At 67.7% G+C, this 55,926-nt stretch carries 49 protein-coding genes, 1 pseudogene and 1 riboswitch (2 of these 51 running past the window's edge); of the genes and pseudogenes, 25 read left to right on the forward strand and 25 right to left on the reverse strand.

The annotated features are described in order from the left end of the window. The 3 genes in view from ACFCQI_RS10930 to ACFCQI_RS10940 are tightly spaced (at most 35 nt apart) and all read left to right on the forward strand, a layout consistent with a single transcriptional unit that may run on beyond the window. Positions 1 to 582 carry the 3' portion of an alpha/beta fold hydrolase gene (locus ACFCQI_RS10930; protein ID WP_395116581.1) on the forward strand. Its footprint begins 318 nt before the window's first position, so the window shows 582 of its 900 coding nt (coding positions 319-900); the start codon falls outside the window, past its left edge; its stop codon occupies positions 580 to 582. A 17-nt stretch (positions 583 to 599) separates the two neighbouring features. Continuing rightward, on the forward strand, positions 600 to 3,050 hold the full coding sequence (locus tag ACFCQI_RS10935) for an acyl-CoA dehydrogenase (protein WP_395116583.1): 2,451 nt from the start codon (positions 600 to 602) through the stop codon (positions 3,048 to 3,050). A 35-nt stretch (positions 3,051 to 3,085) separates the two neighbouring features. Further along, positions 3,086 to 3,559 carry a hotdog fold domain-containing protein gene (locus ACFCQI_RS10940; protein ID WP_395116585.1) on the forward strand — a complete coding sequence of 158 codons (474 nt, stop codon included), beginning with the start codon at positions 3,086 to 3,088 and terminating at the stop codon, positions 3,557 to 3,559. Positions 3,560 to 3,562: 3 nt separating this feature from the next. Here ACFCQI_RS10940 and ACFCQI_RS10945 read toward each other — a convergent pair whose 3' ends face one another. Continuing rightward, positions 3,563 to 4,468 carry a CPBP family intramembrane glutamic endopeptidase gene (locus tag ACFCQI_RS10945; RefSeq protein WP_395116587.1) on the reverse strand — a complete coding sequence of 302 codons (906 nt, stop codon included), beginning with the start codon at positions 4,466 to 4,468 and terminating at the stop codon, positions 3,563 to 3,565. A 74-nt stretch (positions 4,469 to 4,542) separates the two neighbouring features. Next, positions 4,543 to 6,144: a peptide chain release factor 3 gene (locus ACFCQI_RS10950; RefSeq protein ID WP_395116589.1), complete on the reverse strand. Its 1,602-nt coding sequence runs from the start codon at positions 6,142 to 6,144 to the stop codon at positions 4,543 to 4,545. A gap of 235 nt (positions 6,145 to 6,379) precedes the next feature. Here ACFCQI_RS10950 and ACFCQI_RS10955 point away from each other — a divergent pair, with 235 nt between their 5' ends. The 4 genes from ACFCQI_RS10955 (at position 6,380) to ACFCQI_RS10970 (ending at position 10,136) form a co-directional block, all read left to right on the forward strand. Continuing rightward, positions 6,380 to 6,823, forward strand: coding sequence for a hypothetical protein (locus tag ACFCQI_RS10955; RefSeq protein WP_395116591.1), 444 nt, complete (start codon positions 6,380 to 6,382; stop codon positions 6,821 to 6,823). Continuing rightward, the gene (locus tag ACFCQI_RS10960) at positions 6,820 to 8,304 is read left to right on the forward strand and encodes an RAD55 family ATPase (protein ID WP_395116593.1); all 1,485 of its coding nucleotides are present in this window, start codon (positions 6,820 to 6,822) and stop codon (positions 8,302 to 8,304) included. The genes ACFCQI_RS10955 and ACFCQI_RS10960 overlap by 4 nt, the downstream gene beginning before the upstream one ends. Continuing rightward, a complete protein-coding gene (locus ACFCQI_RS10965) occupies positions 8,301 to 9,137 on the forward strand; it encodes a diguanylate cyclase domain-containing protein (RefSeq protein WP_395116596.1) in 837 nt (278 codons plus the stop codon). The genes ACFCQI_RS10960 and ACFCQI_RS10965 overlap by 4 nt, the downstream gene beginning before the upstream one ends. Positions 9,138 to 9,569: 432 nt before the next feature. Continuing rightward, positions 9,570 to 10,136, forward strand: a complete 567-nt coding sequence (locus tag ACFCQI_RS10970) for a manganese efflux pump MntP family protein (protein WP_395116598.1) — start codon at positions 9,570 to 9,572, stop codon at positions 10,134 to 10,136. A 39-nt stretch (positions 10,137 to 10,175) separates the two neighbouring features. Here the strand turns inward: ACFCQI_RS10970 and ACFCQI_RS10975 are convergent, their stop codons facing one another. The 9 genes from ACFCQI_RS10975 to ACFCQI_RS11015 all read right to left on the reverse strand — a co-directional run bounded on the left by ACFCQI_RS10975 (position 10,176) and on the right by ACFCQI_RS11015 (position 20,864). Continuing rightward, positions 10,176 to 11,564 carry a M20/M25/M40 family metallo-hydrolase gene (locus tag ACFCQI_RS10975; protein WP_395116600.1) on the reverse strand — a complete coding sequence of 463 codons (1,389 nt, stop codon included), beginning with the start codon at positions 11,562 to 11,564 and terminating at the stop codon, positions 10,176 to 10,178. Between the two features lie 78 nt (positions 11,565 to 11,642). Beyond that, positions 11,643 to 12,365 (reverse strand): response regulator, encoded by a 723-nt coding sequence (locus ACFCQI_RS10980; protein WP_395116602.1) that lies wholly within the window; start codon positions 12,363 to 12,365, stop codon positions 11,643 to 11,645. After that, positions 12,362 to 13,792 (reverse strand): ATP-binding protein, encoded by a 1,431-nt coding sequence (locus ACFCQI_RS10985; RefSeq protein WP_395116604.1) that lies wholly within the window; start codon positions 13,790 to 13,792, stop codon positions 12,362 to 12,364. The genes ACFCQI_RS10980 and ACFCQI_RS10985 overlap by 4 nt, the downstream gene beginning before the upstream one ends. Before the next feature lie 42 nt (positions 13,793 to 13,834). Continuing rightward, entirely contained in the window at positions 13,835 to 15,712 is a 1,878-nt protein-coding gene (locus ACFCQI_RS10990) for a potassium transporter Kup (protein ID WP_395116606.1), read from the reverse strand. Positions 15,713 to 15,980: 268 nt separating this feature from the next. Beyond that, positions 15,981 to 18,110: an elongation factor G gene (gene fusA / locus ACFCQI_RS10995; protein ID WP_395116608.1), complete on the reverse strand. Its 2,130-nt coding sequence runs from the start codon at positions 18,108 to 18,110 to the stop codon at positions 15,981 to 15,983. 236 nt (positions 18,111 to 18,346) lie between these two features. Then, positions 18,347 to 18,793, reverse strand: a complete 447-nt coding sequence (locus ACFCQI_RS11000) for a hypothetical protein (protein ID WP_395116610.1) — start codon at positions 18,791 to 18,793, stop codon at positions 18,347 to 18,349. A gap of 211 nt (positions 18,794 to 19,004) precedes the next feature. Next, positions 19,005 to 19,688 (reverse strand): M24 family metallopeptidase, encoded by a 684-nt coding sequence (locus tag ACFCQI_RS11005; RefSeq protein WP_395116612.1) that lies wholly within the window; start codon positions 19,686 to 19,688, stop codon positions 19,005 to 19,007. Continuing rightward, the gene (locus ACFCQI_RS11010) at positions 19,685 to 20,038 is read right to left on the reverse strand and encodes a DUF1304 domain-containing protein (RefSeq protein WP_395116614.1); all 354 of its coding nucleotides are present in this window, start codon (positions 20,036 to 20,038) and stop codon (positions 19,685 to 19,687) included. Before ACFCQI_RS11010 ends, ACFCQI_RS11005 begins: the two co-directional genes overlap by 4 nt. 79 nt (positions 20,039 to 20,117) lie before the next feature. Further along, entirely contained in the window at positions 20,118 to 20,864 is a 747-nt protein-coding gene (locus tag ACFCQI_RS11015; protein WP_395116616.1) for a 2OG-Fe dioxygenase family protein, read from the reverse strand. Positions 20,865 to 21,042: 178 nt separating this feature from the next. Further along, positions 21,043 to 21,159, forward strand: a riboswitch (SAM riboswitch). Positions 21,160 to 21,245: 86 nt separating this feature from the next. On the opposite strand from ACFCQI_RS11015, the gene ACFCQI_RS11020 reads away from it, so the two are divergent. From ACFCQI_RS11020 to ACFCQI_RS11030, 3 genes are read left to right on the forward strand one after another with little or no spacing between them, the layout of a single operon-like run. Beyond that, positions 21,246 to 22,256, forward strand: a complete 1,011-nt coding sequence (locus ACFCQI_RS11020) for a homoserine O-succinyltransferase (RefSeq protein WP_395116618.1) — start codon at positions 21,246 to 21,248, stop codon at positions 22,254 to 22,256. A 40-nt stretch (positions 22,257 to 22,296) separates the two neighbouring features. Beyond that, complete coding sequence (metB, locus tag ACFCQI_RS11025) at positions 22,297 to 23,496, forward strand: cystathionine gamma-synthase (protein WP_395121342.1); 1,200 nt, start codon at positions 22,297 to 22,299, stop codon at positions 23,494 to 23,496. Continuing rightward, on the forward strand, positions 23,493 to 24,575 hold the full coding sequence (locus tag ACFCQI_RS11030) for a homoserine dehydrogenase (RefSeq protein ID WP_395116620.1): 1,083 nt from the start codon (positions 23,493 to 23,495) through the stop codon (positions 24,573 to 24,575). The genes metB and ACFCQI_RS11030 overlap by 4 nt, the downstream gene beginning before the upstream one ends. 9 nt (positions 24,576 to 24,584) lie before the next feature. On the opposite strand, the gene ACFCQI_RS11035 is transcribed toward ACFCQI_RS11030, so the two are convergent. The 3 genes from ACFCQI_RS11035 to ACFCQI_RS11045 all read right to left on the reverse strand — a co-directional run bounded on the left by ACFCQI_RS11035 (position 24,585) and on the right by ACFCQI_RS11045 (position 30,139). Next, entirely contained in the window at positions 24,585 to 25,172 is a 588-nt protein-coding gene (locus ACFCQI_RS11035) for a YceI family protein (protein WP_395116622.1), read from the reverse strand. Between the two features lie 145 nt (positions 25,173 to 25,317). After that, positions 25,318 to 26,982 (reverse strand): APC family permease, encoded by a 1,665-nt coding sequence (locus ACFCQI_RS11040; protein ID WP_395116624.1) that lies wholly within the window; start codon positions 26,980 to 26,982, stop codon positions 25,318 to 25,320. Positions 26,983 to 27,202: 220 nt separating this feature from the next. Beyond that, positions 27,203 to 30,139 carry a DEAD/DEAH box helicase family protein gene (locus ACFCQI_RS11045; protein ID WP_395116626.1) on the reverse strand — a complete coding sequence of 979 codons (2,937 nt, stop codon included), beginning with the start codon at positions 30,137 to 30,139 and terminating at the stop codon, positions 27,203 to 27,205. 85 nt (positions 30,140 to 30,224) lie between these two features. On the opposite strand from ACFCQI_RS11045, the gene ACFCQI_RS11050 reads away from it, so the two are divergent. Together ACFCQI_RS11050 and ACFCQI_RS11055 are read left to right on the forward strand one after the other, a co-directional pair. Then, the gene (locus ACFCQI_RS11050; RefSeq protein ID WP_395116628.1) at positions 30,225 to 30,506 is read left to right on the forward strand and encodes a type II toxin-antitoxin system RelE/ParE family toxin; all 282 of its coding nucleotides are present in this window, start codon (positions 30,225 to 30,227) and stop codon (positions 30,504 to 30,506) included. 12 nt (positions 30,507 to 30,518) lie between these two features. Then, positions 30,519 to 30,824, forward strand: coding sequence for a HigA family addiction module antitoxin (locus tag ACFCQI_RS11055; protein WP_395116630.1), 306 nt, complete (start codon positions 30,519 to 30,521; stop codon positions 30,822 to 30,824). A 62-nt stretch (positions 30,825 to 30,886) separates the two neighbouring features. Here the strand turns inward: ACFCQI_RS11055 and ACFCQI_RS11060 are convergent, their stop codons facing one another. Then, on the reverse strand, positions 30,887 to 32,962 hold the full coding sequence (locus ACFCQI_RS11060) for a site-specific DNA-methyltransferase (RefSeq protein ID WP_395116632.1): 2,076 nt from the start codon (positions 32,960 to 32,962) through the stop codon (positions 30,887 to 30,889). Between the two features lie 106 nt (positions 32,963 to 33,068). Here ACFCQI_RS11060 and ACFCQI_RS11065 point away from each other — a divergent pair, with 106 nt between their 5' ends. After that, the gene (locus ACFCQI_RS11065; protein ID WP_395116634.1) at positions 33,069 to 33,467 is read left to right on the forward strand and encodes a helix-turn-helix domain-containing protein; all 399 of its coding nucleotides are present in this window, start codon (positions 33,069 to 33,071) and stop codon (positions 33,465 to 33,467) included. Between the two features lie 111 nt (positions 33,468 to 33,578). Here ACFCQI_RS11065 and ACFCQI_RS11070 read toward each other — a convergent pair whose 3' ends face one another. Continuing rightward, positions 33,579 to 34,961 carry an L-serine ammonia-lyase gene (locus ACFCQI_RS11070; RefSeq protein WP_395116636.1) on the reverse strand — a complete coding sequence of 461 codons (1,383 nt, stop codon included), beginning with the start codon at positions 34,959 to 34,961 and terminating at the stop codon, positions 33,579 to 33,581. Between the two features lie 67 nt (positions 34,962 to 35,028). On the opposite strand from ACFCQI_RS11070, the gene ACFCQI_RS11075 reads away from it, so the two are divergent. The 4 genes from ACFCQI_RS11075 (at position 35,029) to ACFCQI_RS11090 (ending at position 38,076) form a co-directional block, all read left to right on the forward strand. After that, positions 35,029 to 35,268 (forward strand): glutaredoxin family protein, encoded by a 240-nt coding sequence (locus ACFCQI_RS11075; protein ID WP_395116638.1) that lies wholly within the window; start codon positions 35,029 to 35,031, stop codon positions 35,266 to 35,268. Positions 35,269 to 35,506: 238 nt separating this feature from the next. Beyond that, positions 35,507 to 35,884 (forward strand): BlaI/MecI/CopY family transcriptional regulator, encoded by a 378-nt coding sequence (locus tag ACFCQI_RS11080; protein WP_395116640.1) that lies wholly within the window; start codon positions 35,507 to 35,509, stop codon positions 35,882 to 35,884. Continuing rightward, on the forward strand, positions 35,881 to 37,443 hold the full coding sequence (locus ACFCQI_RS11085) for a M56 family metallopeptidase (RefSeq protein ID WP_395116642.1): 1,563 nt from the start codon (positions 35,881 to 35,883) through the stop codon (positions 37,441 to 37,443). Before ACFCQI_RS11080 ends, ACFCQI_RS11085 begins: the two co-directional genes overlap by 4 nt. Before the next feature lie 141 nt (positions 37,444 to 37,584). Further along, positions 37,585 to 38,076, forward strand: coding sequence for a nuclear transport factor 2 family protein (locus ACFCQI_RS11090; protein WP_395116644.1), 492 nt, complete (start codon positions 37,585 to 37,587; stop codon positions 38,074 to 38,076). A gap of 255 nt (positions 38,077 to 38,331) precedes the next feature. Here the strand turns inward: ACFCQI_RS11090 and ACFCQI_RS11095 are convergent, their stop codons facing one another. The 5 genes from ACFCQI_RS11095 to ACFCQI_RS11115 form a co-directional block, all read right to left on the reverse strand. Beyond that, complete coding sequence (locus tag ACFCQI_RS11095) at positions 38,332 to 39,693, reverse strand: DUF697 domain-containing protein (protein ID WP_395116646.1); 1,362 nt, start codon at positions 39,691 to 39,693, stop codon at positions 38,332 to 38,334. Positions 39,694 to 39,700: 7 nt separating this feature from the next. Further along, the gene (locus ACFCQI_RS11100) at positions 39,701 to 40,249 is read right to left on the reverse strand and encodes a YceI family protein (protein WP_136257514.1); all 549 of its coding nucleotides are present in this window, start codon (positions 40,247 to 40,249) and stop codon (positions 39,701 to 39,703) included. Next, positions 40,246 to 40,824 carry a cytochrome b gene (locus ACFCQI_RS11105; RefSeq protein WP_136257513.1) on the reverse strand — a complete coding sequence of 193 codons (579 nt, stop codon included), beginning with the start codon at positions 40,822 to 40,824 and terminating at the stop codon, positions 40,246 to 40,248. The genes ACFCQI_RS11100 and ACFCQI_RS11105 overlap by 4 nt, the downstream gene beginning before the upstream one ends. Further along, positions 40,821 to 41,432: a YceI family protein gene (locus tag ACFCQI_RS11110; RefSeq protein WP_395116648.1), complete on the reverse strand. Its 612-nt coding sequence runs from the start codon at positions 41,430 to 41,432 to the stop codon at positions 40,821 to 40,823. Before ACFCQI_RS11110 ends, ACFCQI_RS11105 begins: the two co-directional genes overlap by 4 nt. 185 nt (positions 41,433 to 41,617) lie before the next feature. Then, complete coding sequence (locus tag ACFCQI_RS11115) at positions 41,618 to 42,619, reverse strand: polyprenyl synthetase family protein (RefSeq protein WP_395116650.1); 1,002 nt, start codon at positions 42,617 to 42,619, stop codon at positions 41,618 to 41,620. A gap of 132 nt (positions 42,620 to 42,751) precedes the next feature. Here ACFCQI_RS11115 and ACFCQI_RS11120 point away from each other — a divergent pair, with 132 nt between their 5' ends. From ACFCQI_RS11120 to ACFCQI_RS11130, 3 genes are all read left to right on the forward strand, one after another. Further along, the gene (locus ACFCQI_RS11120; protein WP_395116652.1) at positions 42,752 to 43,954 is read left to right on the forward strand and encodes an MFS transporter; all 1,203 of its coding nucleotides are present in this window, start codon (positions 42,752 to 42,754) and stop codon (positions 43,952 to 43,954) included. 149 nt (positions 43,955 to 44,103) lie between these two features. After that, positions 44,104 to 45,093 carry a DedA family protein/thiosulfate sulfurtransferase GlpE gene (locus tag ACFCQI_RS11125; RefSeq protein WP_395116654.1) on the forward strand — a complete coding sequence of 330 codons (990 nt, stop codon included), beginning with the start codon at positions 44,104 to 44,106 and terminating at the stop codon, positions 45,091 to 45,093. A 179-nt stretch (positions 45,094 to 45,272) separates the two neighbouring features. Further along, on the forward strand, positions 45,273 to 45,923 hold the full coding sequence (locus tag ACFCQI_RS11130) for a BON domain-containing protein (RefSeq protein ID WP_395116656.1): 651 nt from the start codon (positions 45,273 to 45,275) through the stop codon (positions 45,921 to 45,923). A gap of 58 nt (positions 45,924 to 45,981) precedes the next feature. Here ACFCQI_RS11130 and ACFCQI_RS11135 read toward each other — a convergent pair whose 3' ends face one another. Next, positions 45,982 to 46,785, reverse strand: coding sequence for a universal stress protein (locus ACFCQI_RS11135; RefSeq protein ID WP_395116658.1), 804 nt, complete (start codon positions 46,783 to 46,785; stop codon positions 45,982 to 45,984). A gap of 201 nt (positions 46,786 to 46,986) precedes the next feature. On the opposite strand from ACFCQI_RS11135, the gene ACFCQI_RS11140 reads away from it, so the two are divergent. The 3 genes from ACFCQI_RS11140 to ACFCQI_RS11150 all read left to right on the forward strand — a co-directional run bounded on the left by ACFCQI_RS11140 (position 46,987) and on the right by ACFCQI_RS11150 (position 49,634). Next, complete coding sequence (locus tag ACFCQI_RS11140; RefSeq protein WP_395116660.1) at positions 46,987 to 47,814, forward strand: universal stress protein; 828 nt, start codon at positions 46,987 to 46,989, stop codon at positions 47,812 to 47,814. A gap of 9 nt (positions 47,815 to 47,823) precedes the next feature. Next, positions 47,824 to 48,810, forward strand: a complete 987-nt coding sequence (locus ACFCQI_RS11145; RefSeq protein WP_395116663.1) for a zinc-dependent alcohol dehydrogenase family protein — start codon at positions 47,824 to 47,826, stop codon at positions 48,808 to 48,810. 101 nt (positions 48,811 to 48,911) lie between these two features. Then, positions 48,912 to 49,634, forward strand: a complete 723-nt coding sequence (locus ACFCQI_RS11150) for a Crp/Fnr family transcriptional regulator (protein ID WP_395116665.1) — start codon at positions 48,912 to 48,914, stop codon at positions 49,632 to 49,634. Between the two features lie 6 nt (positions 49,635 to 49,640). Here ACFCQI_RS11150 and ACFCQI_RS11155 read toward each other — a convergent pair whose 3' ends face one another. The 3 genes and pseudogenes from ACFCQI_RS11155 to ACFCQI_RS11165 all read right to left on the reverse strand — a co-directional run. Further along, positions 49,641 to 51,668, reverse strand: coding sequence for a PAS domain S-box protein (locus ACFCQI_RS11155; RefSeq protein WP_395116667.1), 2,028 nt, complete (start codon positions 51,666 to 51,668; stop codon positions 49,641 to 49,643). Between the two features lie 4 nt (positions 51,669 to 51,672). Then, positions 51,673 to 52,365: a response regulator gene (locus tag ACFCQI_RS11160; RefSeq protein WP_395121343.1), complete on the reverse strand. Its 693-nt coding sequence runs from the start codon at positions 52,363 to 52,365 to the stop codon at positions 51,673 to 51,675. Positions 52,366 to 52,721: 356 nt separating this feature from the next. Then, positions 52,722 to 53,087: pseudogene (locus ACFCQI_RS11165) on the reverse strand (host attachment protein); the annotation flags it as partial. A 466-nt stretch (positions 53,088 to 53,553) separates the two neighbouring features. On the opposite strand from ACFCQI_RS11165, the gene ACFCQI_RS11170 reads away from it, so the two are divergent. Continuing rightward, positions 53,554 to 55,104, forward strand: a complete 1,551-nt coding sequence (locus tag ACFCQI_RS11170) for a thymidine phosphorylase family protein (RefSeq protein ID WP_395116669.1) — start codon at positions 53,554 to 53,556, stop codon at positions 55,102 to 55,104. Further along, a protein-coding gene (locus ACFCQI_RS11175) for a ribose-phosphate diphosphokinase (protein ID WP_395116671.1) crosses the window boundary here: on the forward strand, positions 55,101 to 55,926 show its 5' portion. Its footprint extends 68 nt past the window's final position; 826 of the gene's 894 nt are visible here — the first part of the coding sequence; its start codon is at positions 55,101 to 55,103; its stop codon lies beyond the right edge, outside the window. The genes ACFCQI_RS11170 and ACFCQI_RS11175 overlap by 4 nt, the downstream gene beginning before the upstream one ends.

Consider the following 55,926-nt stretch of genomic DNA (forward strand, 5'->3'; position numbering starts at 1 on the left):
TCGATGGGTGGCCTGCTCGGCATCGTGTTGGCCGGCGAACGGCGACCCTCACCGTTCCGTGCGCTGGTGCTGGTCGACATCACGCCGCGCTGGGAAACCGCAGGCGTGCAACGCATCCTGGCCTTCATGCAGGCACACCCGGACGGCTTCGCCAACTATGCCGACGCGGCCGAGCAGGTAGCCGCCTACCTGCCGCAGCGGCGCGAGCGCAAGAGCGCCGAGCAATTGCGGCCGCTGCTGCGCGAGGGTGCCGACGGCCGGCTGCGCTGGCATTGGGACCCGGCGTTGCTGGCCGGCGACCTGGTGCAGGAGAGCGAGCGCTACCAGCCGCGCCTGCTGGCCGCGGCGGCGAACATCGACGTGCCGGTGCTGCTGCTGTCCGGCGGCCGCAGCGACGTCGTCTCGCGCGGCACCGTGGACGAGTTCCTGCAGCTGGTGCCGCAGGCGCGCCATGTCGAGCTGGCGCACGCCACGCACATGGTGGCCGGCGACGCCAATGACGCCTTTGCCAATGAAGTGATCCACTACGTGCACCACCTTGAAATCCCCGTGACGCCGCGTACCGCCGGCGCCGCCCCCTGACCCTGAGAGGTGTCGAGATGTCCGTGTTGCTTACCTTGCTGGCGGCGTTGATTGCCTCCGGCGTCTGCGCCTATCACCGCACCAGCCTGCGTACCTGGGCCATCGTCACCGTCGCCGCCACTCTCGTGGTGGGTCTGCTGGTGCGCGCGCCGGCCACGATGGTGATCCTGCTCCTCATCGAGCTGGCGATCGCGCTGCCGCTGCTGATGGTGGACTTCCGCCGCAAGCAGATCAGCGCGCCGCTGCTGAAAATGTTCGCGAAAGTCACGCCGAAGCTTTCCGAAACGGAACAGACCGCGCTGGAAGCCGGCACCGTGGGTTTCGAGGGCGAGCTGTTCTCCGGCAAGCCGGACTGGCATGAACTGCTGAAGCAGCCCAAGCCCGAGCTCTCCGTGGAGGAGCAGGCCTTCATGGACGGCCCGGTGGAAGAGCTGTGCGCGATGATCGACGACTGGCAGATCACGCACGAACTGGCCGACCTGCCGCCGAACGTGTGGGAGTTCATCAAGAAGAACAAGTTCTTCGGCATGATCATCCCCAAGCAGTACGGCGGCCTGCAGTTCTCCGCGCTGGCGCACTCGGCGGTGCTGCAGAAGCTGTCCACGATGTCGGCCACGGTGTCCTCGACCGTGGCGGTGCCGAACTCGCTGGGCCCGGCCGAGCTGCTGCTGCACTACGGCACCGACGAGCAGAAAAACCACTACCTGCCGCGCCTCGCCGTCGGCGAGGAAATCCCCTGTTTCGCCCTGACCGGGCCGTATGCCGGCTCTGATGCCACCTCGATTCCCGACGTGGGCATCGTCTGCAAGCAGATGGTCGACGGCGTGGAAACGCTGGGACTCAAGCTCACCTTCGACAAGCGCTACATCACGCTGGCGCCGATCGCCACGGTGGTCGGCCTCGCCTTCCGCATGTACGACCCCGAGCACCTGCTGGGTGAAGAAGAGGATCTGGGCATCAGCCTGGCACTGCTGCCGCGCTCGACGCCGGGGCTGCAGATCGGCCGCCGCCATTTCCCGCTGAACATCCCGTTCCAGAACGGCCCGGTGCACGGCAAGGACGTGTTCGCGCCGCTGTCGGTGCTGATCGGCGGACCGAAGATGGCCGGCCACGGCTGGCGCATGCTGGTCGAGGTGCTGTCGGTGGGCCGCGCGATCTCGCTGCCGTCCAACGCCACCGGCGGCATGCGCGCGTCGGCGCTGGCCACCGGCACCTACGCGCGCATGCGCAAGCAGTTCGGCCTGGCGGTGGCGCGCTTCGAGGGTGTCGAGGAGGCGCTGGCGCGCATCGGCGGCCTGGCTTACGCCACCGCCGCGCTGTCGCGCGCCACGGCGGCGGCGGTCGATCGCGGCGAGAAGCCGGCAGTCACCTCGGCGATTGCCAAGTACCACGCCACCGAGTGGGCGCGCCAGGTGGCGGCCGACACGATGGACGTGCACGGCGGCAAGGCGGTGCAGCTCGGGCCGAAGAACTACGCCGGCCGCGGCTGGTCGGCGGTGCCGATCGCGATCACGGTGGAAGGCGCCAACATCATGACGCGCAGCCTGATGATCTTCGGCCAGGGCGCGATCCGCTGCCATCCGTACGTGCTGAAGGAAATGCAGGCGCTGTCGATCGCCGACCGCGGCGAGCAGCTGAAGACGTTCGACCGGCTGCTGTTCGGCCACCTCGGCTTCGGCATCTCCAACGCGGTGCGCAGCTTCGCGATGGGCCTCTCCGGCGCGCGCATCGGCGAGGCCGCTGGCGATGCCTACACCCGCCGCTACTATCGCAAGCTCGATCGCTACTCCGCCGCGCTCGCGCTGTGCGCCGACGTGTTCATGGGCGTGCTCGGCGGCAAGCTGAAGTTCAAGGAGAAGCTGTCGGCCCGCCTGGGCGACGTGCTGAGCTACCTGTACATCGCCAGCGCCATGCTCAAGCAGTACGAGGACAACGGCCGGCCGGAAGCCGACCGCCCGTTCCTGGCCTGGGGTTTCCACGAGTGCATGTGGCTGATCCAGAATGCGCTGGACGGCGCGATCCGCAATTTCCCGGTGCGCCCGGTGGCGTGGCTGCTGCGCGTCCTGGTGTTCCCGCTGGGCCGCCGCGAGGTGCCGCCGTCCGATCGTCTGGGCCGCCGCGTCGCCGCGCTGCTCACCGCGCCGAACGAGGCGCTCGACCGCCTCACCGACTGGGTCTACACCACGCCCACGCCGAACAACACGATCGGCCGCATGAAGGCGCTGCTGCCGGACGTGATCGCCGCCGAGCCGGTCGACCGCAAGTTCGGCAAGGCGCTCAAGTCCGGTCAGTTCAGCTCGCACGACTATCTTGACCAGCTCGTCGAAGCACAGCAGGCCGGGGTGATTTCCGAAGCGGAGGCGGAGTTGCTCAGGCGCGTGCGCGAGGGCGTGTTCGAGTTCATCTCGGTCGACGATTTCGATACCGACGAGATGCGTGCGTTCAAGACGCGCGCGGACGCCGGGTGAGCCGTGCGGACCGGTTCCATTTTGGAGGGTGACCGGTGAGCGCCTCGGTGCTGTCGCTGTATCGGCGCATCACGCGCTGGCCCGCGGGCCACTGGCTCTTCTCGCGGCTGATCTGCCTGAAGGCGCCGTATTTCACCACCATCGCGCCGCGCTTTGTGACATTGCAGCCGGGCCGCTGCGAGGTACGCATCCGCGATCGCCGGCGCGTGCACAACCACATCGGCACGGTGCACGCGATCGCGCTGTGCAACCTGGCCGAGCTCGCTGCCGGCATGATGGCCGAGGCGACCGTGCCGGCGGACATGCGCTGGATACCCAAGGGCATGAGCGTCGAGTACCTGAAGAAGGCGGTCGGCTCGATGCACGGCACGGCGACCCCGGAGGCGGCCGCGCCGCCGGCGGGCGCGAGCGGGGAATGGCCGGTCAGGGTAGAGGTGGTCGATGGCGCGGGCGACACGGTGTTCCGCGCACGCGTGCTGATGTGGTTGTCCCCGCGCAAGCGCGGCTGAACCTCACGGGCTCCGGCGCCGCCAGCACGGCGGCACGATGCTGCCGCGGCGCAGGGCGACGGCGAGCAGGCCCAGCGAACACAGCGTGCACAGGCTCAGCGCCACCACCGACGCCTCGGCGCCGAACACGCCGCCGCTGAGCCAGTCCGGACCGTGGCGGCTGGAAACCAGCCAGCCTTCCGCCTGCGAGCCCGACACCGGGATGCCGTAGATCGTGCCCTGGGCGAAGTTCCACGCCGCGTGCACGCCCATGCACACCGGCAGCGAGCGCGTCACGTGGTAGAGCAGGCCGAACAGCAGGCCCGCCTCGATCGCGATTGCCGCCGAGCTCCACAGCGTGGCGCCGGGGTTGGCGATGTGCACCGCGCCGAACAGCAGGGCCGAGATGGCCAGGGCCCACCACGTTCCCAGGCCTTCCTCGACGATGCGAAACAGCACGCCGCGGAACATGATCTCCTCGCCGATACCGGCGCCCAGCCCCACGACCAGCAGCGCACCCAGCCAGGGCGCGTCAGCGCGGATGGCCTCCACGTGGTAGCTGCCGGCCAGCCACAAGGCCGCCACCACGGCGCTGAACAGGACCAGCCCGATCAGCACGCCAAGCAGGCCTTGCGGCAGCAGCGTGCGCGGGGCCAGCTCGGCGAGCGGCCGGCGTTCGATCAGCCTCACCAGGATCAGATATGCCGCCAGCGGTACCAGCGCACGCAGGACGAACTGCGCCAGGTCGCGCTGCAACACCGGCGTGTCCTTGTCCAGGCCGAGTGCGAAGAAGGCGAACTGCACCGCCACCATGAGACCCGCCAGCCAGGCCACGAAGATCGCGATCCGCGCCGGTGGGGAAAACAGCAGCCAACGCTGCCACCGAGGTGCCGTGGCCGGTGTGGAAAACGCCAACGTCTGTTGTTGCATGCAGCCTCCCCTTGTGCGAACGCCCAAGGTAGCGGCGTGCCGGCGCGCTGGCCAGTGGGGCAGGGTGGCTTTGCTCAGGCTTCCACGGAGGCGGCATGCTCGCGGGTGGCGGCGAAGCGCACCTGCGGCCAGCGCTCCTGCGCCAGCTGCAGGTTGACCCGCGTCGGCGCGATGTAGACCAGCTCGCCGGCACCGTCGATGGCCAGGTGCATCGCGTTCTTCTCGCGAAACTCATCCATCTTCTTCTCGTCGTCGCAATGCACCCAGCGCGCGGTGCTCACGCCGACCGGCTCGAAGCTGGCGTCGACGTTGTATTCGTCCTTCAGTCGGTACGCCACGACCTCGAACTGCAGCACGCCGACCGCGCCGAGGATCAGATCGTTCGACATCAGCGGGCGGAAGAACTGCGTGGCGCCTTCCTCGGAAAGCTGCGCCAGGCCCTTCTGCAGCGCCTTCATCTTCAGCGGGTCGCGCAGCCGCGCGCGGCGGAACAGCTCGGGCGCGAAGTTCGGGATGCCGGTGAAGGTGACCAGCTCGCCCTCGGTGAAGGTGTCGCCGATGGTGATGGTGCCGTGGTTGTGCAGGCCGATCACGTCGCCCGGGTAGGCCGTCTCGACGATCTCGCGGTCGCTGGCCATGAAGGTCAGCGCGTTGGCGATGCGCACCTCCTTGCTGGTGCGCGTCTGGATCATCTTCATGCCGGCGTTGTAGGTGCCCGAGCACACGCGCATGAACGCGACGCGGTCGCGGTGCGCCGGGTCCATGTTGGCCTGGATCTTGAACACGAAGCCGGATAGCTTCTCCTCCTCCGGCTGGATCTCGCGCGTGGTGGTGGCGCGCGGGCGCGGGCTGGGCGCGTGCTCGACGAAGAAGTCCAGCAGCAGCTGCACGCCGAAATTGTTCACCGCCGAGCCGAAGAACACCGGCGTCTGCCGGCCGGCCAGGTACTCGTCGATATCGAAGGAGGGCGCGGCGCCCTGCACCAGCTCCAGTTCCTCGCGCAGCTCGCGCATCGCCTCCGCACCGATCTTCTCTTCCAGCCCCGGTGCATCCAGGCCCTTGAAGATGGTCGAGTCCTGTCGCGTGAAGTTCTTGCCCGCCTCGAAGATGTGTACCTCGTCCAGCGCCAGGTGGTACACGCCCTTCAGCCGCTTGCCCATGCCGATCGGCCAGGTCAGCGGCGCGCAGGCGATGCCCAGCACCGACTCCACCTCGTCCAGCAGTTCGATCGGCGAGCGGCCCTCGCGGTCGAGCTTGTTGATGAAGGTCATGATCGGCGTGTCGCGCAGCCGGCACACTTCCATCAGCTTGATCGTGCGCTCCTCCACGCCCTTGGCGCAGTCGATCACCATCAGCGCCGAGTCCACCGCGGTGAGCACGCGATAGGTGTCCTCGGAGAAGTCCGCGTGGCCCGGCGTGTCGAGCAGGTTGACGATCTTGCCCTCGTACGGGAACTGCATCACCGACGAGGTCACCGAGATGCCGCGCTCCTTCTCCAGCGCCATCCAGTCCGAGGTGGCGCTGCGCGACGTCTTGCGGCTCTTCACCGAGCCGGCCATCTGGATCGCGCCGCCGAACAGCAGCAGCTTCTCGGTCAGCGTGGTCTTGCCCGCGTCAGGATGGCTGACGATGGCGAAGGTGCGGCGGCGGCGGGTTTCGTCGAGATGGGTGGACATGGGGAGCGGGTCGGCTTGAGCGCGAACCGGTAATTGTAGCGTGGATCACAAGCAGGGCTTGGGTTGTCCAGGCCCGCGTCGTTCACCGGGCGGCCAACCAGCCACGGTTGCTGCAGCAAGCCGTGCACGGTTTTTTGCAAAGACTCCCGCTAGGTGCGCGGGGTCATCACGGCAACCGCACTGACCCGGGGCTAGGCTGCTCCTTCAACCGCACCGATGACAGACAACAGAACCCGTGGAAAGCCAGGAAATTCAGGAAAGCAAGGAAAGCCGCCGGATTGTCGCAACGCTGGTTCAGCAGGCCGGCGATGGGGCAACTGCGCCTGAATTGGCCGAGTTCGTCGTGTCTGCCTGGCAGACGATCGAAGCCTCCCTGACACCCATCATTGGTCAGTGCAGCGTGGCCACCCTGTATAAACGCAGTTGCTATCTCGCCAGCCGCGAACACGCCTGGTTGATGGACATCCATGATGGCATGCAGACAACGATGAATCTGGCTGCGTTGAAATCTGCATTGCTCGAGCATGGCAGCAGCGAGATTGCCGCTGGTGCGGGCCGCGCACTGCAGATGTTCTACGAGGTACTTGCCAATCTGCTTGGCGCATCGCTCACCGAAAGACTACTGCAATCCGTATGGGCCGATCTGTTGCCTGCCCCTACGCGGGAAAAATCAGCATGAACAACATCGTGACCATCAACCGCTTGAATACGGGCATCCCCGGTCTGGATGACGTGCTTGGCGGAGGGCTGCCGGAATTTTCGTTCAACCTGATCGCGGGGCCGCCGGGTTGCGGCAAGACCACGCTTGCGCACCAGATGATGTTCGCCCTGGCCACGCCGCAACGTCCCGCGATCTATTTCACGGTGCTTGGCGAGCCGCCGTTGAAGATGTTGCGCTACCAGCAGCAATTTGAATTCTTCGACGACGCGGCGATCGATCGTACGGTTCGCTTCATCAGCCTTTCCGACGACATGGTCGAGGGTGGCCTCGATCAGGTGCTGCGCCGGATCGTGGCCGAGGTGGAAGCCCGGAGCCCGGCATTGGTGTTCGTCGACTCGTTCCGGTCACTGATGCAAACGAATGCCGCCGGAGACGGCGCCCATCTCAACAATCAGCATTTCGTGCAGCAATTGGGCGTGTTGATGACAGGCTGGCAGGCGACGACGTTCCTGATCGGGGAATATTTCGATGAAGCCGAGGCCAATCCCGTGTTTACCGTGGCGGATGGCTTGATCTGGTTGCGCCAGAGCGTGCAACGCAACTCGATGGTGCGCAAGCTGGAGGTCAGGAAAATGCGCGGTCAGGCCACGTTGCCGGGCTTGCACACGTTCCGCATCAATGCCGCCGGACTGCACGTGTTCACCCCCGTTGCGGTTCCGGTCGCGAGGCCGATTGATGTCGATGCCACAGAACGACTGAAGATGGGCATCGATCGTCTCGACGAGATGCTGGGTGGTGGCCTGCCGCGTGGGTACTCGATGCTTGTTGCCGGGCCCTCGGGTGCGGGCAAGAGCATTCTCGCGGCAGCCTTTCTCGCCGAAGGCGCACGCTGTGGCGAGACGGGCGTGATTGCGGCATTCGAGCAGATGCCCAGTCTCGCGCAATCCCCGATGTTGGTTGAGCTGATCGAGAGGGGTTCGGTAGGCCTGGTGAACAACCGCGCGTCCGATTTGTCGATTGACGAAATCCTGTGGTTGCTGGTGTCGGAGATCCGCCGGCTGAAGGCTACCCGCGTGGTGATCGATTCGCTGTCGGGTTTCGAATTGGCGGTGGCGCCGACGTTCCGTCCGGACTTTCGCGAGAATCTGTCGCGCATGATCGGCGCGCTCGCCGCGGAAGGCGTCACCCTGCTGATGACCTCCGAGCTGGAAGATCGCTATACGGACCTGCGCTTCAGCCCCTACGGCACGGCCTTCATGACGGACGCGATCATCGTGCAGCGCTATATCGAGGTGGACAGCCGGTTGCTGCGCATGATGGCGGTGGTCAAGGTGCGCGGGAGCGCTCACTCCGATGAGCTGCGTCTGTTCGATATCAATGACGAGGGCATCCAGATCCGCGGGATGATCACCGACCAGGAGGGCTTGCTGGGCGGCCGGCCAGCCAGGAAGTATCCCGGTGACTCGACCGCCAGACCATCGGGGAGTCCTCGTGAATGATTTGGCCCCTCGGTTCCCCTGCCAAGAGCAGCCAGCGGTCCGTCGATGGCAAAGCCGTAGCGCTCGCAGCTCGCGAACTCGCGCAGCTGCAACGAGAGCTCGAGCGCGTACGGGAAGTGCTGACCGGTTTGCAACAGACTCTGGCTCAAGTCGAGCCCGGTCCGGATACCATCCGGGCTTCGCAGCTCCGTGAAGCCAACGAGCATTTGATCCAGGCAGCCGTGCTGGCCCAGGGCGATGCCGATGCCGCCAAGCATGCGCTGGAAGTGGCGGCGCGCTCTGCCGAGCTGGACGTGTTGACCGGATTGCCGAATCGACGCGTATTGCTCGATCGCGTTGCCCAGGGTATCGCCATGGCGAAACGGGGCGGGCGTGGGTTGGCGGTGGTTTTCATTGACCTGGACGACTTCAAGCAGGTCAACGACGCGCTCGGTCACGCCACCGGCGACGAGGCACTCAAGGTGGTGGCGCAACGTCTCTCGTCATCGATTCGCGATGTCGACACGGTGAGCCGTTACGGCGGCGATGAGTTCCTGATCCTGCTGTCGGATTTGTCAGGCCGGGCCGACGCCGCCGTGGTGACCGACAAGATGGTCGTGGCGCTGGCAGCGCCGATGCAGCTTGGCGAGCACGTGGTACGGATGAGCGCGAGCATTGGCGTCAGTGTCTATCCAGATAACGGTTCACAGGGCGACACGCTGATTCACCAAGCCGACGTCGCCATGTACCGGGCCAAGAGACAGGGCACGGGCGGGATTGCGTTCTACGACGATGAAGTCGCCGATGCATCGGCGCATGGTGTGGCAGCGCCGACATTGCGGAAGGACGCTTGATGCGCCACGACGAATCGTTGCTTGGGCACGACCGTCACCATGCGCAAGGGTGCGGCCGCAGGCCTTTCCGTGACTCCGGCGAGCACAGTCGGAGACCTGACGCACGATGATTCCAGCCGTGGGGTTGCTTCCGCCAGGCGCCGAGGGGTGCGCCATTGGCGGCCGCCCGCGGCTGTGCATCCTTCGCGCCGGCACCGGACCGGCGATGCGTCTGTGGTAATCTGACCGCCGCGCTGCGGGCTTTGCCGGCAGCGCAACATCCCTTGGGGAGTAGCCTGCCTCGTTGCGACGAGGCGTCTCCGTCAACATGCTCGGCGTCCATCCGCCGTGGCGAAGACACCGATCCTGGTTGGCGAGACCAACGGCTCACGGCGCCACTGCGGTCGGGCGCGTCGTGGTGCCGTTGCGCCTGGCCCGACCGAATGGCTGCTCATGAACCCCGTCTCCATCCTGTTGCTTGGCTTTGCCATGTCCACCGATGCGTTTGCCGCGGCGATCGGCAAGGGCGCGGCGATGGCGCGCCCGCGGCTGTCCCAGGCGCTGCGTGCCGGCGCGATCTTCGGCGTGATCGAGGCGATCACGCCGGTGGTCGGCTGGCTGCTGGGCAAGGGCGCTTCGCGCTACATCGAGGCGTGGGACCACTGGGCCGCGTTTGGCCTGCTGCTGGCACTGGGCCTGCACATGATCTGGAACGGGCTCAAGCCCGAGCCGGACGAGCCGGTCGACGAAGCGAAGCGGCACGGTTTCGTCGGACTGGCCATCACCGGCCTGTCCACCAGCATCGACGCGCTGGCGGTGGGCGTGGGGCTGGCCTTCGTCGATACGCCGATCGCGGTGGTCGCGGTGGTGATCGGCCTGTGCACCTTCAGCATGGTCACGCTGGGCATCATGCTTGGTCGCGCGCTGGGCGAGGTGGTGGGCAAGCGCGCGGAGATGATCGGCGGTTTCATCCTGATCGGGGTGGGCGTGGTAATTTTGTACGAGCACCTGGCCGGGTGAGGCGACGCCCACCTCGCCGGCACGGTCGCGCCGAGCGGCTTACTTCGCCAGCTTCGTCAGCAGGCTGTGCCAGAAATCCAGCGCGGCCGGGACCTCGGAGGCCAGCAGTTTTTCGTTGAGGCCGTGGGCGAAGCTGTCGCCGGGTTTGCCGAAGTTGGGCGAGACGCCGTAGCTGGGCACGCCGGCGTTGCGGAAGTGCAGGCTGTCGGAGGCGCCGGCGGACATGCCTGGCACCACGTCCAGCCCCGGGAAGCGCTCGTGCACGGTGGCGGTGACGGCGGCCACGATGTCCTCGCGCAGCGGCGAAGCCGGGCTTTGCACGGGCGGCGGTTGTTGCACGGTGATCTTCACGCTGGGGTCGGCCACCACCTGGTGGAGCGTGGCCTCGACGGCGGCGACGCTGGTGCCGGGGAAGATGCGGCAGTTGATGTTGGCGCTGGCGCGTTGCGGCAAGGCGTTGAGTGCGTGGCCGCCGTCGAGCATGGTCGCCACGCAGGTGGTGCGCAGCTGGCCGACGTAGGCGGGGTCGGCCGAGATGACCGCGGCGGCCCGGGCGTCGTCGGGGTGGGCGCTGAACTGCAGCATGGCCTGCGCCAGCGGGCCGTGGCTGTGCTCGCCCACCGCCTTCAGCGAGGCCAGGGTGATCTCGTTGTGCTGCACCGGGAAGGCGTAGCCGGCGACGCGATCGAGCGCCTGGGCCAGCCGGTAGATCGCGTTGTCGGGCGTCGGTTCGCTGGAATGGCCGCCGGGCGAGGTGACGGTGAGCAGGAAGTCCGCATAGGTCTTCTCGGCGGCCTGGATTTCATAGTCCACCGGCTTCAGCTGGTCGTCGAAGGTGCCGCCGCCGGCGTCCGCGTTGAGCAGGAACTCGGCGTCGTGGTAGCGCCTGGCCAGCTCGCGGGTGGAAGCCATCGCGGTCTCCTCGTCGCCGGAGAACACCAGGATCATCTCGTGGCCGGGCACGAAGCCCTCGCGCTTGAAGCGCATCATCGTGGCGACCAGGGTGACGAGGTTGGTCTTCATGTCGGAGGTGCCGCGGCCGTACAGGTAGCCGTTCTCCTCGATCAGCGTGAACGGGTCGCGGCTCCAGTCCTTCGGGTTGGCCGCCACCACGTCCATGTGCGCCGAGAGCAGGATCGGCTTGCCCTTGCCGCTGCCGCGGTAGTGCGCGACCAGCGCGGCGGTCTCGCCGACCGGGATGACCTCGATGTCCGACTTGGCGAAGCCGGCCGATTCCAGCTTGCCGGCGAGATAGCGCGCGAATGCCGGCACCTGGCCCTTGCCTTCCACCGTCTGCGCGGCGATGGCATGGCGCAGCATGGCCATGGTTTCGGGCATCAGCTGTGCGGTGGTTTCGGCGCCTGCGCTGGAAGGTTGCACAAGCGCCAACGCGAGGCCAACACAGGGCAACAAGTGGCGCATCGACATGGCGGCATTCCAGGCAGTGGCGTTGAATGCCGAGTATATCTGCCAGTGCACGCCCATCAGCCAGTGGCGGCAAGGATTTCAGCTGGGTGCGGATTCGTCGCCGCTGCCGTCCAGGAAACGGTAGCCTATGCCCGGCTCGGTCTTCAGCCAGCGTGGCGCGGCGGGATCATCGCCCAGCTTCTGGCGCAGGCGGCCCAGCACGATGCGCAGGTAATGCGTGTCCTGCACATGCGTCGCCCCCCACACCTCGCGCAGCAATTGCTGCTGGCTGATCACGCGGCCGGCATGGCGCAGCAGCAGGGAGAGCACGGCGTACTCCTTGCGGGTCAGCGCGATCTGTTTGCCATCGAGGCTGACTTCGCGACGGGCCAGGTCGATCGCCAGATGGCCGTCGGCATACCGCGGCGGCACGTCGGCCGCGCCGGTGGCGGGATGGTGGCGCAGCAGGGCACGAAGCCTGGCCATCAGTTCCTGCATGCCGAACGGCTTGGTCACGTAGTCGTTGGCGCCGTTGTCCAGCGCGCGCACCTTCTCGCTCTCGGCGCTGCGCACGGACAGCATCAGCACCGGCACCGAGCTCCATTGGCGCAATTCGGCCAGCACTTCATGGCCTTCGCGGTCGGGCAGGCCCAAGTCGAGGATGACCAGATCGGGCGATTGGGTAGCGGCCAGGGCCAGCCCTTCGGCAGCGTTGGCCGCCTGCAGCACCTGATAACCCCCGGCACGCAGGCCGATGTCGAGGAAGCGACGGATCTGCATCTCGTCGTCTATCACCAGCACGCGTGGCGCGGAAGTGTTCAAGCGCTGCTCTCCGGTGCGGGTGGCAGGGGCAGGGTGATGCGGATGGTGGTGCCGCCGCCAGCGGTAGCCAGCGCTTCCACGCTGCCGCCGTGCGCGCCGATCATGCCGCGACAGATCGACAGGCCCAGCCCGGTGCCATTGTTGCCGCGATCGCCACGCGAGACCGAATGGAACATGTCGAAGATGCGCGCCCGCTCATCCGGCGGAATGCCCGGCCCGTGATCGATCACCTCGATCTGCAGCTGTTCGCCGATCACCGCCGCCTCCAGGCGCACGGCCTCGTCGGGCGGCGAGAAGTGTGCGGCGTTTTCCAGCACGTTGAACAGCGCCTGCTCGATCAGCGCCGGGTGCACATAGAGCAGTACCGTCTCCTGCGGCAGCGCGGTCTGCACGGCGAGTGCCGGGAAGAACCGGCGCAGCCTGTCGGTGGCGGTCACCAGCACTTCGGTCGCATCGACCCAGTCGCGATGCAGCTTGAGCGCGCCATGGCCGAGCCGGGTCATGTCCAGCAGGTTCTGGATGTAGCGGTCCAGCCGCTGGCCCTCATGCACGATCGACTGCAGCAGCTCCTGCCGTTCGTCCCGCGGCAGCTGCGTTTCGTACATGGCAAGGGTGTCGGCGGCGCCGATCATCGAAGCCAGCGGCGAGCGCAGGTCGTGCGAGACGGAGGAGAGCAGGGCGTTGCGCAGCCGCTCGGTTTCGCCCTGCACGCGGGCCTGCTCGAGCTCGTGCGCCAGGCGGGCGCGTTCCAGTGCCAGTGCGATGTCCTGGCCCATCGCGAGGGCCAGCTCGCGCCGCTCGGCATCGGGTTCGTCCGAACCTCGCGTGGCAAACATCACCGTGCCGTGGCCGTGGGCGCCGACGGTCAGCGGAACCACCCACTCGCCGCCGGACTCACCGTTCCGATCGACGGCGGATGCTTGCTCGTCAGGGTTGATGTGGGCGGTTGCGCCGACCGCCTGCGTCAATGCGCGAGCGCCGACCTCGCGAATCGCCGCGGCACCGGCGGCGGTGGCCAGTTGCCTGCCCAGCTGCAACAGCGTGCGCGTGCGCTGCTGCGCGGTTCGCAGGGAGGCGATCTGGTCGGAGAGCCGGGTGGCCATGCGGCTGCAGACGAGCGCGACGATCAGGAACAGCACGATCGCCAGCACGTCGTCGCCGTTGGCGATGGCCAGCGTGTACCGCGGGCGGGTGAAGAAGAAGTTGTAGCCGAGGAAACACAATACGGCCGTATAGACGGCTACCGCCATGCGCTTGCGTACCGCGACAGCGAGCACGCCGGTCAGAAGGATCAGCGAGAGATTGGCGATCGACAGGTAGCGGTCGGCAACGAAAGTCAGCGCAAAAGCCGCCAGCGTGACCGCGGTGGCGAAAAGGTAGTCGGCCGCGGCCGCGTCGTGCGGGCGGCGTGGCGCCGGCTCATGCATGCGACGGGTGTTCCCGGCGATGGGTCGATGGCCGATGTCGTGTCATATCTCCACCTCCGATCCCAGTTCGATGCGCCGGTTGCCGGGAATCCGGAAGAACGCGGTCGCGGACAGCGCATTGTGCGCCATGAAGGCGAACAGGCGGTCACGCCAAGCCGCCATGCCGTGGGCATGCCGGCCGGCCACGACGGTCTCGCGGGACAGGAAGAAGGTGGTATCCATCATGTCGAACGGCAGGCCGTGATGGCCGCACTGTGCCAGTCGCAGCGGTATGTCCGGGTCCTCGCTGAAACCGAAACGCAGGCGCAACCGGGTGAAGCCCTGGCCCAGCGCAGTCCATTCAAGTCGTTCCGGAGGTTCGGCCCGGGGCGTATCCAGTGTCTCGACGGTAAGCAGCACATTGCGCTCGTGCAGCACCTTGTTGTGTTTGAGATTGTGCAGCAACGAGCTGGGAATCGCCTCGGCATTGGCGGTCAGGAACACCGCGGTGCCAGGCACGCGCACCAGCGGATGATCCGCCAGGTTGCGGATGAACGGCGCCAACGCCACGCCGCCTTGCTGGATTTCCCGTACCACCAGTTCGCGTCCGCGGCGCCAGGTCGTCATCACCGCGAACACGCACAGGCCCAGCGCCAGCGGAAACCAGCCGCCGTGTTCCACCTTGACCAGGTTGGCGCTGAAGAAGGCGACGTCCACCGTGAGAAGGGCAGTGCCCGTGGCGATCACGGCCGGCAGGCGCCAGCGCCACTGGTAGCGCGCCACCACCAGTGCCAGCAGGGTGGTGGTGACCATGGTGCCGGTGACGGCGATGCCATAGGCAGCGCCCAGGTTGTCCGACGAGCGGAAGCCGAGCACGGCCGCCACGATCAGGATCAACAGGATTCGGTTGATCCACGGCACATAGATCTGGCCGGCCATCTCCGACGAGGTGTGCACCACCCGCATGCGCGGCATGTAGCCCAGTTGCATCGCCTCGCGCGTCATCGAGAACGCGCCGGAGATCACCGCCTGCGAGGCAACCACGGTGGCGGTCGTGGCCAGCGCGATCATCGGATACAGCATGAAGCGCGGCACCAGGTGATAGAACGGATTGGCCACCGCGGCGGGGTCGTGCAGGATCAGCGCGCCCTGGCCGAAGTAGTTCAGCACCAGCGCCGGCAGCACGAAGTTGAACCAGGCCAACTGGATCGGGCGCCTGCCGAAGTGGCCCATGTCCGCATACAGCGCCTCGGTGCCGGTAACCGCCAGCACCACCGCCCCGAGCGCGAAGAACGCCTCGGCGTGGTTGCGCAGGAAGAAGTCGATGCCGTAGGTCGGGCTGAGCGCCCGCAGAACCTCCGGATGGCGCGCGATGCCCAGCACGCCGAGGCCGGCGATGCTGATGAACCAGATCACGCAGACCGGGCCGAACACGGCGCCGATCCGATGCGTGCCGTGCTTCTGCAGCCAGAGCAGCCCGATGATCACCCCGACGGTGATCGGCAGCACCCAGGGCTCCAGCCCCGGTGCGGCGACCTTCAGCCCCTCGACCGCCGACAGTACCGATATCGCCGGCGTGATCACGCCGTCACCATAGAACAGGGCGGCACCGAACAGGCCGAGCACGATCAGGCCCATGCGCAGATACGGCACGTCGCGCGCGCTGCGTTGGGCCAGCGCCAGCAAGGCCATGATGCCGCCTTCGCCGTTGTTGTCGGCGCGCATGATGAACAGCACGTACTTGATCGACACCACGATGATCAGCGACCAGAACACCAGGCTCAGCGCGCCCAGCACGTTCGCCGGCGTGACCGGTACGCCGTGCTCGCCGAACACTTCCTTCAACGTGTAGAGCGGGCTGGTGCCGATGTCGCCGTAGACCACGCCCACGGCGCCCAGTGCCAGGGCGGCGAGCCGGCGCCTTTGCGACGGGTTGTTCATGCGCCATGGCCGATGGCGATGGGCCCGGCGGATGCCGGTGCGACGGGAAGAACGACGAGGTGAAACATCTGCACTGCCTGGAATGGATCAGGCGCGCAGTCTGGGCGTCGGGCCGTAACAGCGGCATAGCGCCACGCGGTGACGGCATAAAATTCGCGTAAAAATTGCCGTGGTCGCCGCGAGCAGCCACCAACGAAAAGGCCCGGGATGCCAGCTCCCGGGCCTGCTCCATGTGTCGCGGTGGTTCTCGTCGCAGCGGCTGTCGGACCTACTTCGCCTCCTTCTCCATCAGCTTCTCCACCATGCTGGCGGGCACTTCCTGGTAGTGGTCGAAGATCATGCTGAAGTTGCCGCGGCCGCTGGTGGCCGAGCGCAGGAAGTTGATGTAGCCGAACATCTCCGACAGCGGCACGAAACCCTGCACGAAGGCCGACGTGCCTTTCTGGCCCTGGTCGGAGATGCTGCCGCGGCGACGGTTGATGTCGCCGATGATGTCGCCGAGGTAGCTCGCCTCGGTGACCACCTCCAGGCTCATGATCGGTTCGAGCAGCTTCGGCTTGCTGAGCTTCTGCGCCTCGCGGAAGCAGGCGCGCCCGGCGATCTCGAAGGCCAGTGCGGAGGAGTCCACGTCGTGGTACTTGCCGTCGATCAGGCGCGCCTTGAAATCCACCACCTCGTAACCGGCCACCTGGCCCTGGCGCGATTCGACCTCGATCGCGTGCTGCACCGCGGGGATGTATTCGCGCGGCACCCGGCCGCCGACCACCTCGTCGGAGAACACCACGCCCGAGCCCGGCTCGCCCGGCTCGAAGATGATCGTCACCTCGGCGAACTGGCCGGAGCCGCCGGACTGCTTCTTGTGCGTGTAGGTGTGCTCCACCGTCTGCCCGAACGCCTCGCGGAAGCTGACCTTGGGCTTGCCCATGTTCGCTTCCACGCCCAGCTCGGTGCGCATGCGGTCGATGGTGATTTCCAGGTGCAGCTCGCCCATGCCCTTGAGCACGGTCTGGCCGGTTTCCTGGTCCACCTCCATGCGCAGCGAGGGGTCGGCCTTGACCATCTTGTAGAGCGCGGTGGAGAGCTTGTCGACGTCGTTGCGGTTCTTCGGCTCCACCGACACGCTGATCACCGGGTCGGGGAAGCGCATGCGTTCGAGCAGGGCCGGGTGCGCCGGGTCGCTCAGCGAGTCGCCGGTCTCGGTCTCCTTCATCGAGACGAAGGCGCAGATGTCGCCGGCGCGGGTCTCGTCGATCTCGCGGGTGTGGTCGGCCTGCACCTCGACGATGCGGCCCACGCGCTCCTTCTTGCCGCGGGTGACGTTGAGCAGGGTGTCGCCCTTCCGGATCACGCCGGAGTAGATGCGGCAGAAGGTCAGCGTGCCGAACTGGTCGTTGATGACCTTGAACGCCAGCGCGCGCGCGGGCGCATCGTCGGTGACCGGCTGTTCGCCGATGGCGTTGCCGTCCTCGTCGACGATGGAGATGCCGCCGTTCTCGCCCGGGTAGGGCATGTAGTCGACCACGGCATCCAGCAGCTGCTGCACGCCCTTGTTCTTGTACGAGGAGCCGCACAGCACCGGCACCAGCTTGCCGCTGACGCAGCCCGTGCGGATGCACTTCTTCAGCACTTCCGGGTCGTGCTCGCCGGTTTCGATCAGGCGCTCGAAGGCGTCATCGTCCATCGCCAGCGCGTGTTCGAGCAGCTCCTGGCGCAGCGCGGGCAGTTGCGAGAGCCACTCGTTGTCGGCGGCCGTGGCGAACTTCAGGCGCTGCTGCGCCTCCTCGAAGGAGACCGTCTCCCACTTGCTGTCCTTGTCGTCGGACTGCCAGATCAGCGCCACGCCGGCGACCAGGTCGGCCATGCCGCAGAACTCGTCGCTGCTGCCCAGCGGCACCTGGCACAGCAGCGCCGGCGCGTTCAGGCGTTCGCGGATGCCCTTCACGCAGTGCGCGAAGTTGGCGCCGATGCGGTCCATCTTGTTGACGTAGCACAGCCGCGGCACGTGGTACTGGTCGGCCAGGCGCCAGTTGGTCTCGGTCTGCGGCTCCACGCCGGCGACGCCGTCGAACACGACCACGGCGCCGTCCAGCACGCGCAGCGAGCGGTTCACCTCGATGGTGAAATCGACGTGGCCCGGGGTATCGATCAGGTTGATCTGATGGCCCTTCCACTCCGTGGTCACCGCCGCCGACTGGATCGTGATGCCGCGCTTGCGCTCCTGCTCCATGTAGTCGGTGGTGGTGGAGCCCTTGCCGTCCTTGGTCTCGTGCGTGTTGACGATCTGGTGCTTGCGGCCGGTGTAGTACAGCACGCGCTCGGTCGTGGTGGTCTTGCCCGCGTCGATGTGCGCGATGATGCCGATGTTGCGGAAACGTTGCAGAGGTTTGCTGCGAGCCATGACGCGCGTCCATTGGAGAGGGCCGGAAGCGCAGGATGCGACCGGCGATCCGCCCATTGTAGCGAGGAGGGACGTGCAGGGATCAGGGCGTGGCCGGGCACGGGTGGCGGTGCGCCACGCGCTGCCGCTCCCCCGGGGATGGGGAGGGTGAGGGGATGAGGTTCCTGTTCTCGCTCCTCGTTTGCCGGGAGCGAGCCACCCGACCCTCCCCCGCAAGCCGGGGAGGGGGCGCAGGCTCAGCCCGCGACGATGCCGTAGTGCGGGTCGTTGCGCGCCGGTTCGCCCAGTTGGCTGAGCAGGATCGCGGTGCGGATGGTGAAGTCGTTCCAGCTCGGCAGCGCGGCCAGTTCCAGCCAGTCGGTCCATTCGGGCGCGAGTGAGCTGTCGTTGCGCCGTGCGGCGGCCTTGCGGCCGTCCAGGATGGCGTCGCGGATCGCCGGCATGCACGACATGAAGTGGCGCATGGTGTCCTTCTCCGTCACGGACAACCGGCTTGCCGGCGACTCCACCAGCCAGGTGCCGGCGGCTTCCATTTCCCACTGGTATTCGCCGGCCAGGAACCAGGTGAACACGTCGCCCTCGGCTTCGCCGGCGGCGACCGCGCGGGCGTGCTCCATGAAGCGGCGCACGGTCTGGTCGTGTCGATCTGACGTATCGGCGGAGTCGGTTGTAGTGGCCAGCATGTGCGTGTCCTCGTTCCCCAGTGGCGACGACCCGGCGAATGGGGCGCGTCGCGTTGCCTGCCTTGGCTCATGCACGAGCGGTGCCAAAAGTCTTGTCCACGCCGCCGGCCGCGCCAGCGCGGGCAGCGCCGGCCCAGGCTGCGCCTGCCTCGGCCGGTCGCGCTGCCGGCGGCCAGCGACGCGATGCGTCAGCTTGTGACCGGCGCGACCCTCAGCTCAGGCGGTTGCCCTCGAGCAGGTCTTCGTGGAAGGCGCCGAAGGGTTCGCTCGGGTGGGCGAGCTGGATCTCCAGTATCCACAGGCCGCTGGCCGGCACGCGGTCGAGGTCGCCGAGGTCGCCGCCGTGGTGGATCGCATGCGGAAAATCGCTGACCCGGTGGCCCTTGATCGCCTGGTTGAAACGCCAGCCCATGGCCGCGGCGCGTTGGGCGGCGAAGGCGTACAGGGCGCGGCCGCTCAGGCCGTCGTGGCGCCAGGCGTCGGCCACCTGCCGGAACAGGGCGCGCGCCGCGTCGGCGCAGGCCTGGCGTTGCGGCGCGTGACCGACCACGAAGGTATCGCCCACGTCGCCTTCGTGGCCGTCGAAGACCAGTCCGAGGTCGATGAAGTAGCTGTCGTTCTCGCCCAGCCGCACGCCCGGCTCGGAAGGCTCGCGGAACCCCTTGGTGGTGTTGCGGCCGATGCGGATCAGCGGCCGGTGCCACAACCGCTCGCTGCCGAGTTCGGCGAACACCTCGTGGGCGAGCGCCACCGCCTCCGGTTCGCTGATGCCCGGCTGCATGCGCGCGCGAATCGCCTGCAGCGCCGCCCAGCTGCGCTCGCGGGCGCGCAGCATCAGCGCCGGATCAAAGCGCGCCCCCACCGCTTCCCGGGCGGGGCCCTGCGCGCGGCTCAAGCGAGCACCAGCAGCAACGCGACCGCGGCCGGCAGTGCCTGGAACCAGAGGATCTTGCGCGCCGCGGTGAGCCCGCCGAACACGCCCGCGGCGAGCACGCAGCCAAGGAAGAACACCTTGATGGCGAACCCGTCCGGGCCGAGCCACACGCCCCAGATCAGCCCGGCGACGAGGAAGCCGTTGTACAGCCCCTGGTTGGCCGCCAGCGCCCGCGACTGTTCGGCGAACTCCTCGCTGAGGCCGAACGCGCGGCGACCGGAAGGTCGCGTCCACAGGAACATCTCGAGGATCAGGAACCACAGGTGCAGCAGCGCGATCAGGACGATCAGGAGGTTGGCGATGAGGGGCATGGCGTGCTCGCGATGAGGCCGTTCGGTGATTGTCGCAGCGGCCGATTCGATGGCGCAAATGGCCGCCGGCGAGGTGCGCTCAGGCGCCGGGGGACGCCGGCGCGGCAGCGCGAAAGGTCACCACCAGCACATCGCGATGCGACGCTTGCGCCGGGTCGATCGGGGTGACCGCGGTGACGCCATGGCTGACGCGGGCATCGATGACCATGGCCGCGTCCAGCGGATGGGCCAGGGTGAAACTGCCCAGCAGCGCGCCGTCATCGGCGTGGATGGTGGTGGTGCCGCTCTCGATGTTCTGGCGGTCGATCAGCAGCACCAGCACGTAGTCGACGCCGTCGTGGTGGACGCCCTCCGGGGTGGGCTCGCCAGGCTCGTCGGCGCGCGCCTCGATGCGGAACTGGTGCGTCTCGACATGCCAGCGGCGCGGCCCGCCGGCCGCCATCGGGGCGAACAGCGCATGCGCAAACTGCAGGATGCAGCGCATGCTGGCGCCACCGGCCAGCGCCGGCCGGATCGGCAGGAACCAGCGCTGGATGTCGCCCTGCAACGGGTTGTAGCGCGCACTCTGCCAGTGCGGCTGGTGCGGCTGGCGCTGCAGCGTGCCGTCCGGCTCGATCGCGAACGTGGCGTGGCGCCGGCTGCGATGCCGACCTACCGCCGCCAGGTAGGTGTCGGGTGCCAGGTCGTTCCAGCTGGCGCGAAAGGCCGGCCAGTCATCCATCTCCGGCATCGGCAGCAACTGGCGCATGTGTTCGGCGGTGACGAAGGCGAAGCCGTCGCGATGCAGGCGGGCCTGCAAGGCGGGGCGGTCGAGAGGGGGAGTCATGGGGCGACACGGTAGCAGCATCCCCCGCAGCCGGACAGTGCGCCACCCCGGCAATGCACACGGCGAGCACTGCCCGTCGACGTCTCTCGAAGTGTCCATGCGATGCCTTTCGCCCATATAAACGTTTAGATGTTTAGACGTCTATTGACACAAGTCGTTCGAGGCGCCACCATCCGCCCACTCATCGAGACCGGCTGAGGGACAGGCCCTTTGAAGCCGGGGCAACCTGCGGAGCGTTTCCGTCAAGGTGCCAACTCCTGCGGAGGTGCGCGGTGCACCTGCCGGTAGATGGGCGTCACCCGTTTCGCGGCCTGCGCCGCCGAGTCACGGGCGGCGGCCACTCCGGTCCCCCGCGGGGCGATGCCGACCGGAGCCACTGGCATGACCTTGCAGTCCCAAGCCCGATGTATCGACACCCCGCACGACGCGTTCGTGCCGTCGGGGGAACCGTGCCTGCGCCTGGCCGCCCGGCGCGACAGCCGCCGGCTGATCCTGCAGCCGAAGTACGGCAGCGGCCCGCGCGAAGTCGAGGTTGGTTACGCGTGGCACGGCGCGGTGGGGGGACCCACGGTGATCGTGCAGGGCGGCATCTCGGCCGATTGCGATGTGAGCGGTGCGGCCGGCTGGTGGCGGGAGTTGGCCAACGACGGCGCGGCGATCGACCTGACGCGTTGCCGGGTGCTGTCGATCGACTGGCTGGACAGCGCGCAACTCGGCGCCGAGGCGATCTCCAGCGAAGACCAGGCCGATGCGCTGGCTGGCCTGCTGCGCGCGCTGGGCATCGCCCGCGCGCATGCCTTCGTCGGCTCGTCCTACGGTGCGATGGTGGCGCTGGCCTTCGCCGCCCGCCATCCGCGTGCGGCAGACCGACTCGTGCTGCTGGCCGGTGCCCACCGGCCGCACCCGCTCAGCACCGCCCAGCGCAGCGTGCAGCGCGGCATCGTGCGGCTGGGCCAGGCCAGCGGGCATGTCGACGAGGCGCTGGCGCTGGCGCGGCAGCTGGCGATCACCACCTATCGCGGTAGCGCCGAATTCGGTCGCCGCTTCGCCGGCGCGCCCGAGCAGCGCGCGGAACGCTTCCATTTCCCGGTCGAGGATTACCTGGAGCACCAGGGCCGGCGTTTCGTCGAGCGCTTCGACGCCGATCGCTTCCTCGCCCTGTCCGAATCGATCGACCTGCACCAGGTCGAGCCCGAGCAGGTGGCCGCGCCGGCGACGCTGATCGGCTTTCCGTCCGACCGGCTGGTGCCACTGGCGGACCTGTGCGAGTTGCAGCGCCGCCTGCGCGGCCCGGCAACGCTCGAAGTGGTCGAGTCGCCCTACGGCCACGACGCCTTCCTGAAAGAACCCGAACAACTCGCGCCGCTGCTGCGCGAGGCGATAGCCCTGTAGGGCAGTGCCCGCCCTGCGACTTCACCGATTGCCGAAAGACCTGGAGATTGAGATGACCTCACCCGCCCCCTGTACCCGCGCCGTGCGCGCCGGCATCGAAAGCGACACCCAGCACGGCGCGGTGGTGCCGGCGCTGCACCTGTCGACCAACTACAGCTTCGAGGGCTTCGGTCGCAAGCGCGCATACGACTATTCGCGCAGCGGCAATCCCACCCGCGACCTGCTGGCCGAGGCGCTGGCGGAGCTGGAGCAGGGCGCCGGCGCGGTGGTCACTTCCAGCGGCATGTCGGCGGTGGCGCTGGCGCTGGAACTGGTGCCGCCCGGCGCCACCGTGCTGGCGGCGCACGATTGCTACGGCGGCAGCTGGCGCCTGCTGGATGCGTGGGCAAAGAAGGGGCGCTTCGCGGTCGAGTTCGCCGACCTCACCGACAACGTGGCACTGGCCGCGGCGCTGGCGCGCAAGCCGGCGCTGGTATGGGTGGAGACGCCATCCAATCCGCTGCTGCGGATCACCGACATCCGCCACGTCGCGCAAGCCGCGCATGCGGCCGGCGCGCTGCTGGTGGTCGACAACACCTTCCTGTCGCCGGCGCTGCAGCAGCCCTTGCTGCTCGGCGCGGACGTGGTGGTGCACTCGACCACCAAGTACATCAACGGCCACAGCGACGTGGTCGGCGGCGCGGTGGTGGCGCGCGACGCGGCGGTGGCCGAGCAGCTGAAGTGGTGGGCCAACTGCACCGGGCTCACCGGCGCGCCGTTCGACAGCTACCTCACCCTGCGCGGCCTGCGCACGCTGGGCGTGCGCCTGCGCCAGCACCAGGAGAACGCGGCGCGCCTGGCCGAGCGGCTGGACGGCCATGCTGCCGTGCGCAAGGTCTACTACCCGGGCCTGGCCGGCCACCCCGGCCATGTGCTGGCGGCGCGCCAGCAGCTCGGCTTCGGCGCCATGCTCAGCTTCGAACTGGACGGCGACGTGCCGCAGATCGAGGCCTTCGTCGATGGACTGGAATATTTCTCGCTGGCCGAATCGCTGGGCGGCGTGGAAAGCCTGATTGCGCACCCGGCGACCATGACGCACGCCTCGATGGCGCCGGAGGCGCGGCGCACGGCGGGCATTTCCGACAGCCTGCTGCGCGTGTCGGTAGGCATCGAGGACGGCGACGACCTGCTGCGCGACGTCGACGTCGCACTGGCCCGCGCCGAAGCGGTACGGACGTCCAAACGCCGGGTGCCCGCATGAGCGCGGTGCTGGCCGAGCACGCGCTCCACGCACGCGGCGCGGCGGCGTCGACCACGGCGATCGTGCTGCTCGGCACCGGCGTGGTGGGTGGTGCCTTGCTGAAGCTGCTCAACACCGACGCGGCCCGTTCGCTGCGCCTGGTCGGTGCGGCGAACTCGCGGCGCCAGCAGACCGATCCGGACCGGCTGGCCCGGCGCGGCCTGCGCGAGCAGCTCAACCAGCACGGCGCGCCGCGCGACAACGCCAGCCTGCTCGCGGCACTGGATGCCAGCGAGGCGGCGACGAAAGTTATCGTCGACGCCACCGCCAGCGCGACGCTGGCCGCGCGCCACGCCGAGTGGCTGGCGCACGGCTACCACGTGGTCACCGCGAACAAGGCGCTGGCCGGCGGTGAACTCTCCGGCTGGCGCGCGCTGCAGGCGGCGCTGGGCAGTGGCGGCAGTTATGGTGATTCGGCGACGGTCGGCGCGGGCCTGCCGGTGCTGTCCACGCTGCGTCGGCTGCGCGCATGCGGCGATCACCTGCTCACGCTGGAGGGCGTGTTCTCCGGCTCGCTGTCGTGGTTGTTCAACCAGTACGACGGCAGCCGGCCGTTTTCCGAGCTGCTGCGCGAGGCGCGTCGGCTGGGCTACACCGAGCCCGATCCACGCTCGGACCTGTCCGGCGAGGACGTGGCGCGCAAGCTGCTGATCCTCGCGCGCAACGCCGGCTTCTCGCTGGGCAGCGACGAGGTGCAGGTGGAAGGCCTGGTGCCCGAGGCGCTGCGTGCGCTCGATGCCGACACGTTCCTGGCGCGACTGGGCGAGCTGGATGCGCCGCTCGCCGCGCGTCACGCGGCCGCCGCCTCGCGCGGTTGCGTGCTGCGCTTCCTCGCCCGCCTCAACCAGCGCGGCCTGGCTCGCGTGGGCCTGGCCGAAGTGCCGCTGACCCATCCGGCCGCGCGCCTGTACGGCACCGACAACCAGTTCGCCCTCACCACCACCCGCTACAACACCCAGCCGCTGGTGATCCAGGGTCCGGGCGCCGGCCCGGAAGTGACGGCGCAGGCGTTGCTGGGGGATGTGCTGGCGCTGGGGTGAGGGCGCGTCTCACTTGGCCGCAATCGCCTCGACCTGGATGCGCAGCGTCACGTTCATGCCGAAGCCGTAATCCTTGCCGGCATCGATGCCGAAGGTGTCGCGCCGGAACGTGGCCAGCGCATCGGCGCCACAGACTTCGCGCTTGAACACCGGGTGCGGCATGCACTTGAAGCTGTCGATCTTCAGGTCCAGCGGATGGGTGACGCCGTGCAGGGTCAGCTTGCCTGTGACCCGGGTCGGCGCTCCATTGACGAAATCGACGAGCTTGCCGGTGTACCGGGCCTGCGGATACTTCGCCGTCTCGAACAAATCCTTGCCCTGCGCGCCCTTGTTGAGTTGCTCCTGACCGAAATCGGCGCTGGTCATGTCGACGGTGACGTCCACCGTGCCGAGGCCGGCCGCCTTGTCCAGCGTCACCGTGCCGCGAGTGTGGTTGAACTTGCCGCGCCATACCGACAGCCCGCCCATGTGATCGGCCTCGAAGCTGGGGTAGGTGTGATCCGGATCGATCCGGTACGTCGTGGCGGCGGCGAGGGCGCTGCCGCTGGCGGCGAGCAGGAACACGGTGGTGGCGACGGCGGTGCGGATGGAAAACATGGGCGACTCCCGTTCGAAATGCGCAGCCGAAGATGGATGCATGTCCGGGCGACGAACGGGCCTCCGCGTTTTCGACACGGCCAGGCACGCATGCACGAAAACGCACGGCCTGGGCCGTGCGTCTCGTCGATCGAATGGGGCGCGCTCAGCGGCCGGTGATGCGCTCGGCGCTCTCTTCGTCCGGCGGCACCTGCAGTTCGCCCGGATGCTCGTGCGCCTCGATCCGGATCGCTTCCACCGACGGCGTGCGCCAGCCGGATTTCACGCCCCACAGGTAGAACGCCAGGCCGATCACCGCCACCAGCGCCAGATCCCAGCCGTAGGCGAGGTAACCCTTGCCGCCGAACATCGGGCTGCCGGCCCACGACACCAGCGCCAGCGTGGGCAGGTAGCAGACCAGCCACCAGGCGCCCTTCATCTGCCGACCGAAATCATGCCAGCCGGCCTTGGCCTGGTAGTAGAAGTACACCGGCAACGCGACCACCATCAGCACGATGATCTCGCCGGTCAGCGGCCACTTCGCCCAGTACAGCAACTCGGTGGACATGATGAAGGCAACCCCGGCGAGTACCGGCAGGCCGGCCAGCCGGAACGGGCGATTCAATTCCGGCGCGGTGCGGCGCAAGGTCATCACGCTGACCGGGCCGGTGAGGTAGGAGATGATCGTCGCCACCGAGATCACCGCCGCCAGTGCGCCCCAGCCGCGGAAGAAGAACAGGAACAGGAACGACACCGCCAGGTTCACCCACATCGCAGGCCGCGGCACGCCCCACTTCGGGTGCACGGTACCGAGGATCTTCGGCAAGGTGCCGTTGCGCTCCATGCCATACAGCATGCGCGCGGTGGTGGCGGTGTAGGTCATGCCGGTGCCGCTCGGGCTGATCACCGCGTCGATGAACAGCAGCGTGGCCAGCCATTGCAGGCCGAGAATGATCGCCAGGTCGGCGAACGGCGACGAGAAGTCGATGCCATGCCAGCCCACGTTGGCCAGCATCTCGCGCGGCACCGCGCCGATGAACGCGACCTGCAGCAGCACGTAGACGATCGTGGCCAGCGCGATCGCGCAGACGATCGCGAACGGGATGCTGCGGCCGGGGTTGCGCGCCTCGCCGGCCAGGTTCACCGGGCTCTGGAAACCGTTGAAGCTGAACACGATGCCGGCGATCGCCACCGCGGTGAGGATCGAGGGGAAGTCCGTCTTGTGCAGTTCGCCGTGGATGCCGACGGAGAAGTTCTCCGGATGGAAGCCGCTCATCATCAGCAGCACCGCGGTGAGCGCGGGGATCACCAGCTTGAACAGCGTGATCGCGGTGTTGGAGCGCGCGAACAGTTTCACGCTCCAGAAGTTGAACAGGAAGTACACGATCACCAGCGCTGCGGCGATCAGCAGGCCGGTGGTGCTCAGCTCGCCATGGCTGCCAGGAACCTGGTGATAGAGATCCTTCGCCCAATCCCACTTCCACGACGACATGTACTGCGCCGACGCTTCCGCTTCGACCGAGATCACCGAGACGATCGCGATCCAGTTCGCCCACGCCGCGATGAAGCCGACCAGCGAGCCGTGCGAGTAATGCCCGTAGCGCACCATGCCGCCGGATTCGGGAAACATCGCGCCCAACTCGGCGTAGGTCAGCGCGATCGCCATGATGACCACCGCGCCGATCACCCACGCCCAGATCGCCCCCGGTCCTGCGATCTGCGCCGCGCGCCAGGCGCCGAACAACCAGCCCGAGCCGATGATCGAGCCCAGGCCGGTAAGCATCAGGGCGAACGGGCCGACATCGCGGCGGATCGCGCGTTCTTGGGTCATGCGAGGTTCCCGTAGCGGCGCGAAGCGCGCCGGAAAGGGGCCGATGGTTGCAGAATTGACCACTCCGTGCCACCCCGCAAAAGTCACGCCGGCCAGCGGGCCCCTGCGAGTGAAGGCTCAGCGCTGTAAGGGCGGGCACTGCCCGTCAACTCCTGACCCGGGAACGGCGGACGGTGCCCGCCCTACCGCCACGCCTGGCCCACGACGCCGAGCCGGGCCTTCATTCCCCGAACGCCAGGCCGCCTTGCGACTGTGCCGTGGGCGCCGTCCGGGCACGCGAGAACGCGAGCAGCTCGCCCAGCCGCGCACCCTTGTCGCGCCAGTCATGGAACAGCGACTCGCCGACCAGCGCGTAGTGCCACACGCGCCCGCCGCGTTGTTCCGGGTCCAGCGCGTTGATCCGCTCGCACCAGGTGGTCGCCGCCTTCAGCTTGCGCTGCACGTTCGGATGGCTGACCTGTTCCTGCCCCTTGGTCTCGACCAGATAGATCGCGTCTGCCGTGCGGACCAGGAAGTCGGGGATATACAGCGCGGCCATGCCGTCATCCTTGACGTAACGTAGCCGCACGAAATCGTGCCGATTCTCGCTGATCTTGCAGAACGCCTCGACGCTTGCATCGCTTTGCGCCCATTCGATGAAGCCGCGTTCCAGCCCGCCGCTGCGGGTGGGGTAGGGCAGACGTTGGTAGATGCATTTGGTGACTTCCAGTGAGGCGCTCTCACGCACCATCAGCCTGGTCACTTCCGACAGCCGGCGGTGACGCACCTCGGTGTGGCCGGTCACGGAGTGTTCCTCGGCGCGCACCAGTGCCAGGCCGAAGACCTTCACGATGTGGTCGATCACCGGTTGCAGCAGCAACAATCGCCAGCCTTCGTCCTCGAACGGTTCGAAAGATTCGTCGAACAGCCGTTCGCGGATGTAGTCGTCCAGCGCGGTCGCCAGGGCCGCCGTGTTCATCTGCAGGTACGGGCGATCCAGATGCGGCGAAATCCTGTTGCCCTTCGGCAGCGGGTAGTTCAGCGCCTGGCTCACCCGCCGGGTCAGCCGCGACAGCAGTTCGTTGTAGCCGCTGACGTTCATCGCCGCGCCGTCGACGCGGTAGTCGCCGAACAGCGTGCTGCTCTGCAGGTCCTGCGAGGTGAAGGTGTCGCCCTTGCCCAGCAGATCGGCCAGCTTCGTGCGACTCATCGCGCTGAAGGTCGGCAGGGCGGCGATGTCGATTGGCAGGTGGTCGACGCTGTCGTCCGCCTCGCGCAGGATGAACGGAATGGCGAAGTCGTATGCCTCGTAACCTTCGCGCAGTTCGGACGGAATCAGGTCGCCGGTGCTGCTGCCCTCGTCGTCGCCGGTCTCGCCGACCAGCCCTTCGCGCATCAGCTCGTCGTAGAAGCTCTGGAACGCCGGATGCTCGACGATGGAGAGAATGTCGATCAGCGAACCCGGCTCCTCGCCGTGGTTGATCCGCTCGCGGTTCTCGCGCTTGATGTCGGCGTATTCCGGGTCGCGCCACATCAGCCGCAGGCCGCGGCCGATGGTCTGCTCCAGCAGGATCTGCGCCTGGCTGGAACGCAGCGGCACGATCACGCAGATATTGTTGACGTCGAAACCCTCGCGCAGCATGAGCACACTGACGATTACCCGCGGCTGCGCGTGCCGGTCCACGTTGAACAGGCGCTGGCGCAGCGGCGCCCACTGCTTCTCGCCCAGCTCGGCCTTCCTGCCGGAATCGACGGTAAGCACGTCGTCGTCATGCAGACCTTCGTCGAGCAGGAACTGCGCCACCAGCGGCGACACCGTGGTGTCCTCGCACACCACCAGCATCTTCGGATGGCGCGTGGCGTCGAGGCGGGCGAAGTCCGCCTCAAGCTTGCGCAATTTCTGCAGGCCGGCACGGAGCATCACACGCTGGCCTTCGGACAGCGCCACATTGCCGTCGGCGTCACGCTCGGCCTTGAACTCCAACGGCAGCGCGCCGAGTTCCTTGCGCTTGTCCAGCACCAGCGACTTCACCAGGCCCAGTCGCATCGCGTCCTTCAGGTCGAAGTCCACCACGATGTGCGGGAAATACAGCTTGGCCTTCTTCCTGCCGCTGCCGACGTCGTTGTACGGCGTGGCGGAGAAATCCATCTGCACGAAACGGCGACCCTTGCCCTCGGCGATGATCGACAGGCTCTTCTGCCACTCGACCTCGGTGGTCTCGCCTTCCTTCTTCAACTCGTGGATGTGGTGTGCCTCGTCGTTGAACACCATCAGGTCGGGCAAGTCGGCGAGGTAGGAGAGCACGTTGCCGCGTGCCCAGCGCCGGTCGAGCACGTCGAGGCTGTTGCCGGTGGCGCGGCCGGGTGTCAGGGGCAGCACGTCGTAGGCGACGCGGGAAGCGTCGGCGATCATGCCGGGCGCGATGGCTTGCTCGTCCTCCTCGATCTCCTCTTCGGCCTCGCTGAGCAGATGCCAGTTGGTGATTGCGATCATGCCGTTGCCGGTGGCCTTCAGGCCGATCTCCTGCTTCTGGCAGACGTTGCCGCGCACGAACTGCGCGATACGCTCGCGCCGCGCCGGCGGCGCGAACAGCTCGGCGTAGCTGGCAATGTCGGAGCTGGCGAAGTCGCGGCTCTTGTCCTCGTTCTCCTTGCCGAGGAACGCATCCAGCAGCCGCTCATACACGATCAGCCCCGGCGCCACGATCAGGAAGCGGCGGGTGAAGCGCGGATCGTCGCGCCCCTCGTCCAGCGCCGCGGTCTTGTTCAACAGCTGCCACACCAGAAGCGCCTGCAGCACCCAGGTCTTGCCGGTGCCGGTAGCCATCTTCAGGCAATACTTCGGATGGCCGTGCTTGCCTTGGGTCACGTCCGCGAGCCGCCTGCCTTCCAGCAGCGCCTCGGCGCAGACCTGCTCGTAGAGGTTCTTCAGGTTCGGGCTGTCCAGCACCTCGTGCGCCGCGATCACATTGAGGATCGCCTGGCGCTGGCCCGGATGGAAATTGTACGTGCGCGACTGGCAGGCATCCTCGCCGAACCACCAGCGCAGCAGTTCGGCGGTCACCGGCGTCACCAGCTCGTAGATATCGGCGATGCCCTGTTCGAGGCCGATGCACAGTTGCTCGGTGCGGCGGGTGAGGGCGGTGGCGAGCGCCAGCGGGCGGTTGGCGTCAGACATGCGCACACTCCCCGGCGTTGCATGGCGTAAACATGTTGTTTATGCTTGGCGGGCCGTCATCAGCCATCCCGACAGGAGTCACCGGATGATCAGGAGCTTCGCCGACAAGGAAACGGAACGGTTGTTCGCGACCGGAACGGCCAGGCGGTTGCCGCGGGACATCTTGCGCCGTGCGCTGACCCGCCTGAGGTACCTCGATATCGCCATCAGTCCCGAAGACCTGCGCCAACCGGCCTCCAACCGACTGGAGCTTCTGGGTGGGGATCGGGCCGGCCAATGGAGCGTCCGCATCAACGACCAATGGCGGTTGTGTTTTCGCTTCGAGGGCGGTCACGCATTTGATGTCGAGATCGTTGATTACCACTGAGGATTCGCAATCATGTCCATTCCAGCCACCGTCAACGGTCTTCCGCCCATCCATCCCGGCGAATTGCTGGAGGAAATCCTGGGCGACCTCGGCATGAGTCAGGCGGCGTTCGCACGCGCCATCGGTGTATCCCCCATGCGCATCTCGCACATCGTCCGGGAACAGCGGCCGGTGACCGCTGAACTGGCGCTGCGTTTCGGGCGTGCCTTCGGGCAGAGTCCGCAGTTCTGGATCAACCTGCAGACCTCCTACGACTTGAAAATCGCCGAACGCGAGCTCGGCAGCAGCCTGAAGAAGGTGCGGCGCCTCGCTGCCTGACTTCTCCCCTTCGGCTGTTGAGAGCCGCCGGAATGGCGAGTGGAGGGATTTCGCGAGCGGGCTCACGCCCGCGCCTCCGCCACCACCTGCACCACCTCGGCCTCGAAGCCGAACACGTCGACCACGCGCACGCATACCCGGCGTTCGCCGGCCTTGCGCGGCACGCTGAACTCGGCGCTGGTGATTACCCGCAGCGGGTCGTCGTCGTTGGCGGTGTTGCCGCGGTAGTCCTGCCACACCGAACGGAACACCTGGCCGTCGTAGTCCGGGTCCACCGCCCAGTACTCGATCAGCGCCAATGGTTCGGCATTGGCCACCTTGAGCAGCTTCTTGCGGTTGTCCTCGTCCAGGTTGATCGCCTCGGGCGAGAGCAGCACGTAGTTGTCCAGGGTGACGTGCAACTGCTCCTCGTCGCCACTGCGCTGGCGGCGCACCGGCTTGATCGTCAGGTACTGCAGGCTGGAGAAACGCACCTGGCCACGCAGCTTCTCGATGCCGCCCTTCTTGCGCAGGCGGTCGAGCAGGTCGGGCGGAATCACCAGCACTTCCAGCCGTGGGTCGTTCAACGCGGTGATGCTCTGGCCGATCGACGGCTCGAAGTTCCAGCCCAGCACCACCACGCGGTCCCAGCCGCCGAGCAGGTGGTCGCGCTGGGCAATCGCCTTGCGCAACGTGGCGTCGCCGGTGAGCTTGTTCGGCGAGTCGACCAGTACCAGGGTCTTCTTGCCGGCGAACACCACTGCGCCGAGATTGCGTAGCGGGTTGTCTTCCGGCTGCAGCGGCAGCGCGCCATACAACGACAGCACGATGCCGGACAGGTCGCCGACGCGGAAACTGCGTCCCATCGCGCTCTTCGCCGCCTCGACCTGGTAGTCGCCGATTGCCTGGTACAGGAACGGCTTGGCGCCCTGGTCGATCAGCCGCTTGCGCATGATCATGCAGGCGGGCTTGCCGAGGTCGGTGGTGATCCAGCGGCGACCGAGCTTTTCGGCGACGGCGGCGGTGGTGCCGGAGCCGCCGTTGAAGTCGGCGACGAGGCCATTCTCGGGGCAAGATGCTTTGACGATACGCTCAATCAGAATTTCAGGCTTTTGCGTGCTGTAGCCAATGCGTTCTGACGAAGTGTTGCCTACGCGCGATACGTCTGACCAGATTGATTGTGGGACAGCGCCATCCTTTTCATCGAGATAGACGATCAATCCATCCATGCGGGGCGTGCCATCTTTCTTAAACGCAATGCGCCCTTGCTCCCACCAAGCCTCGAGCTGCTCCAACGTGTATCCCCAACCACGACCAGCACTGGGCATCGTCCCGCGCCAGTTGAACTTGCCGGAATCGCTGCTCTTTCTCTCAGCAGTCATGTCTTGGCAGGTGTAGAGGCGACCTTTGGAGTCTTTTTTGTAGCGTTTCAATTGTTCGGGAGAAAATGGAACGCGGTCAGGATTCCAATAGCTATTTTCAGTCTTGGTGTAGAACAGGATCGTGTCGTGAATTCGCCCCCACTGCCCAGCCTCGTTATGGGAATTCGTGCGCTGCCAGGTGATCTCGTTCCGAAATCTATCTTTTCCAAATATCTCGTCAATCACAACTTTGACGTAATGGCCGACATGCCAATCCAAATGTACGTAGATCGACCCGCTATCGCTCAATAGCTCCCGCATCAGGATCAGCCGCGGTGTGATCATCGCCAGATACGACGCCGTGCCGTCCGACCACGTATCGGAATACGCGAACTGCTCGATCACCGTCGGCTTCTGCTCCAGCTCCACGCCCGGCAGGGACACCTTGGTGCGGTAGTCGGCTTTCGAGTCGAACGGTGGATCGATGTAGATCAGGTCGACCTTGCCGCGCAGGCTGGGGGTGTGTTCGTCGCCGGCCAGCAGCGCGGCCATCGCCAGCAGGTTGTCGCCGTAGATCAGCCGGTTGGTCCAGTCGGCCGTGCCTTCGTCGCCCAGGTGTGCCTGCCGGTTCGCCGCGGCGATCCAGTCGCTGTCGCGCGTGTCTTTCGACGGCAGCACCCACTCGCGTGTCTGCAGGCTGACCCGGTGGCGTCCTTCCAGGCTCTCCAGGATCTTCTCGGCCTGCTGGCGTCCGCGGGCGACGATCTCGGGCAGCTGTTCCAACAGCGACTTGGGCATGGCAACGACCGGCGTAAGGTTTGATCGGCCATGAAAGCAAAATTTTCAATTTATATAAAGCATAACTTTCAGTTGCATGGCGGAGCGGCACCTATGGTCGCAAGCCATGAAGATCGACAAGAAAGCTTTCGCCGACCGTCTCCGGGCTGCCTTGAAGCGCGAGAGGATCGAGGCGAGCGCGTCGGAACTCGCTCGGCTGCTGGAACTGCAGGGCGAGGAAGTGTCCTCGCAGGCCGTGTCGGGATGGCTCAACGGCAAGCATCGTCCGCGTCCGGCCCATCTGGAGGCGCTGGCCAAGATCGTTGGCGTCGAGCCGCACGAACTGGAGTATCGAAAGATTCGACCCAAGGGCGTGCAGGACGTGAACATCGCCTGGCCCGACCACGTGCGTGGTCATGACCGGCTGGCGTTCGAAGACTATCTGCTGCTTTCCGAAGACAAGCGAAAGCTCGTCCGCGACCTGATTGCGGAGCTGGCAAAGGGTACGTCGGGCAAGACGCGCTGAAGCCAGGCAAGGTCGCGCTGTAGGGCAGGCACTGCCTGCGCTACGAAACCGGCCTTACGTGTCTGCCTAGTGGGGAGCATCGCCCGCGAGCGGGCTCCTACAGGGGGTGGCTCAGCACTCGATGACGTTGACTGCGAGGCCGCCGCGCGAGGTTTCCTTGTACTTGTCCTTCATGTCGCGGCCGGTGTCGCGCATGGTCTTGATGACCTTGTCGAGGCTGACGCGGTGCTTGCCGTCGCTCTTCAGCGCCATGCGGCTGGCGTTGATGGCTTTCACCGAGCCCATGGCGTTGCGTTCGATGCAGGGGATCTGCACCAGGCCGCCGATCGGGTCGCAGGTGAGGCCCAGGTTGTGTTCCATGCCGATTTCGGCGGCGTTCTCGACCTGCATCACGTTGCCCCCGAGTGCGGCGGTGAGGCCGCCGGCGGCCATCGAGCAGGCTACGCCGACTTCGCCCTGGCAGCCGACTTCGGCGCCGGAGATCGAGGCGTTCTCCTTGTACAGGATGCCGATGGCGGCGGCGGTGAGCAGGTATTCGATGATGCCTTCGTCGTCCGCCTTCGGGCAGAAGCGCAGGTAGTAGTGGCCGACCGCGGGCACGATGCCGGCGGCGCCGTTGGTGGGCGCGGTGACCACGCGGCCGCCGGCGGCGTTTTCCTCGTTCACCGCCAGCGCATAGAGGTTCACCCAGTCGAGGATGGTCAGCGGGTCCTTCAGCGCGGCCTCGGGCTGGTTGCGCAGATCCTCGAGCATCGCCGGAGCGCGGCGCGCTACCTTCAGGCCACCGGGCAGGGTGCCGGGCGAGCGCAGGCCGCGGGTGACGCAGTCCTGCATGGCCTTCCAGATGGTCAGCAGGCCGGCGCGGGTTTCCGCCTCGGGGCGCCACACGCTTTCGTTCGCCATCATCAACTGCGCGATGGTCAGCCCGTGCTGCTTGCAGAGCGCCAGCATCTGGTCGCCGGTGGTGAAGGCATAAGGTTGCTCGGTGGTGTCGGCGACGATGCGATCCTCCGCCGCCTCGTCGGTGTTGACCACGAAGCCGCCGCCGACCGAGTAGTAGTCGCGGCTGGCCAGCTCGTTGCCGTCGGCGTCGTACGCGGAGAAACGCATGCCGTTGGTGTGGAACGGCAGCTTCTGGCGCTTGTTGAAGACCAGGTCGGCCTTTTCGTCGAACGCGATCTCGCGCTTGCCGAGCAGAAGGATGCGGCCGGTGCCGCGGATGCGTTCGAGCGTGGCGGGGATCCGGTCGGGATCGACGGTGTCCGGGTGCTGGCCTTCCAGGCCCAGCAGCACCGCCTTGTCGGTGCCGTGGCCGCGGCCGGTCATCGCCAGCGAGCCGTACAGCTCGGCGCGCACGCGGGCGACGCGGTCGAGCACGCCCTTTTCCTCCAGCCAGCGTTCGGCAAAGCGCGCGGCGGCGCGCATCGGGCCGACCGTGTGCGAGGAGGACGGACCGATGCCGATCTTGAACAGGTCGAATACGCTGACGGCCATGGATGCGCTGCGAGGTGAAGGATTGAACCAGCTATTCTACGCGGCGCCCCGATCCATTCGCAGCAGCATGTCCGACCTCATCCTCTACCAGCGCGATTACTGCCACCTGTGCGATCTGGCGCTTGCCGTGATGGCCGAAGCGCCGGCGCCCGATTTCGACAGCGTATGGGTGGACGATGCGGACGAGCTGGAACAGCGTTATGGCACCCGCCTGCCGGTGCTGCGCGATGCGCGCGATGGGCGTGAGCTGGATTGGCCGTTCGATGCAGCGGCGGTGCGGGAGTTCCTTCGCCTGCCTGCAGCCTAGGCGCCGCGCTCGCCGCCGCTGTCGGCGTTCGACCAGGAACTCCGCGCGCAGACTCTGACCCGAGTGTGCCTGATCGAGTCTTCGAAAAGTGGATCCTGAGCTCGAGGTGCTTCGTCGCCACTGTCGTGAGCAGGGCCTCTTGCGGTGCTGCCGGAACGAGCTACTAGAATCATAGTTGACAAGTTCGGAATTCACGCTAACATCTACTACAACTATAGTAGGAAGGGGGCTGGACGTCATGCGGATTTCCCTTACCGATCGTGAGGCCGATGTGATGCAGGCTCTTTGGGAGCACGGTCCCTCGACCGTGGCCGAAGTGCGTGAATGCCTAACCGATCCATTGGCCTACACCACGGTGCTGACCGTGCTGCGCACGCTGGAGGCCAAGGGCTACGTAAGCCACGAGGAAGCCGGTCGTGGGCATCGCTTCTTCGCCAGCGTCAAGCAGCAGGCGGCGCGCAAGAACGCCGTGCAGCATCTGACCGACAAGCTGTTCAAGGGCTCGGCCGAGTTGCTGTTTTCCCACCTGGTGTCCGAGCAGAAGCTCAGTGCCGAGCAGATCCGTCGCATGCGCCGGTTGCTGGCCGAACACTCGGACAAGGAGAAGCCGGAATGATCGCTTGGATGATGTACGCAACGCTTGTGGCGTTGGCTTTAAGCGCGGCGGCGCTGAGTGCCGAACGTGCTGCACGGATGCGCCGTCGGGCCACGCGCTGGGTCTGGTTGGCGGCGATGGTCGGTTCGCTAGTGCTGCCCGCGCTTATTTCCTCAGTGACGCTGCGCCTGCCCAGCATGCTGCAGTCCGGCGCCATGCCACCGCCGATCGTCCTGCGCGACGCTACCTCCATCTCGATGCCGGCGCTGCTGATGCCACTGGACGGCGCGCAGCTCTACGGCGCACCCGACCACTTGGCGATGTTGATCCGCACCGGCTGGCTGGTCGCGTCGGTGCTGATGCTGTGCGCACTGTTTGCCAGCGCCGTGCTGTTGCACCGGCGCAAGCGGGTCTGGAGCGAGGCCACGATGTGCGGTGAGCACGTGCTGGTGGCGCCGGATGCGGGACCTGCCGTGGCCGGCCTGCTGCAGCCGCGGATCGTGGTGCCGACGTGGCTGCTGCAGGCGCCGGAGCAGCAGCAGCGCGACGTGCTGGCGCACGAGAGCTCGCACCTGGGAGCGGGCGATCCGCGCCTCATCGCGCTGGCCGTGACGCTGCTCGCGATGATGCCGTGGAACCCGCTGCTGTGGTGGCAGTTCCGGCGCCTGCGCCGCGCCATCGAGGTGGACTGCGATACGCGCGTGTTGCGTGGCGGCCGTGACCTCGTCGAGTACTGCGAAACGCTGCTGCACGTGGGGCAGTGCAAGTCCTCCCGGATCGGCCTGGTACCTGCGATGTCCGAGTCCGACTCCTTCCTGGAACAGAGGATCAAGCTCATGTTGACGAAACGGAACCCATGGGCCGGCGTGTCGGCGCTGGTGCTGGTATGTGCGTCACTGGGCATGACGGTTTTCGCGTCGCAGGTGACGCCACCCGGTGGCAAGGCGCCCGCCGCGGAGAATGTCGTCACGCTGACGCCAGCCGTGCTGGATCGTTACGTGGGCTTTTACAAGATCAGCCCGATTTCGAGGGTCGCAGTCACGCGGTCGGGTAACGGTCTCATCATCGCGATCAGCGCGCAAATGGCGGCACCCAAGCCGTTCTATGCGGTGCCGCTAGGTGCGGACCGGTTCGCTATCCAGGGACAACCTACGGTCGCGCACTTCGTCATGGATGCCAGCGGCCAAGCCCAGCGCATGGTCGTCGACACGCACGGCAATACTGTGCTGGACACGCAGCGCATCGATACCGCCGAAGCCGGGCGGATCGACGCCACACTGGCCGAGCGCATCCGCGCCAAGCAGCCGTACCCGGGCAGCCTCAAGGCGCTGCAGCTCCTGCTGCGCGATCCCGATGACGGCGCCGGCATGAGCAAGGATCTGGCGGAGGTTCGCCAGAAACAGAAGGCCTCGCGCGAGCAATACCTCGACCAGCTTGGTCCGGTGCAGTCGTACAGCTTCACCGGTATCAACAAGTATGGCGACGACGTGTACTCGGTGAAGCATGCCCACGGGACGGAAACCATCAGTCTCGTGGTTGACCCCGACGGCACGCTGGCGAGGGCATTCCGCCACCGCTGAGCCCCTTTCACCGGTCGTAAGCCGGGCGCTCCCCAGCCCGGCATCTACCACCCACTGCCCGCTTCACCTCCGCGGCCGTCCTCGAACGGCCGTCAGGGCAGCGTTTTGCCCGGTCACTTCCCCCACAGTAGGAGTCACGCCATGGAAACCCGTACCGTTCTGCGTCGTGTCATCTCCGCCACAACAGTCAGCCTGGTCGCCACTGTCGCCTTCCCCTCACCGGCTTCGCCCGACCACCTCACCGACGACGCATGGCTACGCCAAACCATCATGGCGCGCGAAGCCGCGCTGACCCGCGCCTACAACACGTGCAACTTGCATGCGCTGCGCGCCAGTCTGTTTGCGGGCACCTCCATCGAAACGCCCGACGGTCGTCGCGTGGACCCGGTGATCGAGGCGCGCGACCGCATCTGCGGCCATCTGCGTCGGCAAGTGATGCCCGGCAGCCTGACGGTGCGCGCGTTGGGCGACGACAGCGCCCTGGTTACCGGCACGCAGCGCTTTTGCGGCAAGGATGCGGGCTCTTGCGCGGTACAAGGCTCCAAGTTCGCCCAGTTGTGGACGCTGGATCGTGGCCACTGGCGGTTGGGCTGGATGCACCGCTTCAACGACTCGACAGGAATACCGAGGTAGCGATACGGCGTGGCAACCCCGCGCGCAGCGGACCCCAAAGATACGCACGGCAAAGCAGCGCAAAAGACCAGGAGCGGCGCATGCGCACGATTCCTGGCGTGCTTGCCGGCTCTGACCGTGCGTGCGCGTCGACCGAACCGGATTTCTCTTCCTGTTTCCGGTCGTGTGCGCCGCGCACCCCAACGCCTGCGCCGGGGCACTCGTCGCCATATCGCGATTTGCAGGTGATCAGAGTCGGCCCGCCAATCCTGGCGCTCAGGTACTCCGCGCCCGCAGCCTTTTCAGGATTTCCTCGCGCGCCTCGCGCAGGATCGAATCGCGATCCAGGCTGGCGACGACATCGGCGACGGCGCGCTTGGCGCCGGCTTCGCCCCAGGACTTGCCGCCGACCAGGTAGCGTTCGGCGGCGCGGCCGATCAGCACGGTGGCATACCAGCCCAGCGCGCCCTGCGCGGCGGCGGTGACCACCACGGAGAGGCCGGCACTGATGCCCTTCAGTGCGGAAGCGACCAGCTGCATGCCCCAGATCGCGCCCATCAGTGCGGCCAGCTGCGCCGAGATCACCGCCACCAGCCGGCCGGACTCGGCGCGGGTCAGCGGCAGGCCGTAGATGCGCGAGAGCTGCACCACCATCGCCGCGTCCAGCCCGGCGGCGGCGAGCAGGTCGGCCACCGGGATCGGGTTGAGCGCCACGGCGACGCCCTTGGCGATGCAGTAGTTGTGGATCAGTTTCGCCGCCACGGCCTTGCGGGTCTGCGCGATGCGCGCGCTGACCTGGTCGGTGAGGCGGCCGGCGTAGAGGCCGGCATTGATCGCCGAGAGCGCCTTGCCTTCGCGTGCGGCGATCGCCAGCAGGCGTTCGCGCAGCACCGCGACATCCGCCACGCGGGGTTGTTCGTGGACGTGCTCCTCGCCGCGCGCGTCGACTTCCACCACACGCTGCGGGGTCGGGTGCGCGGCGACGGCCAGCACGTCCTCGGTGCGGACGAGGCCGGCGGTGCGCTGGCGCAGGTGGTCGAGCAGGCCGTCGCGTTCGTCGGCGCCGTAGCGATCGGCCTTGTTCAGCGCCAGCAGCAGCGGACGCTGGGTGGCGGCCAGCGTCTTCAGCGCGTCGAGTTCCTCGCGGGTGAGGTCGCCGTCGCAGACGAAGATCACCAGGTCGCTGACCTCGGCGACGTCGAACGCCAGCTTCTCGCGCGCCTCGCCGTCGAGCTCGTTGATGCCGGGCGTGTCGATCAGCACCAGGCCGTCGTGCTGCGCCTCGTCGAGCACGGCGTGTTCGGCGTCCGTGGTGGTGCCGTGCAGGACGCCGACGCGGAACGCCTCGCGCCCGAGCAGGGCGTTGCCCAGCGCCGACTTGCCGGCGGAGACGCGACCGAACACCGCCACGTGCAGCTCGCCGCGTTCGAGCCGGGCCAGCATGCTTTCGATGCGGCGGAATTCGCCGGCCAGCTCGCTGCGCACCGAAGGCGGGATCGCCGGGTCGTCGAGCAGGCTGCGCAGGCTGTCGGCGACGCGGCTGGAACCGTCATCGACGCGTGCGGTGGGTGCGGTCCCGCGCGCCGGTTCGTGCCGGAGCCGGCTGCGCAGGCGCCGCCACCAGGACGCGTCGCTCATCGAGGGTCTACTTCGCGGCCAACTGCAGGTGCGCGGTGATCTTCACCTCGGCACCGATCACCGAGGTGTCGGCGTACTCGCCCGAGCCCACGCCGAAATCAAGCCGCTGCACCGTGCCGCTCACGTCCAGCGTGGCGCCGCTCCCTTGCGGGGCGAAGTTCACCTGCAGGCTCACCGGCTTGCTCACGCCGCGCAGGGTGAGCGTGCCGTCGGCGACTACCTGGTTGCCGCTCTTGCGGAAGCCGGTGGTGACGAAATGGGCATCGGGATACTTCGCCACGTCGAAAAACGCCTCGCCGGGCAGCGCCGAATCGCGGTCGCTGTCGCCGGTCTGCACGCTGGCCGTGTGCACGGTCACGTCGAATTTCGATGCGGCCAGGTTGGCCGGGTCGTAGCTGATCGCGGCGCTCCACTGGCCGAAATGGCCCTGGAACGTTTCGCCCTGGAAGGTGCTGCTGAAGCCGAGCGTGCTCGACGCCGGCTGCACGGTGTAGTCCGCCGCGGCGGCCAGGCCGGGCAGGGCGAGGGCAAGCAGAAGAGTGGCGAGGCGTTTCATCGGCGGTCTCCTTCGGGCGGGTTCGCGCGCAGTCGGCCGAACGGAAGCATCCGGCGCAGCACGTTGTCCTGGTCGAACACATGATGCTTCAGCGCGCCGCCGACGTGGGCCAGCAGCAGCAGGACGAGAAACCAGAACAGGTACTCGTGCACGCCGTGCGCGAAGTGGCGCAGCGCGTCGTTCTTCTCCGCCAGCGCTGGCAGGTTGAACTGCTTGAACCATTGCAGCGGCTTGCCGGTAACCGAGTTGAACCACCAGCCGCTGAGCGGGATTGCCAGGATCACCACGTACAGCACGGCATGCATCGCGTGCGCCGCCAGCGCCTGCCAGCGTGGCATCGGTGCGTCCGGCGGGCGGCGATCGAACGCGCGCCACACGATGCGCAACAGCACCAGCGCCAGCACGGTGAGTCCGATCGACTTGTGCAGCGCCAGCCAGTTGAGCTTGCGCATCGGCGAGCCGGCCAGGTCCATCATCAGGCCGAAGATGCCGTTGCCGATGATCGCCAGCGCGATGATCCAGTGGAAGAACTTGCTGACCGCGCCCCATTGGCGATCGTTGTTGCGCAGGCTCATGGCTGATCCTTTGTCGACGGTTGCTCGCGGGTGGCTTCCAGCTCCAGCCAGACGCTTGCGTGGGCGCCGATGGAGTTGGGGTTGGCGCTGATGCCGAAGTCGTTGCGATCCAGGCTGGCCGTGGCCGAGAAACCGGCTACCTCGTGCAGTTCGTAGATGGTCCGGGCGGCGCGGTTGAAAGTGAAGGCCAGGTCCACCGGGCGGGTGACGCCGCGCAGGGTCAGCTCGCCGTGCAGCACGCCGTGGTGCTCGTCCTTGCCCGTCACGCCGGTGCTGCGGAAGTGCGCGTAGCGATGCGTGGCGCAGTCGAGCAGCGCCGGCTTGCATACGGCCTTGTTCCAGTCGGCGTCGCCCATGTCCAGGCTGGCCAGGTCGATGTCCAGTTCGGTCGCCGCCGTGCTCCAGTCATCGGGGTCGAAGCGCAACCAGCCACGCGCGATGTGCAGCCGTCCGAACGGACGCGAGTAGCCGTTGTGGCTGATGCTGAAGACGATCTGGCTGTGCACGGTGTCGTAGCGCCAGGTGTTCTCGGCCGCATGCGCCGCTGCCAGCGGCAACAGCATTGCCGCGAGATTCCACAGCCAGCGGGTTGGACGCAGACGGAACATGCACCGAAGTCTGGCCGATCGACGGCCCGACTGCCAGCGCCGGGGGCTGAACGGTGGGTTTCCGTGGTTGATTCAATGAGGGAGCGGTTGATCTCGACCTCCGCTCCCTTTTGAGCTTGGGCTTTTTGCTCGCCCGCTCCTACATATACGCGCGGACGGCCACGTTCGCACCAAGGGCAAAACGTTCAGAACGTGCGCTGCACCGAGTAATCGGCCAGCGTGGCCAGTGCGTCGCGATGCGCCGAAGGCGGCAGGGTGGCGAGGGCCTCGCGCGCAGCGCGGGCGTGGCGCAGGGCGCGGTCGCGGGTGCGTTCCAGGGCGCCGGAGTCGCGGATCGAGGCGATGATGCGTTCCAGCGAGTCGAGTCCGCCGTGTTCGATCGCGTGGCGCAGCGACTGCGCCTGTTCCGGGCTGGCTCTCTCCAGCGCATAGATCAGCGGCAGGGTCGGCTTGCCCTCGGCGAGGTCGTCGCCGATGTTCTTGCCCAGGGTGCCGGCGTCGCTGGTGTAGTCGAGCAGGTCGTCGGCGATCTGGAACGCGTAGCCCAGCTCCATGCCGTAGTGGCGCAGCGCGGCCACCTGGTCCTCGGGCAGGCCGCCGAGGATGCCGCCCAGTTCGGTGGCGGCAGCGAACAGCACGGCGGTCTTGCGTTCGATCACGGCGAGATAGGCCGCCTCGCTGACGTCGGCGTTGCCGATGTTGAGCAGCTGCAGCACTTCGCCTTCGGCGATGGTGTTGGTGGTGTCGGCGAGGATGCGCATGATGCGCATGTCGTCCAGTTCCACCATCAGCTGGAACGAGCGCGAGTAGAGGAAGTCGCCGACCAGCACGCTGGCGGCGTTGCCCCACAGCGCGTTGGCGGTCTTGCGGCCGCGGCGCAGGTCGGACTCGTCGACCACGTCGTCGTGCAGCAAGGTGGAGGTGTGGATGAACTCGATGATCGCGGCGAGCTTGATGTGGTGCTCGCCGCGGTAGCCGGCGGCACCGGCGGCCAGCACGTGCAGCATCGGGCGCAGCCGCTTGCCGCCGGAGGCGATGATGTGGTCGGCGATCTGGTTGATCAGCACCACGTCGGAGGACAGCCGGCGGCGGATCAGTGCGTCGACGCGCTGCATGTCGGCGGCGGCGAGGTCGCGCACCTGGGCGAAGTCGGCGGGGCGGTTGGCGTCGGCAGGCATCGAATTCATGGGTGCATCGCAGCGGCGTAAGGCGCGATTATAGGGTCTGCAGGAACTTGCGCCGCGACATGTCGCCGCAAACGGCGGCGCGGGACTCGCCCCTATAATGCGGGCCATGCCCGTCCCGACACCTCTTTCCCGGTGAGCAAACTCTCCAGCCTCGAACGACGCAGTGCGTTGACGCTGGCCTGCGTGATCAGCCTGCGCCTGTTCGGGCTGTTCCTGATCATGCCGGTGTTTTCGCTGTACGCGAAAGCGATGCCCGACGCGACCGGCTTCATGATCGGGCTGGCGCTGGGCGTCTACGGCATCGGCCAGGTGCTGCTGCAGATTCCGCTGGGGCTGCTGTCGGACCGGATCGGGCGCAAGCCGGCGATCACCATCGGCTTGATCCTGTTCGCCATCGGCGGACTGATCGCGGCCATGTCGCATACGCTGGCCGGCATCGTGGTCGGCCGCGCGGTGCAGGGCATGGGCGCGGTGGCCGGCGCCGGCATCGCGCTGGCGGCGGACCTCACCGCGGAGGAAAACCGCGGCAAGGCGATGGGCATCATCGGCGTGTCGATCGGGCTGGCGTTCCTGCTGGCGCTGATCCTGGGGCCGCCGCTGGAGGCGGTCGCCGGCTTGCCCGGGCTGTTCGCCGCCACCTCGATCCTGGCGCTGGTTTCGCTGGCGCTGTTGTGGCTGATCGTGCCCACGCCGGCGCGCGCCCAGGCGCCGGCGGCGGCGGGTTTCGGGGCCGTGCTGGCCATGCTGCGCGACGGCCGCATGCTGGTGTTGAACGGTTCGGTGTTCTTCCTGCACGCGCTGCTCACCGCCAGCTTCGTCGGCCTGCCGCTGTTGCTGGCGAACACCTTGCACCTGCCGGTGAACCGGCACTGGGAGCTGTACCTGCCGGTGATGACGGTCGCCGCGTTCGTGATGGGCGCGAGCCTGCACCACATGCGCGAGGTGGCGCAGAGCCTGCGCATCGTGACGGTCTGCGTGGTGGCGATCGGGCTGGCGCTGCTCGGCTTTGCGCTGTCCGGCAGCCACCTGGCCGCGTTCGGCGTGGCCGCGGCGGTGTTCTTCTCCGCCTTCAACCTGCTGGAGGCCGCGCTGCCCAGCCTGGTCTCGCGGCTGGCGCCAGGGCATCTGCGCGGCGCGGCGATGGGCGCGTATTCGACCAGCCAGTTCATCGGCGCCTTCGTCGGCGGCGCGCTCGGCGGCATTGCGCTGGGGCGGCTCGGCCCGGATGGCGTGTTTGCGTGTGCCGCCGCGTTCACCCTGTTGTGGTTGCCGCTGGTGATCGTCGGCTCGCGCCGGATCGGTCGCCAGGCCGCCGGCGAAGCCCAGCCGGCATAGGGCGGGCACTGCCCGCCGTTTGTCGGGATCGCGAAGGGCCGGCGGGCCGTGCCCGCGGTGCGCGATGGGCCTGCGCCAGGGTTTGCATTGGCCGATCGGCGGACCAATGATGGAGTCTCGGCGGCTTCGCTGCATCGAGTACTGCTCCGATGGCTCACGAAATCATCGCGCTGATGGCGCAGTACGGCGTGCTGCTGGTGTTCCTCAACGTGCTGGTGACCCAGTTGGGCGCGCCGCTGCCGGCCGTGCCCACGCTGGTGGTGGCCGGTTCGCTGGCGGCCGCCGGCGGGCCGCTGGCGCTGGCCGGCACGATGGCCGCGGTGGTGGCGGGCTGCCTGCTCGGCGATTCGTTCTGGTACGTCGCCGGCCGGCGCTACGGTGCCGGGGTGATGCGCCTGCTGTGCCGCATCTCGCTGTCGCCGGACTCCTGCGTGCAACGCTCGGAACTTCGTTTCCAGCGCTGGCGCGGGCAGGTGTTGCTGGTCGCCAAGTTCGTGCCGGGGCTGTCGACCGTGGGGTCGTCGCTGGTGGGCGCGATGAGGCTGCGCTGGCCTCTGTTCGTGCTGTTCGACGGGCTGGGGTCGCTGCTGTGGGCCGCGCTGTGGACCGGGCTGGGCTACACCTTTGCCGCGAGCGTCGACCGCGTGCTGTCCGCTGTCGCCAGCGCCGGCACGCTGGCGATCCAGCTGCTGCTGGCGCTGCTGGTCCTGTACGTGCTGGCGCGCTGGTGGCAACGGCGCCGGCTGCTGCACACATTGCGGATGGCGCGCATCACGGTCGACGAGTTGCACCAGGCGATGCGTACCGAGCGCGCCCCGGTGGTGGTCGACGTGCGGCCCGAGGCCTCGCGCCAGCTCGACACCCGCGTCGTGCCCGGCGCGCTGCTGGTCGATGCGCAGGGCATCGATCGCACCGTCCACGACATCCCGCTCGACCGCGAGCTGGTGCTCTACTGCAACTGCCCGAACGAGGTATCCGCCGCGCGCGCGGCAAAGGTACTGATCGCCCAGGGTTACCGCCGGGTGCGGCCGCTGCTCGGCGGACTGGAGGCATGGGACGCCGCCGGCTACGGCGTCGAACGGCTGCCGGGCGCCGGTGATCCGGGCGACCCGCAGGTGGCGGGCACGACGCTGGCCTGAGGCGTCGCCCGCTGCGCACGGCGGCCCGGGGATGACCGGACCTTTTGGCATCCGGAGCTTGGCCGACCGGACCCTTGTTGATGGCGATGGCCCCACGTGCGAAAGACTTGATCCTGCTCAAGTGGCACTTGCCCCGTGGTGGCTCAATGGCATTCCCGCCACAGACAACGAGGTGTGCCATGAACGACCTGAGCCTGAGGGACAGCGTGCTTGAAGAACTGGACTTCGAGCCGAGCGTCGATGCGTCGAACATTGCGGTCATGGCCAAGGACGGCGTAGTGACGTTGACCGGGCATGTTTCGAGCTATACCCAGAAGATCGCTGCCGAACGCGCGGCCTGGCGCGTCAACGGAGTCAAGGCGATCGCCCAGAACATCCATGTCGAACTTCCGGGCGACAAGAAACTCAGCGACGACGACATCGCCAAGCGTGCCCTCGACATCCTGGCCTGGGATGACTTGACGCTTTCCGACCGCATCCACATCAAGGTCTCCGCTGGCTGGGTGACCCTGAGCGGCGAGGTGCCCTGGAATTATCAGCGGCAAGCGGCCGAGGCTGACGTGCGCAAGCTTTCCGGCGTGACGGGTGTCTCCAACAACATCATGGTTGTTCCGCGCGTGCAGGCGGGCGACGTGCGCAAGAACATCGTCGACGCGCTCAAGCGACATGCGGAAGTGGAGGCCGGGCGGATCAAGGTGGACGTCAATGCCGACGGTGCCGTGGCCATCGAGGGCCGCGTGGACGACTGGGAGGAACGCCAGGCCGTCGAACGGGCGGCCTGGTCGGCGCCTGGTGTGCGCACGGTGGAGAACCGGGTCCGCATCGTCTAGGCTTCGACCCCACAGGCTTCGACCCCAAGGGGGGCGCGTCGGCGCCCCCTTTTCTTGCTCAGTTCTTCAGGAATACCGGCAGATGGGCCTGGGTCAGCACGATGCTCGTGGACGTGCCCAGGCTTCGTTGTCCCAGCCGCCGGCATCCGCGCGCGCCCATCACGATCAGGTCCGCCCGGGTAGCGTTCGCATAAGCGAGCAACTGTTCGCCGGCCATCTCGTCGGTGCCGTCGATGGTTTCCACGGTACCCACGCGCACGCCGCGCGCGCACAGGTGCGAGAGCGCGTCGGTGTGCTGCGCCTGCGTCGACCCCGCGGCGGGTTGCGACAAGGACACCACCTGCGCCGATTGCAGCAAGGGCAGCGCGGCGTGCAGTGCGCGGCTGGATGTGGGGGAGCCGTCCCAGGCCACCATGACATGTACCGGGAGGCCCTGGGCGACGTTGGCGTGCGGCACCACGATGCAAGGGGTGCCGGAGAGCAGGACGTCGCAGATCACGCGTTCCTGCGGGTCGCCGGATGAGGCATTGCCCTGCAACACGATCAGGTCGTGCCAGTTGCCGGCCATCGCCAGGGCATCGGATGCCGGTCCCAAGGCAACTTGCCAGCGGGCGTCCGCCACCCCCCACCGTGCCGCCCATGCCGCGAAGTCGCGGCCGGCCAGCACCGCCTGCTGCAGTTCGTCGTGCACGTAGGCGGCCATTTCCGCGGCCAGCCGCGGAGGGGCGGGAATGGGCGTGCCGGGCGGCGTGACAAACAGGCCCGTCAGCGACGCCTGGATCGCAGCCGCCAGCTGCGCGGCATAGCGGACGTTGCCGTGCCAGGAAAAATAATCTGGGCTGTGGGCCAGGATGTCACGCACGGGAGCGCCCTTCTGTCAAACCGGATTCGTACGGGTGCAGCGTGCCGCACCCCGTGGGCGCGGTTTTGACCTGGATCACTCCGGCGCAGGGACGGGCGCACTCGCCGTCCAGTTGACCTGCATCACATGCCGTGTTTGCCGATCGCCTAGTGTCTTGGCGACGCGGCCCCACCGGGGTAGCGCCACGCCCTGGGGGCAGCCATGTACGACATCCTCGTCAACACCATCGACTTCGAGAGCTGGTCACGCGGCGCACAGTACGGTACGCGCCTGGCGGCGCTGATGCAGGCTTCGGTCACCGGTGCGTACGTCTATCCGTCGCCGCTCTACGCGTCGCCCAGTTTCGGCTCGCCGGAACTCGTCGAGGCGGTGCTGGAGACCGCCCGCGCTCTCGAGGCCAGCGCGCTGGCCGCCGAGCTCCCCTTCGTCAGCTGGGCGAATCGCATGGGCATCAAGCATGCCGCCTGGGTGGTGGGGCAGGGCAACCTGGTCGATGCGATGGCGCGGATCGCATGCTGGCACGACCTGCTCGTGCTGGAGCACCACCCGGACCGCACCTGGGCGACGCCCTCGGATCTGGCTTCGGTGATCATGGCGGTGGGGCTGCCGTGCATCGTGGTGCCGCCGCAACCGGTGCAGACCGTATCGCTGGCGCGCATCGCCATTGCCTGGAACGGCGCCGCCGGCGCGGTGCGCGCGGTGCATGCGGCCTTGCCTCTGCTGCGGCAGGCAAACGAAGTGCTGCTGTTGCGCGGCGCGCCGAAGGAGACATTCCAGGAGGTGAGCTGGAAGCCGCCGTTCGACGTTGACGCCTATCTCGACCGCCACGGCATCCATGTGCGCTCGCGGGACCTGCTCACGCATGAGCGCGACGCGGGCGAGGCGCTGCTGGAGCAGGCCGACCGGTTCCACGCCGATCTGCTGGTGATGGGTGCGTATGGCCGCAGCCGCTTCAGCGAATGGGCGCTGGGCGGCGCCACCCGACACGTGCTGTCCAACGCGCGGCTGCCCGTGCTGTTGCGTTATTGAGATCCATGCATGCGCGCCATGCTGCTCGAACAGGTCGGCCGTCCGCTCGTTTTGCGGCAGCTGGCAGATCCGGAACCGGGGGCCGGCGAAGTCAGGTTGCGTGTGGAAGCCTGCGGTGTGTGCCGCACCGACCTGCACGTGGTCGATGGCGAGCTGCCTGGCGTGACGCTGCCGGTGGTGCCCGGGCATGAGGTGGTCGGTCGCATCGACCGGTTGGGGGCAGGCGTGGAGGGCTTCACGCTAGGCCAGCGCATGGGCGTGCCCTGGCTGGGCTCGACCTGCGGCGAGTGCGAGTACTGCCGCGATGGCCGCGAGAACCTGTGTGACGCCCCCGGCTTCACCGGTTATACGCGACCGGGCGGGTTCGCCAGCCAGCTGGTGGCTCGTGCCGGTTTTTGCATCCCGCTGGCCGATACGGCCGATCCGGTCGCGACCGCACCGCTGCTGTGCGCGGGCCTGATCGGTTGGCGTGCGCTGTGCAGGGCGGGTCAGGCGAGAAACCTCGGCATCTACGGCTTTGGCGCCGCCGCCCACCTGATAACCCAGGTCGCGCGGCACCAGGGCCGTCAGGTGCATGCGTTCACCCGGCCGGGCGATCTGGCGGCACAATCCTTCGCCCGCTCGCAGGGCGCCAGCTGGGCTGGTGATGCCGATGCCGCGCCGCTCGTGCCGCTCGATGCCGCGATCATCTTCGCTCCGGCCGGCGAGCTCGTGCCGCTGGCGCTCAAGGCCGTGCGCAAGGGCGGCCGGGTGGTATGCGGCGGCATCCACATGTCCGACATCCCCGAGTTTCCCTACCGGCTCTTGTGGGGGGAGCGGGAGTTGGTTTCAGTCGCCAACCTGACGCGCGCGGATGCCCGGGCCTTCTTCGCCGCAGCCGCGGCAGCGCGCGTCCACGCCACGACCAGGCGCTATCCGCTGGAAGCGGCTAACCAGGCACTCGACGACCTGCGTCATGGCCGCTTCGGGGGCGCGGCGGTGCTGGTCCCTGACTGAACACGCTTTTGTTACCGACCGTTACACGGGGTTGCACGATCGTCGTCGTCTGGTGGCGCGGGCTGGCTAGTCTGGCATCCGCAGACAAACCGGAGCCTTCCATGAACGCCGTCGTTTCCCGTACGTGGAATCCTGCCCTTGCCCCCGTGCAGCACGACGTGGCTGCGATGGACCCGATCGACGTCGAGCAGTTGTCGCTCCACGTGCAGGTCGTGCGCCGCAAGCTTGCAGCGGGGCAGCATGCTTACCGGGCCGGACAGCCGTTCCGTGCCATCTATCTGGTGCACGCCGGCTTCCTGAAGAGCTGCGAGCTGTCCGAGGATGGCCGCGAGCGGGTGACCGGTTTTCGCATGCACGGCGACCTGGTGGGCGTCGAGTCGATCGGCCTGGCCCACTACTCGTGCGACGTCGTGGCGCTGGACCACAGCGAGATATGGGAATTGCCCTATCCGCCGGTACTCCACGCCTGCCTGCACATGCCCGAGCTGCAGAGCCGCCTGACCGCGGCGCTGGCCAGGGAAATCCGCGCCGACCGTGCGTGGATGCTGGCCATGGGGACGCTCACGGCCGAACAGCGCGTGGCTGCCTTCCTGGTGGACATGGCCGAGCGCCACCGGCGCCTCGGCTTCAGCGCGCACCACTTCCTGCTCCGCATGGGCCGCGCCGACATCGCAAGCTTCCTGGGCCTGAAGCACGAGACCGTGACCCGGGCGCTGTCGAAACTCGACCGGCTCCAGTGCGTTGAGGTGCATCGGCGCGAAATCCGCCTGCTCGATGTAGACGGGCTGCGCCGCATGGCCGGACAGGGCGGCACCATCCACTGAGGTGGATCACACCCGCCCGCTTTCCAGCGCCTGCGCCAGCGCTTCACCCAACTGCTCCACCCGATAGGGTTTGGGCAGAAGCCTGACGTCGCCGGGCAGGGCTTCGCCGGAACCGCTGGCGCCAGGCTCGCGGCCGGAGGTCAGCAGTACGGGCAGCCCCGGGCGCAGGCGCCGGGCCTCGCACACCAGCTCGAACCCGGCGGCGGCGTTGGCAAGGACCGCGTCGGAGAACACGAGCCCGATCCCGTGGTCACCGCGCAACAGCTCGAGCGCCTGCCTGGCGTCGCTGGCCTCGAGCGTGTCGTAGCCCAGCGAGTGGAGGAAACGGACGGCCACTTCGCACATGCCTGGCTCGTCCACCACCAGTACCCGCGCATGTCCCTGGGTGGCACTGCCGGGGGTGCGTGCCTCGCCGACCTCTCCTTCGGGTGTCGCCGTCGGCAGCAGGATCTCCACACGCGTACCGCGGCCGGGATGGCTGCCGATGGTCAGGCGGCCACCCGATTGCCTGGCGAAGCCGTACACCATGCTCAACCCGAGGCCGCTGCCCTTGCCGGCGCCCTTGGTGGTGAAGAAGGGCTCCTTCGCGCGGTCGAGTACTTCACGCGTCATGCCGGTGCCGCTGTCTTCCACCAGCAAGGCCACGTACGGACCCGGCGGCAAGGCGCCATCCGCGCCGGCCAGGATGTCGCGCACGCGGGCGCTGATGCGCAAGGTGCCGCCCTCCGGCATGGCGTCGCGTGCGTTGATCGCGAGATTGACCAGTGCCGCCTCCAGTTCGCCGTGGTCGGCGTAGACGCGAGGAACCGTCGGCGGGCAGTCGAACTCGACATGGACGCCGGTGCCGAGCGTGTGCACCAGCATTTCGCCCAGCTCGCCGAATACCTGCTGGGGCCGCAAGCCACGGGGTGACAGCGTGCGGTGGCGGGAGAAACCCAGCAGCTTGCGGGTCAGGTTGACGCAGCGGTCGACCGCGCGCAACGCGCTGTCGATCATCTTCCGGGCATCGGCCGTGCCGCCGTACTCGGCATCGAGTATCTGCAGGTTGCCCGAGACGATCGTCAGCTGATTGTTGAAGTCATGCGCGATGCCGCCGGTAAGCTGGCCCAGCGCGTCGAGCCGCTGGGCGTGGGCAAGCTGTTCTTCCCTGCGACTGCGCTGCACCGCCATGGCGAGCATGTTGGCGGCCAGCTCCAGGAAATGCAGCTGCCCGCTGTTCCAGCCGGCCGCCTCGCGGGAAAGTGCGAGCAAGGCGCCGGTCGCCTCGTGCTGGTCCAGCAGCGGCATGATCGCCGCATCGCCATAGTCATGGGACGCCAATGCTTCACGTACGGCCGGCAGCTCCCCCTTGGGCTCCCGCGCCAGCACCCACGCGTCCATGTGCTGCCTTCCCGCCAGGTGCGCCGCCAGGTCGTCGCGAACGAAGGCGTCGGCCAGTGCATCGAGCAGACTCGGCGCGACGCCGCTGGACGAGCGGATCGGCAGCGCCTTGCCGCCGGGGAGGCCAACGGCCACCAGCGCCGCGTCGATTTCCAGCGCCCGCGCGATGAGGGCCGACGCCGCGACCCGGAGCGATCCGTTGCGGGTGGATTCGAGCAACCTTCCCAGCTCGGCCAGGTCGCTGTCGCGTTGTGCGCGCTGCAATGCCAGACGGGCACGTTGGGATTGGGAGATGTCGCGAATGGATGCGGCGTAGAGACCGTGCCCGATCGGACTCAGTGCGATCTCTACCGGAAAGGTTCCGCCATCGCGCCGCAGGCCGGTCAGCTCATGGCCCGCGCCCATCGGCCGGACCCGCGGTTGCGCCGTGTAGCAGGCGCGATGCGCCACGTGCGCGGCACGGGCACTTTCCGGCAGCAGGTTCTCGACCCGCAGCCCCGCCAGCCCGTTGCTCGCGTAGCCGAACAGCCGGTCGGCCTGCGGATTGGCCAGGATGATGTCGCCGGCCATGTCGACCACGATCATCGCGTCCGGCGCCGTCTCGAAGAGCGCGCGGAACAGGTCGTCGTGGTCCGGGATGCCGGCGAATGGCATGGCGCTACTCCGGGCGTACCGTGTCGCTGAAGATGTAGCCGGCGCTGCGCACGGACTTGATCAGCACGGGGACGGCCGGGTCGGGTTCGATCTTGCGCCGCAGGCGCCCGATCTGGACGTCCACGGCGCGGTCGTAGGGGCCGGCATTGCGCCCGTACAGGTGATTCATCAGCTCATCGCGGAACATTACCCGGTTGGCGTGGGTCACCAGCACCTTCAGCAGCGCATACTCGCCGCTGGTCAATGGCACGCTCTGGCCGGAGGGAGCAATCAGGTTGCGGCTGTCGACCTCCAGCCGGTAGCCGGCGAACCGGTAGACCACCGAGCGCGAAACGGACGGGCGAGGGTGTTCGCCGTAGCGGCGAAGGACGCTGCGGATGCGTGCCAGCAGTTCGCGCAGTTCGAAAGGCTTGGTCACGTAGTCGTCCGCTCCGACTTCCAGCCCCACGATGCGGTCGATCGAATCCCCCCGTCCGGTGACGATGATCACCGGGCCACGCCAGTGCTCGTGCAGGTAGCGGGTCAGCTCCAGGCCGTCTTCGCCGGGCAGTCCCAGGTCGAGCAGCACCAGGTCGATCGTGGCCTCGGCCAGGAGCGCCAGCATGTCGGAGCCATTGCCGACCGCGGTCACTCGAAAGCCTTGCCCGGAGAAATAGCGCCGGAGCAGTGCGCTGACCTCGCGATCGTCGTCAACCACCAGCAAGTGGGCCTGCCGGAGTGGCGTTCTCTCTTGGTCGGGGTCCTGTTGCAGCACTGAAGCTCCCGTCGCTTGTGGGAGTGGCCTGGCGCGACATTGACTGGTCAGGTCTGCGGGAAAATCCGTCTTCGCGAAGCCGTTCGAATATATACCGGTGCAGGGACGGCTGCGTGACGGCCCGGGAGGCTGCGTCGGCGGGCGCGGGGTGCCGGCCAGGTTTGCGCGCCTGGGGTGCCGGAGGCCGCAACCCCGCGGCCACCGGGGAAACTGCCGTGCCGGGGCCGTTCCTCGATGCGGGTGCACGCGCGGAAGACGTGCGACGAACCCGCCCCGGCCGTTTCCCGCGCCGGTCGCGTTCATCCAAGCAGGTAGCCGCGGATGCCGGCACTGTCCAGGCCGGTCAGGTTGTGCCGGATTTCACGGCTCACGCACTGCTGCAGGGACTTGTCCAGGTGCCTGTGCAGGACGCCGAGGAAACGGGGTGCCGCCACGAGGACCAGCGCCTGGAAGCGCCGCGCCTCATGGGCGGCCTGCAGCGTTGCGACGATGGCCGAGGCGAAGCGCATGGCCGCCTTGTCTCTCTCGTCGGTACGCGGCTCGATCGCGTGGCGGGCGTGCCCGACGCTCTCCTGAACCCGCGGCAGCCGCCCGGTCGGCTCGCCATGGGGTGTCTCGGGATTCACCAGGCAGGTCGTTTCCACCCATGGGTCCCGACACCTCGAATTCGAACAGACGCGCCTTTTCGCTGTCGGCGACCAGCACCCAGGTCTTCTTCATGGCTCTCTCCGGCACAGCGGACATGTCATCGGAGGATAGCGACGCGTGCGAGCCGCCCATATTGATGCCGGTCAACAGAACACGGTGCGCGATTTGATCCTGGTCAACCCGAGTCCGCCGGAAAACGATGATGCTTGCCGGCAACTGCAGCTGCAGGACAAGCACCCATGCGGGTCTTCAACATGGGCATCCGTCGCGCCATGCGTCGGCAATGCTCCGACCGCCGGGTCGCGGCCATGCCACTGCCGCTCGGCAGGCCGGACGCGATCGTCGTCGGCATTCCCGACCCCGGCAGGGGCCTGGTGGACATCGTGGGCACGGAGGATGTGCCGGTCGTTCCCGCCAGGCCGGGGTATCGACCAGCCCGATACCCGACCCACCTGCGCTCGCGCCCTTCTCCGGGAGGCCCGCGTGCCCGCCGCGCCCTTGCCTGACCCGCCGCTCACGGGCGAGCGACTGCGCCCGCATCGCGTCGGCATCGATACCGGCGGCGAACACGTCGCCTATCTCCCGCATGGCTCGTCCGCCTGCCGTGGCGAGGGCTTCGGTCCGCACTCGCGCCTGCAGCTCAGCCTGGGCAACCGCCAGCTGATGGCGACGCTTGCGATCATGCAGGGCGACGGGCTGGCGCCGGACCAGATCGGATTGTCCGAATCGGCCTGGTCGGGCCTGCAGCCGGCCGAGTCCGACTACGTGACCCTGGCTCATCCTCCCGCCGTCGAATCGCTCTCGAGTGTCCGGGCCAAGCTCTACGGGCGCGCGCTGACCGAGGTCGAGCTGCGCGCGATCGTCACGGACATCGCGGCGCAGCGCTACTCCAGCATCCAGATGGCGGCTTTCATCGCCGGCTGCAGCGGCGACCACCTCGCTCTGGACGAAGTGGCTGCGTTGACCGGCGCCATGGTGGATACCGGCGCGCGACTTGCGTGGCCCAACCCCGTCGTGGTGGACAAGCACTGCATCGGCGGGCTGCCGGGAAACCGCACCACGCCCATCGTGGTCGCCATCGTCACCGCGCTGGGGCTGATCATGCCCAAGACCTCCTCGCGAGCCATCACGTCTCCCGCAGGGACCGCCGACACCATGGCGGTGCTGACGACGGTGGACCTGGACATCACTCGCATGCGCTGCACCGTCGAGCGCACGGGTGGGTGCCTCGTGTGGGGTGGGGCGATCAACCTGGCGCCGGTGGATGACGTGCTGATCCGCATCGAGCGGGCGCTGGACATCGACAGCCCCGGGCAACTGGTCGCGTCGATCCTCTCGAAGAAAATCGCCGCCGGCTCGACCCACGTGGTGATCGACATACCGGTCGGCCCCACTGCGAAAGTGCGCCAGGCTCGCCATGCCCGCACACTCGAGCGGATGCTGCGCGCGGTGGCCGCCCGCTTCGGCCTGGGCCTCACGGCATTGCGGACCGACGGCTTGCAGCCGGTTGGTCGTGGCGTGGGACCTGCGCTGGAAGCGCATGACGTGCTTGCCGTGCTGCAGAACCGGCCGGGACAGCCGCTGGACCTGCGCCAGCGTGCACTTGAGCTTGCCGCCGTGGTGCTGGCAACCACGGGCTGCGTCGAGGCACCGCAGTCGTTGGCGATGGCGCGCGAGTGCCTGGATTCCGGACAGGCCTGGCGCCAGTTCCAGGCGATCTGCGAGGCCCAGGGCGGCCTGCGCAGCCCGGGCGTTGCCCCGTATCGGCACTCGGTGGTGGCCACCCGCGAAGGCAGCGTCGAAGCCATCGACAATCGCCGCCTCGCCCAAGCGGCGAAGCTGGCCGGCGCGCCGTTCTCGCCGCTGGCCGGCCTGGTCATCGACGTGCGCCTGGGCGACCCGGTGGCCCGCGGTCAACCGCTTTTCACCTTGCATGCGCAGAGTCCGGGCGAACTTGCCTATGCGCTGGAGTACGTCTTGCGCCACCCGGACATCGTTTCCCTGGACACCTCTCACAGGGACATGGGCGCATGAGCATGCTGTATGCACTGCCGGGCAACGCGGCCTTCGCCAGGGCTCTCTGCCGCCATGCGGGCTGGCAGCGCGGCGAACTGGAGCTGCACCGGTTTCCCGACGGCGAATCGCTGCTGCGCCTGGCAACGCCGCCGCGCGGGACCGTGGCGTTGCTCTGCTCGCTCAACCGGCCCGACGCCAAACTCTTTCCACTGCTGGCGGCGGCAGCCACCGCGCGGGAGCTGGGCGCAAGGCAGGTCGGACTGGTGGCGCCGTACCTGGGCTACATGCGCCAGGACCGGCGATTCCATCCGGGCGAGGCGGTCTCGGCACGGGTGATGGGCAAGCTGCTGGGCGGGGCTTTCGACTGGGTGCTGACCGTCGATCCGCACCTGCACCGCATCCACGACCTCGCGCAGATATTTGACTGCCGTACCGTGGTCGTCACGGCAGCGCCGGACCTGGCTGAGTGGATTCGCGCCAACGTGCGCATGCCGCTTCTGATCGGCCCCGATGGCGAAAGCGCGCAATGGGCAAAGGCGGTGGCCGGATCACTGGATGCCCCATGCGTGATCGCGCGCAAGCAGCGGCGGGGCGACCGCGAGGTCAGCGTGCGACTGCCGTCGCTGGCGCGCTGGCGCGGGCATACGCCGGTGCTGCTGGACGACATCGTCGCATCCGGACAGACCCTGATCGATACGGCGCGGAGCGTGCGCGAGCAATGGGGGCGGTGCGCACCGGTCGCCGTGGCGGTACATGGGCTGCTGGCCCGCAAGTCGCGGGCTGCGCTTCATGATGCCGGCGTCACCCGGCTGGTGACCACCAATACCGTGCCCGGCGAAC

Origin of the sequence: Rhodanobacter sp. FW102-FHT14D06, from assembly GCF_043950705.1 — a bacterium.
Classification (GTDB): Bacteria; Pseudomonadota; Gammaproteobacteria; order Xanthomonadales; family Rhodanobacteraceae; genus Rhodanobacter.

What these genes read in the sequence shown, in the direction of transcription:
- ACFCQI_RS10935 (WP_395116583.1), top strand. Translation starts at nt 600, where the DNA reads ATGTCCGTGTTGCTTACCTTGCTGGCGGCGTTGATTGCCTCCGGCGTC.
- ACFCQI_RS10945 (WP_395116587.1), bottom strand. Translation starts at nt 4,468, where the DNA reads ATGCAACAACAGACGTTGGCGTTTTCCACACCGGCCACGGCACCTCGG.
- ACFCQI_RS10950 (WP_395116589.1), bottom strand. Translation starts at nt 6,144, where the DNA reads ATGTCCACCCATCTCGACGAAACCCGCCGCCGCCGCACCTTCGCCATC.
- ACFCQI_RS10960 (WP_395116593.1), top strand. Translation starts at nt 6,820, where the DNA reads ATGAACAACATCGTGACCATCAACCGCTTGAATACGGGCATCCCCGGT.
- ACFCQI_RS10965 (WP_395116596.1), top strand. Translation starts at nt 8,301, where the DNA reads ATGATTTGGCCCCTCGGTTCCCCTGCCAAGAGCAGCCAGCGGTCCGTC.
- ACFCQI_RS10970 (WP_395116598.1), top strand. Translation starts at nt 9,570, where the DNA reads ATGAACCCCGTCTCCATCCTGTTGCTTGGCTTTGCCATGTCCACCGAT.
- ACFCQI_RS10975 (WP_395116600.1), bottom strand. Translation starts at nt 11,564, where the DNA reads ATGTCGATGCGCCACTTGTTGCCCTGTGTTGGCCTCGCGTTGGCGCTT.
- ACFCQI_RS10985 (WP_395116604.1), bottom strand. Translation starts at nt 13,792, where the DNA reads ATGCATGAGCCGGCGCCACGCCGCCCGCACGACGCGGCCGCGGCCGAC.
- ACFCQI_RS10990 (WP_395116606.1), bottom strand. Translation starts at nt 15,712, where the DNA reads ATGAACAACCCGTCGCAAAGGCGCCGGCTCGCCGCCCTGGCACTGGGC.
- fusA (WP_395116608.1), bottom strand. Translation starts at nt 18,110, where the DNA reads ATGGCTCGCAGCAAACCTCTGCAACGTTTCCGCAACATCGGCATCATC.
- ACFCQI_RS11000 (WP_395116610.1), bottom strand. Translation starts at nt 18,793, where the DNA reads ATGCTGGCCACTACAACCGACTCCGCCGATACGTCAGATCGACACGAC.
- ACFCQI_RS11010 (WP_395116614.1), bottom strand. Translation starts at nt 20,038, where the DNA reads ATGCCCCTCATCGCCAACCTCCTGATCGTCCTGATCGCGCTGCTGCAC.
- ACFCQI_RS11015 (WP_395116616.1), bottom strand. Translation starts at nt 20,864, where the DNA reads ATGACTCCCCCTCTCGACCGCCCCGCCTTGCAGGCCCGCCTGCATCGC.
- ACFCQI_RS11020 (WP_395116618.1), top strand. Translation starts at nt 21,246, where the DNA reads ATGACCTTGCAGTCCCAAGCCCGATGTATCGACACCCCGCACGACGCG.
- ACFCQI_RS11030 (WP_395116620.1), top strand. Translation starts at nt 23,493, where the DNA reads ATGAGCGCGGTGCTGGCCGAGCACGCGCTCCACGCACGCGGCGCGGCG.
- ACFCQI_RS11035 (WP_395116622.1), bottom strand. Translation starts at nt 25,172, where the DNA reads ATGTTTTCCATCCGCACCGCCGTCGCCACCACCGTGTTCCTGCTCGCC.
- ACFCQI_RS11040 (WP_395116624.1), bottom strand. Translation starts at nt 26,982, where the DNA reads ATGACCCAAGAACGCGCGATCCGCCGCGATGTCGGCCCGTTCGCCCTG.
- ACFCQI_RS11045 (WP_395116626.1), bottom strand. Translation starts at nt 30,139, where the DNA reads ATGTCTGACGCCAACCGCCCGCTGGCGCTCGCCACCGCCCTCACCCGC.
- ACFCQI_RS11050 (WP_395116628.1), top strand. Translation starts at nt 30,225, where the DNA reads ATGATCAGGAGCTTCGCCGACAAGGAAACGGAACGGTTGTTCGCGACC.
- ACFCQI_RS11055 (WP_395116630.1), top strand. Translation starts at nt 30,519, where the DNA reads ATGTCCATTCCAGCCACCGTCAACGGTCTTCCGCCCATCCATCCCGGC.
- ACFCQI_RS11060 (WP_395116632.1), bottom strand. Translation starts at nt 32,962, where the DNA reads ATGCCCAAGTCGCTGTTGGAACAGCTGCCCGAGATCGTCGCCCGCGGA.
- ACFCQI_RS11065 (WP_395116634.1), top strand. Translation starts at nt 33,069, where the DNA reads ATGAAGATCGACAAGAAAGCTTTCGCCGACCGTCTCCGGGCTGCCTTG.
- ACFCQI_RS11070 (WP_395116636.1), bottom strand. Translation starts at nt 34,961, where the DNA reads ATGGCCGTCAGCGTATTCGACCTGTTCAAGATCGGCATCGGTCCGTCC.
- ACFCQI_RS11075 (WP_395116638.1), top strand. Translation starts at nt 35,029, where the DNA reads ATGTCCGACCTCATCCTCTACCAGCGCGATTACTGCCACCTGTGCGAT.
- ACFCQI_RS11080 (WP_395116640.1), top strand. Translation starts at nt 35,507, where the DNA reads ATGCGGATTTCCCTTACCGATCGTGAGGCCGATGTGATGCAGGCTCTT.
- ACFCQI_RS11085 (WP_395116642.1), top strand. Translation starts at nt 35,881, where the DNA reads ATGATCGCTTGGATGATGTACGCAACGCTTGTGGCGTTGGCTTTAAGC.
- ACFCQI_RS11090 (WP_395116644.1), top strand. Translation starts at nt 37,585, where the DNA reads ATGGAAACCCGTACCGTTCTGCGTCGTGTCATCTCCGCCACAACAGTC.
- ACFCQI_RS11095 (WP_395116646.1), bottom strand. Translation starts at nt 39,693, where the DNA reads ATGAGCGACGCGTCCTGGTGGCGGCGCCTGCGCAGCCGGCTCCGGCAC.
- ACFCQI_RS11100 (WP_136257514.1), bottom strand. Translation starts at nt 40,249, where the DNA reads ATGAAACGCCTCGCCACTCTTCTGCTTGCCCTCGCCCTGCCCGGCCTG.
- ACFCQI_RS11105 (WP_136257513.1), bottom strand. Translation starts at nt 40,824, where the DNA reads ATGAGCCTGCGCAACAACGATCGCCAATGGGGCGCGGTCAGCAAGTTC.
- ACFCQI_RS11110 (WP_395116648.1), bottom strand. Translation starts at nt 41,432, where the DNA reads ATGTTCCGTCTGCGTCCAACCCGCTGGCTGTGGAATCTCGCGGCAATG.
- ACFCQI_RS11115 (WP_395116650.1), bottom strand. Translation starts at nt 42,619, where the DNA reads ATGAATTCGATGCCTGCCGACGCCAACCGCCCCGCCGACTTCGCCCAG.
- ACFCQI_RS11125 (WP_395116654.1), top strand. Translation starts at nt 44,104, where the DNA reads ATGGCTCACGAAATCATCGCGCTGATGGCGCAGTACGGCGTGCTGCTG.
- ACFCQI_RS11130 (WP_395116656.1), top strand. Translation starts at nt 45,273, where the DNA reads ATGAACGACCTGAGCCTGAGGGACAGCGTGCTTGAAGAACTGGACTTC.
- ACFCQI_RS11140 (WP_395116660.1), top strand. Translation starts at nt 46,987, where the DNA reads ATGTACGACATCCTCGTCAACACCATCGACTTCGAGAGCTGGTCACGC.
- ACFCQI_RS11145 (WP_395116663.1), top strand. Translation starts at nt 47,824, where the DNA reads ATGCGCGCCATGCTGCTCGAACAGGTCGGCCGTCCGCTCGTTTTGCGG.
- ACFCQI_RS11150 (WP_395116665.1), top strand. Translation starts at nt 48,912, where the DNA reads ATGAACGCCGTCGTTTCCCGTACGTGGAATCCTGCCCTTGCCCCCGTG.
- ACFCQI_RS11155 (WP_395116667.1), bottom strand. Translation starts at nt 51,668, where the DNA reads ATGCCATTCGCCGGCATCCCGGACCACGACGACCTGTTCCGCGCGCTC.